This window comes from Brevibacillus sedimenti (genome assembly GCF_020923495.1).
Lineage (GTDB): Bacteria > Bacillota > Bacilli > Brevibacillales > Brevibacillaceae > Brevibacillus > Brevibacillus aydinogluensis.
The window spans coordinates 1,552,501-1,610,171 of record NZ_CP064048.1 but is presented as its reverse complement, the minus strand read 5'-3'; the positions used below and the strand labels follow the sequence as shown (position 1 = coordinate 1,610,171).

Annotated in this window: 52 protein-coding genes, 1 pseudogene and 2 riboswitches (1 of these 55 running past the window's edge); of the genes and pseudogenes, 3 read left to right on the top strand and 50 right to left on the bottom strand. The window is 54.5% G+C overall.

Features of this window, described 5'->3' with window-relative positions; translation table 11 throughout:
- Window positions 1–704, top strand: the 3' portion of a protein-coding gene (locus tag IRT44_RS07945; protein ID WP_171567449.1) for an aminopeptidase. The gene continues 412 nt to the left of window position 1, outside the view; only the last 704 of its 1,116 coding nucleotides appear in the window; its start codon lies off the left edge, out of view; its stop codon occupies window positions 702–704.
- 489 nt (window positions 705–1,193) lie between these two features.
- Here the strand turns inward: IRT44_RS07945 and IRT44_RS07940 are convergent, their stop codons facing one another.
- The 40 genes from IRT44_RS07940 to IRT44_RS07745 all read right to left on the bottom strand — a co-directional run bounded on the left by IRT44_RS07940 (window position 1,194) and on the right by IRT44_RS07745 (window position 42,406).
- Window positions 1,194–1,970, bottom strand: a complete 777-nt coding sequence (locus tag IRT44_RS07940) for a hypothetical protein (RefSeq protein ID WP_171567448.1) — start codon at window positions 1,968–1,970, stop codon at window positions 1,194–1,196.
- A 47-nt stretch (window positions 1,971–2,017) separates the two neighbouring features.
- Window positions 2,018–3,328 (bottom strand): VWA domain-containing protein, encoded by a 1,311-nt coding sequence (locus tag IRT44_RS07935; RefSeq protein ID WP_171567447.1) that lies wholly within the window; start codon window positions 3,326–3,328, stop codon window positions 2,018–2,020.
- Window positions 3,329–3,376: 48 nt separating this feature from the next.
- Window positions 3,377–4,042: a Tad domain-containing protein gene (locus tag IRT44_RS07930; protein ID WP_171567446.1), complete on the bottom strand. Its 666-nt coding sequence runs from the start codon at window positions 4,040–4,042 to the stop codon at window positions 3,377–3,379.
- Entirely contained in the window at window positions 4,043–4,456 is a 414-nt protein-coding gene (locus tag IRT44_RS07925) for a TadE family protein (protein WP_171567445.1), read from the bottom strand. It lies immediately after the preceding gene.
- 63 nt (window positions 4,457–4,519) lie between these two features.
- On the bottom strand, window positions 4,520–5,785 hold the full coding sequence (locus IRT44_RS07920; RefSeq protein WP_230077710.1) for a vWA domain-containing protein: 1,266 nt from the start codon (window positions 5,783–5,785) through the stop codon (window positions 4,520–4,522).
- 242 nt (window positions 5,786–6,027) lie between these two features.
- Complete coding sequence (locus tag IRT44_RS07915; RefSeq protein WP_171567443.1) at window positions 6,028–6,228, bottom strand: hypothetical protein; 201 nt, start codon at window positions 6,226–6,228, stop codon at window positions 6,028–6,030.
- A gap of 36 nt (window positions 6,229–6,264) precedes the next feature.
- Window positions 6,265–6,444, bottom strand: a complete 180-nt coding sequence (locus tag IRT44_RS07910; protein ID WP_171567412.1) for a hypothetical protein — start codon at window positions 6,442–6,444, stop codon at window positions 6,265–6,267.
- 29 nt (window positions 6,445–6,473) lie between these two features.
- Entirely contained in the window at window positions 6,474–6,881 is a 408-nt protein-coding gene (locus tag IRT44_RS07905) for a YciC family protein (RefSeq protein WP_230077709.1), read from the bottom strand.
- Window positions 6,882–7,322: 441 nt separating this feature from the next.
- Window positions 7,323–8,477: a hypothetical protein gene (locus IRT44_RS07900; protein WP_171567441.1), complete on the bottom strand. Its 1,155-nt coding sequence runs from the start codon at window positions 8,475–8,477 to the stop codon at window positions 7,323–7,325.
- A gap of 20 nt (window positions 8,478–8,497) precedes the next feature.
- Window positions 8,498–9,715 carry a vWA domain-containing protein gene (locus tag IRT44_RS07895; protein ID WP_230077708.1) on the bottom strand — a complete coding sequence of 406 codons (1,218 nt, stop codon included), beginning with the start codon at window positions 9,713–9,715 and terminating at the stop codon, window positions 8,498–8,500.
- 415 nt (window positions 9,716–10,130) lie between these two features.
- Window positions 10,131–11,552, bottom strand: a complete 1,422-nt coding sequence (locus tag IRT44_RS07890) for a vWA domain-containing protein (RefSeq protein WP_230077707.1) — start codon at window positions 11,550–11,552, stop codon at window positions 10,131–10,133.
- Window positions 11,553–11,760: 208 nt separating this feature from the next.
- Window positions 11,761–13,017 (bottom strand): vWA domain-containing protein, encoded by a 1,257-nt coding sequence (locus tag IRT44_RS07885; protein ID WP_230077869.1) that lies wholly within the window; start codon window positions 13,015–13,017, stop codon window positions 11,761–11,763.
- 268 nt (window positions 13,018–13,285) lie between these two features.
- A complete protein-coding gene (locus IRT44_RS07880) occupies window positions 13,286–13,498 on the bottom strand; it encodes a hypothetical protein (protein ID WP_230077706.1) in 213 nt (70 codons plus the stop codon).
- Between the two features lie 122 nt (window positions 13,499–13,620).
- The gene (locus IRT44_RS07875) at window positions 13,621–14,493 is read right to left on the bottom strand and encodes a type II secretion system F family protein (RefSeq protein WP_230077705.1); all 873 of its coding nucleotides are present in this window, start codon (window positions 14,491–14,493) and stop codon (window positions 13,621–13,623) included.
- Between the two features lie 62 nt (window positions 14,494–14,555).
- The gene (locus IRT44_RS07870; RefSeq protein ID WP_171567434.1) at window positions 14,556–15,482 is read right to left on the bottom strand and encodes a type II secretion system F family protein; all 927 of its coding nucleotides are present in this window, start codon (window positions 15,480–15,482) and stop codon (window positions 14,556–14,558) included.
- Window positions 15,460–16,845: a TadA family conjugal transfer-associated ATPase gene (locus tag IRT44_RS07865; RefSeq protein ID WP_230077704.1), complete on the bottom strand. Its 1,386-nt coding sequence runs from the start codon at window positions 16,843–16,845 to the stop codon at window positions 15,460–15,462. The genes IRT44_RS07870 and IRT44_RS07865 overlap by 23 nt, the downstream gene beginning before the upstream one ends.
- Before the next feature lie 12 nt (window positions 16,846–16,857).
- Entirely contained in the window at window positions 16,858–18,015 is a 1,158-nt protein-coding gene (locus tag IRT44_RS07860) for a CpaE/TadZ family protein (protein ID WP_230077703.1), read from the bottom strand.
- A gap of 3 nt (window positions 18,016–18,018) precedes the next feature.
- A complete protein-coding gene (locus IRT44_RS07855; RefSeq protein WP_230077702.1) occupies window positions 18,019–18,831 on the bottom strand; it encodes a CpaB family protein in 813 nt (270 codons plus the stop codon).
- Window positions 18,832–18,935: 104 nt separating this feature from the next.
- Complete coding sequence (locus IRT44_RS07850) at window positions 18,936–19,388, bottom strand: prepilin peptidase (protein WP_230077701.1); 453 nt, start codon at window positions 19,386–19,388, stop codon at window positions 18,936–18,938.
- A 493-nt stretch (window positions 19,389–19,881) separates the two neighbouring features.
- A complete protein-coding gene (locus IRT44_RS07845; RefSeq protein WP_230077700.1) occupies window positions 19,882–21,492 on the bottom strand; it encodes a gamma-glutamyltransferase family protein in 1,611 nt (536 codons plus the stop codon).
- Window positions 21,493–21,519: 27 nt separating this feature from the next.
- Window positions 21,520–22,050, bottom strand: a complete 531-nt coding sequence (locus IRT44_RS07840; RefSeq protein WP_171567429.1) for a chromate transporter — start codon at window positions 22,048–22,050, stop codon at window positions 21,520–21,522.
- Window positions 22,047–22,628 (bottom strand): chromate transporter, encoded by a 582-nt coding sequence (locus IRT44_RS07835; RefSeq protein WP_029100856.1) that lies wholly within the window; start codon window positions 22,626–22,628, stop codon window positions 22,047–22,049. The genes IRT44_RS07840 and IRT44_RS07835 overlap by 4 nt, the downstream gene beginning before the upstream one ends.
- A gap of 21 nt (window positions 22,629–22,649) precedes the next feature.
- Window positions 22,650–23,633, bottom strand: coding sequence for an ABC transporter ATP-binding protein (locus IRT44_RS07830; RefSeq protein ID WP_230077699.1), 984 nt, complete (start codon window positions 23,631–23,633; stop codon window positions 22,650–22,652).
- Window positions 23,630–24,604, bottom strand: a complete 975-nt coding sequence (locus tag IRT44_RS07825) for an ABC transporter ATP-binding protein (protein WP_171567427.1) — start codon at window positions 24,602–24,604, stop codon at window positions 23,630–23,632. Before IRT44_RS07825 ends, IRT44_RS07830 begins: the two co-directional genes overlap by 4 nt.
- 18 nt (window positions 24,605–24,622) lie before the next feature.
- Entirely contained in the window at window positions 24,623–25,453 is an 831-nt protein-coding gene (locus IRT44_RS07820; protein ID WP_171567426.1) for an ABC transporter permease, read from the bottom strand.
- Window positions 25,450–26,409, bottom strand: a complete 960-nt coding sequence (locus tag IRT44_RS07815) for an ABC transporter permease (protein ID WP_171567425.1) — start codon at window positions 26,407–26,409, stop codon at window positions 25,450–25,452. The genes IRT44_RS07820 and IRT44_RS07815 overlap by 4 nt, the downstream gene beginning before the upstream one ends.
- Before the next feature lie 31 nt (window positions 26,410–26,440).
- Window positions 26,441–27,994: an ABC transporter substrate-binding protein gene (locus IRT44_RS07810; RefSeq protein ID WP_230077698.1), complete on the bottom strand. Its 1,554-nt coding sequence runs from the start codon at window positions 27,992–27,994 to the stop codon at window positions 26,441–26,443.
- Between the two features lie 68 nt (window positions 27,995–28,062).
- Complete coding sequence (locus tag IRT44_RS07805) at window positions 28,063–28,539, bottom strand: Lrp/AsnC family transcriptional regulator (RefSeq protein ID WP_171567423.1); 477 nt, start codon at window positions 28,537–28,539, stop codon at window positions 28,063–28,065.
- Between the two features lie 212 nt (window positions 28,540–28,751).
- Window positions 28,752–30,677 carry an FtsX-like permease family protein gene (locus tag IRT44_RS07800; protein ID WP_230077697.1) on the bottom strand — a complete coding sequence of 642 codons (1,926 nt, stop codon included), beginning with the start codon at window positions 30,675–30,677 and terminating at the stop codon, window positions 28,752–28,754.
- Window positions 30,652–31,422 carry an ABC transporter ATP-binding protein gene (locus tag IRT44_RS07795; protein WP_171567421.1) on the bottom strand — a complete coding sequence of 257 codons (771 nt, stop codon included), beginning with the start codon at window positions 31,420–31,422 and terminating at the stop codon, window positions 30,652–30,654. The genes IRT44_RS07800 and IRT44_RS07795 overlap by 26 nt, the downstream gene beginning before the upstream one ends.
- A gap of 92 nt (window positions 31,423–31,514) precedes the next feature.
- Complete coding sequence (locus tag IRT44_RS07790) at window positions 31,515–32,531, bottom strand: sensor histidine kinase (protein WP_171567420.1); 1,017 nt, start codon at window positions 32,529–32,531, stop codon at window positions 31,515–31,517.
- A complete protein-coding gene (locus tag IRT44_RS07785; protein WP_171567419.1) occupies window positions 32,528–33,226 on the bottom strand; it encodes a response regulator transcription factor in 699 nt (232 codons plus the stop codon). Before IRT44_RS07785 ends, IRT44_RS07790 begins: the two co-directional genes overlap by 4 nt.
- Window positions 33,227–33,376: 150 nt before the next feature.
- Window positions 33,377–33,892 (bottom strand): sigma-70 family RNA polymerase sigma factor, encoded by a 516-nt coding sequence (locus IRT44_RS07780; protein WP_212132240.1) that lies wholly within the window; start codon window positions 33,890–33,892, stop codon window positions 33,377–33,379.
- A 203-nt stretch (window positions 33,893–34,095) separates the two neighbouring features.
- Window positions 34,096–38,238 (bottom strand): FtsX-like permease family protein, encoded by a 4,143-nt coding sequence (locus IRT44_RS07775; protein WP_230077696.1) that lies wholly within the window; start codon window positions 38,236–38,238, stop codon window positions 34,096–34,098.
- Window positions 38,235–38,927, bottom strand: a complete 693-nt coding sequence (locus IRT44_RS07770; protein WP_171567417.1) for an ABC transporter ATP-binding protein — start codon at window positions 38,925–38,927, stop codon at window positions 38,235–38,237. The genes IRT44_RS07775 and IRT44_RS07770 overlap by 4 nt, the downstream gene beginning before the upstream one ends.
- Before the next feature lie 9 nt (window positions 38,928–38,936).
- On the bottom strand, window positions 38,937–39,482 hold the full coding sequence (locus IRT44_RS07765; protein ID WP_171567416.1) for a TlpA family protein disulfide reductase: 546 nt from the start codon (window positions 39,480–39,482) through the stop codon (window positions 38,937–38,939).
- A gap of 25 nt (window positions 39,483–39,507) precedes the next feature.
- Window positions 39,508–40,074, bottom strand: a complete 567-nt coding sequence (locus tag IRT44_RS07760; RefSeq protein WP_171567415.1) for a MauE/DoxX family redox-associated membrane protein — start codon at window positions 40,072–40,074, stop codon at window positions 39,508–39,510.
- Complete coding sequence (locus tag IRT44_RS07755; RefSeq protein WP_230077868.1) at window positions 40,062–41,048, bottom strand: ABC transporter ATP-binding protein; 987 nt, start codon at window positions 41,046–41,048, stop codon at window positions 40,062–40,064. The genes IRT44_RS07760 and IRT44_RS07755 overlap by 13 nt, the downstream gene beginning before the upstream one ends.
- Window positions 40,954–41,823, bottom strand: a complete 870-nt coding sequence (locus tag IRT44_RS07750) for an ABC transporter transmembrane domain-containing protein (protein ID WP_230077695.1) — start codon at window positions 41,821–41,823, stop codon at window positions 40,954–40,956. Before IRT44_RS07750 ends, IRT44_RS07755 begins: the two co-directional genes overlap by 95 nt.
- Before the next feature lie 49 nt (window positions 41,824–41,872).
- Window positions 41,873–42,406: a TlpA family protein disulfide reductase gene (locus tag IRT44_RS07745; RefSeq protein WP_171567413.1), complete on the bottom strand. Its 534-nt coding sequence runs from the start codon at window positions 42,404–42,406 to the stop codon at window positions 41,873–41,875.
- 787 nt (window positions 42,407–43,193) lie between these two features.
- Between IRT44_RS07745 and istA the strand changes: the two are divergent.
- Window positions 43,194–44,416, top strand: a pseudogene (gene istA / locus IRT44_RS07740) (IS21 family transposase).
- The gene (istB, locus tag IRT44_RS07735) at window positions 44,413–45,180 is read left to right on the top strand and encodes an IS21-like element helper ATPase IstB (RefSeq protein ID WP_230076768.1); all 768 of its coding nucleotides are present in this window, start codon (window positions 44,413–44,415) and stop codon (window positions 45,178–45,180) included. Before istA ends, istB begins: the two are co-directional and overlap by 4 nt.
- Here the strand turns inward: istB and IRT44_RS07730 are convergent.
- The 10 genes from IRT44_RS07730 to IRT44_RS07685 form a co-directional block, all read right to left on the bottom strand.
- Window positions 45,170–46,030, bottom strand: coding sequence for an IS3 family transposase (locus IRT44_RS07730; protein ID WP_230077694.1), 861 nt, complete (start codon window positions 46,028–46,030; stop codon window positions 45,170–45,172). The two genes, istB and IRT44_RS07730, sit on opposite strands and share 11 nt — an antisense overlap.
- 17 nt (window positions 46,031–46,047) lie before the next feature.
- The gene (locus IRT44_RS07725; protein ID WP_171566349.1) at window positions 46,048–46,344 is read right to left on the bottom strand and encodes a helix-turn-helix domain-containing protein; all 297 of its coding nucleotides are present in this window, start codon (window positions 46,342–46,344) and stop codon (window positions 46,048–46,050) included.
- Window positions 46,345–46,458: 114 nt separating this feature from the next.
- On the bottom strand, window positions 46,459–47,754 hold the full coding sequence (purB, locus tag IRT44_RS07720) for an adenylosuccinate lyase (RefSeq protein ID WP_230077693.1): 1,296 nt from the start codon (window positions 47,752–47,754) through the stop codon (window positions 46,459–46,461).
- Complete coding sequence (gene purK, locus IRT44_RS07715) at window positions 47,747–48,907, bottom strand: 5-(carboxyamino)imidazole ribonucleotide synthase (RefSeq protein ID WP_230077692.1); 1,161 nt, start codon at window positions 48,905–48,907, stop codon at window positions 47,747–47,749. The genes purB and purK overlap by 8 nt, the downstream gene beginning before the upstream one ends.
- Window positions 48,904–49,392 (bottom strand): 5-(carboxyamino)imidazole ribonucleotide mutase, encoded by a 489-nt coding sequence (gene purE / locus IRT44_RS07710; RefSeq protein WP_171567584.1) that lies wholly within the window; start codon window positions 49,390–49,392, stop codon window positions 48,904–48,906. The genes purK and purE overlap by 4 nt, the downstream gene beginning before the upstream one ends.
- A 291-nt stretch (window positions 49,393–49,683) precedes the next feature.
- Window positions 49,684–51,054 (bottom strand): NCS2 family permease, encoded by a 1,371-nt coding sequence (locus IRT44_RS07705; protein ID WP_171567585.1) that lies wholly within the window; start codon window positions 51,052–51,054, stop codon window positions 49,684–49,686.
- 116 nt (window positions 51,055–51,170) lie between these two features.
- Window positions 51,171–51,272: riboswitch (purine riboswitch) on the bottom strand.
- 82 nt (window positions 51,273–51,354) lie between these two features.
- On the bottom strand, window positions 51,355–52,893 hold the full coding sequence (gene guaA, locus IRT44_RS07700; RefSeq protein WP_171567586.1) for a glutamine-hydrolyzing GMP synthase: 1,539 nt from the start codon (window positions 52,891–52,893) through the stop codon (window positions 51,355–51,357).
- Between the two features lie 173 nt (window positions 52,894–53,066).
- Window positions 53,067–53,168: riboswitch (purine riboswitch) on the bottom strand.
- Between the two features lie 20 nt (window positions 53,169–53,188).
- Window positions 53,189–55,414 (bottom strand): DUF4129 domain-containing transglutaminase family protein, encoded by a 2,226-nt coding sequence (locus IRT44_RS07695; protein ID WP_230077691.1) that lies wholly within the window; start codon window positions 55,412–55,414, stop codon window positions 53,189–53,191.
- Window positions 55,415–55,418: 4 nt separating this feature from the next.
- Window positions 55,419–56,627 carry a DUF58 domain-containing protein gene (locus tag IRT44_RS07690; protein WP_171567588.1) on the bottom strand — a complete coding sequence of 403 codons (1,209 nt, stop codon included), beginning with the start codon at window positions 56,625–56,627 and terminating at the stop codon, window positions 55,419–55,421.
- 14 nt (window positions 56,628–56,641) lie between these two features.
- Window positions 56,642–57,595, bottom strand: coding sequence for an AAA family ATPase (locus IRT44_RS07685; RefSeq protein ID WP_171567589.1), 954 nt, complete (start codon window positions 57,593–57,595; stop codon window positions 56,642–56,644).
- Window positions 57,596–57,671: the final 76 nt, after the last annotated feature.

Genomic DNA, 57,671 nt, shown 5'->3' with positions numbered 1-57,671 from the left:
ATCCCAACAAGTCGATGGCGCAGTTGTCCAACATGAGCCTGGAGGGTTTTGAAGATTTCTACTTCTCCGTCTGCAACCTCGACTACGCAAAAATGTCCAAGGCGATGGACCCGCTCAAGGAACTGATGGAAAAGACCGACCGCGTCCGCATCATCGGCCCGAAAACAGACCTGCGCTTCTCCATCAAGGGAATCCCGGCTATCAAGTGCGACGGCAAGCGGAACATCCCGGACGGTGAAGTGTACACCGCGCCGGTTCGCGACTCCGTGGAAGGCACGATTTACTTCAACACACCGACCAACTACCACAGCACCTCGTTTACCGACGTGCAGCTTACGTTTAAGGAAGGCAAAATCGTCGAGGCGACCAGCTCCAACACCAAAGCCCTGAATGAAATCCTCGATACGGACGAAGGCGCCCGCTACATCGGCGAATTTGCCATCGGCTTCAATCCGCACATCCTGCACCCGATGCAGGACATCCTGTTCGACGAAAAAATCGCCGGCAGCTTCCACTTCACGCCGGGCAGCGCCTACGACGTGGCCGACAACGGCAACCGCTCCTCCATCCACTGGGACATGGTGCAGATCCAGCGTCCGGAGTACGGCGGCGGCGAAATCTGGTTTGACGATGTCCTGATCCGTAAAGACGGCCGGTTTGTCCTGCCGGAGCTGGAAGGACTCAACCCGGAGAATCTGGTGTAAGCATGATGAAGACCGCAGGTGTTTGCACCTGCGGTCTCAGCGTTAGACAAAGTCCGCTGCGCCTGGGAGATCGGGCCCGCTCGCTCGCTTGACGCCCCGCACAGAAGCGGATGAAGTCCGCTCCAAAACGAGACGCGGGCAGGGGACAAACATCTGGGAATTTCGAGGAAGTGAGACTTGTGTCCCCTGTTGATTCCCGCGTCTAGCGTTTTTCCGCTGAGCCGGTCGTCAAAGGAGCTCGCTTGGCCCATCCCACCATGCGATGCCCATTGTCTTTTGCTTCGGTTGATGAATGGGCAGGCCTTCCGGCCTGGAGATCAATTTTTGTGGACGCTAACTCAATGAATCGTTTGTCTTCAGTCTGCGACCGCAGGTGTCTGCGCCTGCCATCTGCAAATAAAAAAATTCGCTCAAAAGACTCGATTGCAAAGCAACTCACCGAATAATAGAGTGCCAGGGTGATCTTTCTTTCTTACACAGCTCATTTCGTCATCGTACAGGTCTGGCGTCATACCAGTATCGAAAATAAGCGATTGGCTCTTCTGATCTATACGACCATTGATCCCATACGCTGCTCTTTTCATCGGTCCATTTGGTTATCACCGGGCGGTATTCACCGGGCTGGACAACGATGGGAAGCGATGCAATCGTGTCCAATGATTCCTTCCGGTCATCAAACAATTCAATCTTCAGCCGTACTTTCATCGGCTCGTCTGTATAGTTTTTCACCATAAACAGATGGCGGTAATCTTCGCTGGAACAGTTCCGCCAACACGGTAGCGGAGAGGAAAACACCAGTTCTACACGTATCTTTCCATCCCTGATGTTCTCGTCCTTCGCAAACACTTTCTCGGCGTGCTTCAATATGTTGACATATTCCCATTTACCGGACAAAGGATACATGAGAAATCCCAACACACCCAAGTGTGCAAGTAAACCCAATATGAACAAGGCACCCTGTTTGGTTTGGTGAAACCGTTCTGGGTGTTTAAAGTAATCATGGATTAAACCGAAGAGTACAGCAACTAATAAAAAGAAGCCTAACAACATAAGCACAAGAGCCATAATCGCCATTTCTGATGGAGAAGAAAAAAAAGGGAGTCCATAGACGGATTGGAAATGCCAATGGGCGGAAACAACGATCCCCAGCATGGCCAGGTACAAATACAAGCCGATGCGTTTCAGTACACGTGACGAGTACTTAATACCAAAAACTACAAACAACAATGGAATTGAAGAGGTTATGCAGACAATAAACTGTTCCATTTTGACCATCTCCGCTATTCTATGTAAGTGTGACGCGACCAACTGCTTTACTCTCCCCGGTATTTTCGCTCAATTTCCTCCTTCATCTCTTCAAACGATTCCTCGGTCAGGTTAAGCAGATAGTCGGTCAGCTCTTCCTTTGAGCGGGTGACCAACGCCTCGCGCTCCTGCCGCATCCGGGTCAGGTACGTTTTTGCCTGGCTGCCAATCTTCCCGGTGGCGGCCAAATACTCGATTGCCGCCCCCACGTTCAGACTTTCCCGCCAGTTCTTTTCATACCAATCACGGTCGTACATATCGATCCACTTGTGCCTGTCGATGCGCACAGCTTCCGCCTCTGTCAGCGCGTCCCGCTTCCACATATCCCACTTCTCCGCGATCTCCCGGGCTCTCTCCAGCTCCGCCTGGAACTGCTCCTGATTGGTCACATTCGCGTACAACCCTTCGGCCGCCTGGGCAATTTGCTTGAGCTGTTTCTGCCCATCGGCATTGACGTCGAACCCGATGACATTCAAAAGTGGCATGACATGCGAGTTGGAAAGTTCCTTGGCCGCGGCAACCGGATCGCCGTCACACGTCTCAATCCCGTCACTGACCAGATAAATCACGTTGGTATTGTTCTCGGCTCCGTACGTGGCCAGATCCGCCTGTGCCAACTGCAAAGAGCGGGCAATCGAGGTCCAGCCGGTCGGTTCAAACTGCTGCAACGCCTCCTCCAGCCTCTGCGCATCGAACGGCTGCAGCGGATAGACCAGCTCGCTGCTGCCGCACGAGAGCTGTTTGTGCTTATCAGCATTGCTGCCTTTATGTCCATAGACGCGCAGGGAAACCCTCGCTCCCTCAGGGAGGCTTTCGGCAAATGCTTGAATTGCTTCCTTGGCCAACTGCATTTTGGTCTTTTCACCGATTTTTCCGGCCATGCTTCCACTCGCGTCCAAAATGATCTCCACGTTGAAATGCTCCTTGAACTGGAGCCGGGTATCTTCTATGTCGGGGTTGCCGAAAGACGCCACACGCCAACGGTCCACAACAGTCTGGGGGCTCGCGTAGTCTTCGGCAAACAGGGCAAGCAGTTTCTCCCCGTACACTTGCACCATCGCTTCATCCACACCGTCTACCAGGAGGGGCAGGCGATCCAGTATCTTCGCGATGTCACTGTGCTGAGGATGGTTGGTCAGATAAAAATGGGTGCCGGCCAGCGGGCCCGGTTGTGCGGCAATCAATTCCTGCGTCGTCTGCGGCAAGCGGGAAGTGTCCGGCGCTGAGCCTGTAACGGCCGTCCCCCATGAACAGCCGCCAAGGGACATAATCAGAATCAAGCCGCCCAGCATACGAGTCCATCTGTTAATGAACGTCATGTAGTGATTCTCCTCCCCGGCTTTTGTAAGTCTGCTGTGTCGTCATGCTTACAAGGTGATGCGTTTTCCGCCCCATCCCATTACTTCGGCAAAAGCGATCCGCCTGCTTTTCGCCGTCTGCTTCACCTTTTCCGTAACCGTGTTTAGAAATGCCAATCCAAAAGTATCGCTCTGGTACCGGACCGATGTCTCCACCTCAATCCGCATGTCGCTGTCAAACATGGTGACGACCGATCCGCTGCGCGTCGCACCGTTGGCTTGCAAAATTTCTCCTGCTGCTTCGCGAATTTTCCGTTGTGCAGACTCCAAACCTTGATAGAGATAACCATACAGCACACCATTTGCCGGTACATGTGAAAGCAGCACGTTATCAATGGCACGGTAGCGGACCTCGCTTTCCGACCAATCAGGATGAATGCTGCGCAGCCGCATCGTTTCCAAATCGACTTTCACCATGATAAAGTCCGGGTCCAGCATGCCAGCTATGGAACTGTCGTATTCACGGATGGCTTCCTCCGCCTCTTCGTAAATGATTTGCACGGCTGCGATGCTCGCCTGCTGCGCGCTGTTGGCTGCCACTTCCTTGTCCACAAAGATCGTGGACATGTTGAAAAGCAGCGTGAACATGACAAGAGACAAAAAGAAAAAAATCGTCAGAACAAAAACAGTCATATTACCCCGTTGGTTGCCAAGCAGCTGTTTCACCTGTTCCATTCAATGAACCACCCGTCCCCGTACCTCGCGGCCAAGCGAAATGACTTTGTCTTTCTCCGCCATGTGCTGTTTGATTACGTCAGGAATGAAAAACAGGTCGAGATTGACACCGATTCTCGCCGTAAAGTAGCTGCCTTCATCGGAAATGTGTGAATCGCCGCTGTCATAGGAAATGCCCCCTCCAGCAGAACGTACAATTCGCTCCGCTGCGCTCATCGCCTCGTTTGTATTTCTCGTGACAGCATATACTTTGGCCGCCTCATTTGCAGCCGACTGGGCGATGATGACGGCGTAGACACCGGTTAAAAACTGCCAGAGAATCAGCAGAATGAGAAAGACAAGCGGCAAAATCCCGAGAAACTCCACGGTGACAGAGCCTTTTACATTGTTCAGACAGCGGATTGATTTCCTCATTTGTAATGTCACCTCCGTTTGCTGGCTACTGCCTTCGCACACCTTTTTTCTCCCGTCGATTTGTTACTGTGCCTGCACGTTTTTGCTGTACTGCTGGTTGATCGCCTCAATGGCTTCTTTGTATGTTTTCACGTTCAAATTTCTAAGGAACGTCTCCAATTCGTCTCCTCGCTGCCGAATCAATTTGTACTGTGCTTTTTCCATCTCATCCAGTTTGGAAATGGTTCTTTTATCCAATATCTCTTTCTTTTTCATGTCTATAAGGGCAGAGGAAAAATTATTGCTTTCCTGTATCCCCATATTTTTCCAGTGTATTGAAAAATTAAGAACCTCCCTTTTTTGAGAAATATATTTTGATAAGGAATCATCAGATGCGCCAATTTTCCACTTCCTCCACTTGCGGGCAATCTCTTTGGCTTGCTCAAATTCCTCCTCCAGTTCCTTTTGATCCTGGATCAGCACATAACGGCCTTTTGCCGCTTCCGCCACCGCTTTGAGCTGGCGCTGTGCTTCTCCATCCACTCCGAAGCCAACAACGTTTACGATCGGCGTCACGTCAGAGTCTGCCAACTGTTTGGCCACCTGTACCGGATCGCCGCCGCACGTCTCAATCCCGTCACTGACCAGGTAGATGATGTTGGTGTTCTTCTCCCCTTTGTACGCCTGCAAATCTTGCTGCGCCTGCTCCAGGGCGAGAGCAATCGGCGTCCAGCCCGCCGGCTTGAACTGTGCCAGCGCACTGTCCAGCTTTTGTTTGTCGTACGCCTGCAGGGGATACATCACATCGCTTTTGCTGCAGGAGCGCGCTTTGTCTGCTTCCGATCCCGTCCCCTCATGCCCGTAGACGCGCAGTCCCACCCGCGCACCGTCCGGCAGGGAAGCGGCAAACGAACGGATCGCTTCCTCGGCCGCTTCCATCCTCGTCTTGCTCCCCGCCATATGGCCCATGCTGCCGCTTGCGTCCAGCACGATCATCACGTTGTACTGCTCCTTGAACTGATAGCGCGGATCATCCATGTCCGGACTGCCAAACGAGGCCAGCTTGATCTGATTGATGATTTGCTCCGGTTCCGGATAATCTTCGGCAAACAGCCCGAGCAGCGCGAGGTAGTACAATTCGAGTATTTCTGCATCGGGGTTCTCGATGTTCGGGAATTGCCGCAGTACCTTTTTGATTTCCTCACTTTGATGGCCATACGGGACTCCGGCAAAGCGTCCCGGCGGCAGCTTGTAAAACTCCTCCGCTGTCTCCGGGAGTTTGGTCAGGCCTTCCGGGATCATGGATTTTAGCAGCTGTATTTTTTCCTCTCGGCTTTTTGGCGTGTCCACTGTAGATTCCCCTGTCTGATGATCCGCAGCAGAATGGTGCGTGGGGGCACCTGACGTTTTGGGATCAGCTGGTTTCTCCTGATCGGATGAGCAGGCTGACAAGACAAGCAAACACGCCAGGAGGGCAGAGAGCAGCTTATTCGCGTGTGCCTTCATAGCCGAAACCTTCCTTTTTTCGCAAAAATCAATCAGCAGTCCGCTCCCCTCTTCCCTTGATCACACCGTTTCAGTCGTTGGCGAATCTAGTTTGTCGCATGTTTCTTTTTGACGAGATTCAGGTGATTTCGCTTGATAAACGGCAACACAGCCGCAAGAATGAGCAAATCAAGGGGAAATTCTTTCCGGATAATCGCCATCAAAGCAGTGGCGGGAACGATTAAGGCATAAAAGTAGATCACCATGAACTTCCAAAAACGCTGCCAGTTTTGTACCGACTTGGACATGTTACACACCTTCCCTCCGCAATGATTGGAGCATTATCACTGCGCATTTTTTCGGCGAAGCTGCTCCATAGCCGACTGTTCAATAAATGGAAAGGTTATCCAGATTGCAAAGAGCGCGAATGGAATCGGCTCCCCCAATACGATAAAGAGACAAGAAAGCGGCAGCATGACACCATACATGATGACTCCTGCAATGTTCCAAAACCGCTGCGACACGACATTTCGCTCCTTTCACCTAATTGATGCTAGCCTTCCACTGGTTCCAACCCTTTTACCTCGCTTGGTTCGCTGATCCATTGATGGGTATACATGGTGAAAATTACGGTGATCAGCGGGAATACGATCACGTTGAGCAAAAGCTGCGTAAACCAGACCGCCCCAAAACTGGTCGTAATGTAGATGACGGAGGCAAACCCGGCCATGCTGATCAGCCACTGGACGGCACTTGCCAGCAGAATCAGGCCGAGAAGCGGCACAAAATGCCGCTTTGCCAGTTCAAAGGAGGAACGCATGCATTTCCAGGGGGATCTCTTTTTCAGCACGACCAGAAACGGCGTAAGGCAAAACAGGATCAAGAGAACCACCCCCGGCACGACAAACAGCACCATCCCCAGACACACTGCCAGCGCATAGACGATCCCGAACAGAAACACGGAGAAGCCGTTCTCAAAGAAGGTACGGAACGCATGGCGAAGCGGCCGTTCCTCCCCTCCAGTTGGCTTTTCACGTATTGGACAAACACAATCTGCACAACGGTCAAAAACACAAGCATCAGAAATAAGTTGTAAAAACTGGACACGACCGGGGCTCCGGCCAGCGCAGCCAGAAAACTGACGTAATTGATCGTAACATTATGAACCAGCAAAAACGGCAGCAGAATCACACCCGACAGAAGCAGCAGCGCTTCGATATGTCGCGCGTAAAAGCGTATGCTTTCTTTCAGCGGATTCATTGATCTGCACCTCCTTGTGTTCCTGTCCGCTCAGGGATTGCGCAGAGTGTCAAAAACTTCAGACTGCATAATCTCCCTGTTTTTCTCTTCAAAAGCTTGTTTCATTTTTTACATCGGTCATTGAGCAGTGCCGCTTCCTCCGTTAAGAGGAAAACCATCCAAGTACCTTGCCAATACCTTTGCGAACCGAGCTGATGCGTTTTGACAGCGCTCCTCCCGAGGCTTTGTTGTACCATTTCACCAATCGGGCTCCTGCCCAGAGTACGAACCCTGTCGCGACACATGCAAATGCTATTGCCTGCCATCCAGGAATAGTGGAGGTGATCACCCCTATGTCCATCAATGTGCTTCCCAGGTTGCCTATCCCGTCCACAAACTTCTCATTCTGTTTTTCCTCACCCAAATCGGGATCGTACGCCTGCCTAAATTGGCCGACCATGTTAAAGAAGTCAAATGGCAAACTGATTGCTGCAACAGCGACGTTTAAGCCAGTTACAACGCCAGGCACTCGTACAGTACCAGCATTAGCGGGTGCATATCTTTGAAAAACAAATTTGTAACTGTCATACGCCCCTTTGGCATCCAGACCATCCAACGTGAGTCCAGGCAGATCGCTATACGGTGTATCCTGGAGGGCGATATCAAGTCCTTTTACGCCAACTCTGAATAAAACTTTGCCATAGCTGGCTCCTGCCTGCCCAGCCGTTACCGTTCCTCTTTCCACTAGTTCTTTGGAATAGTTGAGAGTCCCGCCAATGATCTCCTTGTAGGACAACTCCGCCAACTTGTATGCTAATGTCTCGGTAAAGGGCTGGGGTTTAGCTGACCGCCCGTCCTGCTTCAGACTGTGGGGCGTTAGGTCAGGCACGCTGATGTTAGGCGGGCGGAGATCTGGCACATCCATGGTAGGAGGCTTCAATGTGGGTACTGTGCCGTTTCGCGGCTGCAAGTCAGGTACGTCCCATCGAGGTGCTTCCAATTTCGGCACGTCCAGTTGCGGTACGTCCCATCGAGGTGCTTCCAATTTCGGTACGTCTAATTGCGGAACATCCCAATGCGGTGCTTCCAATTTCGGTACGTCCAGTTGCGGCACGTCCCATTGCGGTGCTTCCAATTTTGGCACGTCCCATTGGGGAGCCTGCAAATCGGGAACTGGCAGTTTGGGAACATCATACGTTCCCCCTCCCAGGTTTGGTACGTACGGCCGCGCCACTGCAACCACTGGGAATACATTCATCAACAGAATCAACAAGGCGAAGATACCAGCGAACCAGGCTCTTCTTCCTCTACTCCTCACAAACTTTGCTCCTCCTTGCATCAGTTCTTTTCTTTTACATTTGCGTTATATTTCTGGTTGATCGCGTCAATGGCTTCTGTGTATGTTTTGTCGTTCAAACTTTCAAGGAACGTCTCCAATTCGTTTCGTCTCTCCTGAATCAATTTGTCTTGTTTATTTTTGATCTCTTCCAGTTTGGCAATGGTGTTTTTATCTAAAACTTCCCTATTCATGTATGATAAGGCAGCGGTGATATTATAGCTTTCCCGACTTCCCTTTTTTCCCCAGTCAAATCCAAAATGAAGAATCTCCAATCCTTGAAAAAGATGCTTGGAAAAGGCATCATGAGAGGCGCCACTTTTCCACTTCCTCCACTTGCGGGCAATCTCTTTGGCCTTCTCAAATTCCTTTTCCAGTTCCTTTTGATCCTGGATCAGCACATAACGGCCTTTTGCCGCTTCTGCCACCGCTTTGAGCTGGCGCTGTGCTTCGCCATCCACTCCAAAGCCGACGACGTTTACGATCGGCGTCACGTCAGAGTCAGCCAACTGTTTGGCCACCTGTACCGGATCGCCGCCGCACGTCTCAATCCCGTCGCTGACCAGGTAGATGATGTTGGTGTTCCTCTCCCCTTTGTACGCCTGCAAATCTTGCTGCGCCTGCTCCAGGGCGAGAGCAATAGGCGTCCAGCCCGCCGGCTTGAACTGAGAGAGCGCACTGTCCAGCTTTTGCTTGTCGTACGCCTGCAGGGGATACATCACATCGCTTTTGCGGCAGGAGCGCGCTTTATCTGCTTCCGATCCCGTCCCCTCATGCCCGTAGACGCGCAGTCCCACCCGCGCACCGTCAGGCAGGGAGGCAGCAAACGAACGGATCGCTTCCTTGGCTGCTTCCATCCTCGTCTTGCTCCCCGCCATATGGCCCATGCTGCCGCTTGCGTCCAGCACGATCATCACGTTGTACTGCTCCTTGAACTGATAGCGCGGATCATCCATGTCCGGGCTGCCAAACGAGGCCAGCTTGATCTGATTGATGATTTGCTCCGGTTCCGGGTAATCTTCGGCAAACAGCCCGAGCAGTGCGAAGTAGTACAGTTGCATGATTTCCGAATCCGGGTTTTCGATGTTCGGGAATTGCTGCAGTACCTTTTCGATTTCCTTATGATGCTTGCCATAATCAAGACCGGCAAAGCGTCCCGGCTGCTGCTTGTAAAACTCCTCCGCTGTCTCCGGGAGCTTTGTCAGGCCTTCCGGGATCATGGATTTGAGCTGCTGTATTTTTTCCTCCCGGCTTTTTGGCATTTCCGTAACTGTTGATTCTCCTGTCTGATGATCCGCAGCAGGTTGGTGCGTGGGATCGTCTGGCGCGTTGGAATCGGCTTGTTTCTCCTGATCGGATGAGCAAGCTGACAAGACCAACAAACATACCAGGAGAGCAGATAGAAGCTTATTCGCTTTTGTCTTCATAAACAGCGACCTTCCTTATAGCGTGTAGATAAAGTCCGCAGTGCATGGGTGATGGGCCCTTTCGCTCGCTTGCAGACCAGCACCGAGGTGGATCTGTCCGCTTCAAAATGTGACGCGGGCAGGGAACCCATCACTCCACGCCAGGTACTTTATCTCCACCTTCGGTTGAATGTGCAGGCCTTGCGGTCTGCAACCGCTGGGGAATCAGCTACTCTTCTTTTACATTTGCGTTATATTTCTGGTTGATCGCGTCAATGGCTTCTGTGTATGTTTTGTCGTTCAAATTTTCAAGGAACGTCTTCATTTCATCTCCTTGCTGCTGGCTCAATTGGTTTTGGGTTTCTTGAATCTCTTTCAGTTTGGCAATGGTACTTTCGTCTAAAACTTCCCTACTCATGTATGAAAAGGCAGAGGTGATATTATAGTTTTCCCGTTTTCTCTTTGTATCCCAGGTAAATCCAAAATGAAGAATATCCCCTTTTAGAAAAAGATACTTGGAAAAAGCATCATGAGAGGAACCTCTTTTCCACTCCCACCACTTGCGGGCAATCTCTTCAGCTTGCTCAAATTCCTTCTCCAATTCCTTTTGATCCTGAATCAGCACATAGCGGCCTTTTGCCGCTTCTGCTACCGCTTTGAGCTGGCGCTGCGCTTCTCCATCCGCTCCGAAGCCGACGACGTTTACAATCGGTGTCACGTCAGAGTCCGCCAACTGTTTGGCCACCTGTACCGGATCACCGCCGCACGTCTCAATCCCGTCGCTGACCAGGTAGATGATGTTGGTGCTCTTCTCTCCTTTGTACGCCTGCAAATCTTGCTGCGCCTGCTCCAGGGCGAGAGCAATCGGCGTCCAGCCCGCCGGCTTGAACTGAGAGAGCGCACTGTCCAGCTTTTGCTTGTCGTACGCCTGCAGGGGATACATCACATCGCTTTTGCTGCAGGAGCGCGCTTTATCTGCTTCCGATCCCGTCCCCTCATGGCCGTAGACCCGTAACCCTACTCGCGCACCGTCAGGCAGGGAGGCAGCAAACGAGCGGATCGCTTCCTTGGCCGCTTCCATCCTCGTCTTGCTCCCCGCCATATGGCCCATGCTGCCGCTTGCGTCCAGCACGATCATCACGTTGTACTGCTCCTTGAACTGATAGCGCGGATCATCCATGTCCGGGCTGCCAAACGAGGACAGCTTGATCTGGTTGATGATTTCCTCCGGGTCCGGGTAATCTTCGGCAAACAGCCCAAGGAGGGCAAGATAGTACAGTTGGATGATTTCTTCATCGGGGTTTTCAATGTTCGGGAATTGCCGCAGTACCTTTTTGATTTCCTCACTTTGCTTGCCATACGAGACGCCGGCAAAACGTCCCGGCGGCTGGTTGTAAAACTCCTCCGCTGTCTCCGGGATCTTGGTCAGGCCTTCCGGGATCATGGATTTGAGCAGCTGTATTTTTTCCTCCCGGCTGTTTGGCGTTTCCGCAATTGTTGAATCACCTGTCTGATGATCGGCAGCAGGTTGGTGCGTGATGGCATCTGGCGTGTTGGAATCGGCTTGTTTCTCCTGATCGGATGAGCAAGCTGACAAGACCAACAAACATACCAGGAGAGCAGATAGAAGCTTATTCGCTTTTGTCTTCATAAACAGCGACCTTCCTTATAGCGTGTAGATAAAGTCCGCAGTGCATGGGTGATGGGCCCTTTCGCTCTCTTGAAGACCAGCACTAAAGTGGATATGTCCGCTTCAAAATGTGACGCGGGCAGGGAACCCATCACTCCACGCCAGGTACTTTATCTCCACCTTCGGTTGAATGTGCAGGCCTTGCGGTCTGCAACCGCTGGGGAATCAGCTACTCTTCTTTTACATTTGCGTTATATTTCTGGTTGATCGCGTCAATGGCTTCTTTGTATGTTTTGTCGTTCAAACTTTCAAGGAACGTCTCTAATTCGCGTCCTCGCTGCTGGCTCAATTGGTTTTGGGTTTTTTCGAGCTCTTCCAGTTTGGCAATGGTGCTATTATCTAAAATTTTCCCTTCCATGTGTAAAAAGGCAGAGAATAAATTATAGCTTTCCCGACTTCTCCTTTCATCCCAGATAAATCCAAAATGAAGAATCTCCAAACTTTGAGAAAGATGTTTGGAAAAGGCATCATAAGAAGCACCACTTTTCCATTTCCACCACTTATCAGCAATCTTTTCAGCTTGCTCAAATTCCTTCTCCAGTTCCTTTTGATCCTGGATCAGCACATAACGGCCTTTTGCCGCTTCTGCTACCGCTTTGAGCTGGCGCTGTGCTTCTCCATCCACTCCGAAGCCAACAACATTTACGATCGGCGTCACGTCAGAGTCCGCCAACTGTTTGGCCACCTGTACCGGATCTCCTCCGCACGTCTCAATCCCGTCGCTGACCAGGTAGATGATGTTAGTGCTCTTCTCTCCTTTGTACGCCTGCAAATCTTTCTGCGCCTGCTCGAGAGCGAGGGCAATCGGCGTCCAGCCCGCCGGCTTGAACTGAGAGAGCGCACTGTCCAGCTTTTGTTTGTCGTACGCCTGCAGGGGATACATCACATCGCTTTTGCTGCAGGAGCGCGCTTTATCTGCTTCCGATCCCGTCCCCTCATGGCCGTAGACGCGCAGTCCCACCCGCGCACCGACAGGCAGGGAGGCAGCAAACGAGCGGATCGCTTCCTTGGCCGCTTCCATCCTCGTCTTGCTCCCCGCCATATGGCCCATGCTGCCGCTTGCGTCCAGCACGATCATCACGTTGTACTGCTCCTTGAACTGATAGCGCGGATCATCCATGTCCGGGCTGCCAAACGAGGACAGCTTGATCTGGTTTATGATTTCCTCCGGGTCCGGGTAATCTTCGGCAAACAGCCCAAGGAGGGCAAGATAGTACAGTTGGATGATTTCTTCATCGGGGTTTTCAATGTTCGGGAATTGCCGCAGTACCTTTTTGATTTCCTCACTCTGCTTACCGTACGCGACACCCGCAAAACGCCCCGGCTGCTGCTTGTAAAACTCCTCCGCTGTCTCCGGGAGCTTGGTCAGGCCTTCCGGGATCATTGACTTGAGCAGCTGTATTTTTTCCTCCCGGCTTTTTGGCATGTCCACTGGTGATTCTCCTGCCTGATGATCCGCAACAGAATGGTGCGTGGGGGCATCTGGCGCGTTGGCATCGGCTTGTTTCTCCTGATCGGATGAGCAGGCTGACAAGACAAGCAAACACGCCAGGAGGGCAGAGAGCAGCTTATTCGCGTGTGCCTTCATAACCGAAACCTCCCTTTATCAGCAATAATGATTAATAATAAAGCCTAATTATGTATAGCAAGATGCAGGCATGAAGATGTCGCCTGCATCTTCACCGACTGATCTATTATTGTCCAATTTTTTTAATGATATTGGACAGCGTTTTGGAAATAGCTTCCCCCACGCTTTCTTCACCATTATTAAAGTACAACTGAATTGCCGCAAAAATCGCCAGAATCACCCCGGCCAGCGCAATCCACTCAATTGCCTGGGCCCCTTTTTGGTTGTTCAGGGAAACCAGCATTTTGGCATACCATTTTTGAATCGTGTTTGTCAGCATGTTACAAATCCTCCTTCATGGATATAAAAGATTTTGATTCCGCATACTTGCAAACTTCCCGATTATTTACACTGCCAGACTGAGAAAGGGATCACCCCCTTTAAAGGCCATGTGTTATTTGCTTACCATGCGGAAAACATCGTGGCGTTCTCCAGGATGTTTAGCACCATCAAACCGCCGATCAGGGCGATCGCGGTGGGCGCGACGACGAATGTGGTGATCAGGGTTACTTTTGGTGAGGCTTTCGCCGCTTTCTCCTTGATCAGTTCCTTGCGTATGCGCCGCATGTTCTCGGACTGGATTTTGAACGTGACCGCGATCGGAACGCCGAGGCGCATCCCTTGTATCAGCGCTTTGATCAGCATTTGAAACTCCGGGTTGTCATTGCGCCGCAGCAGATTCTCGTACGCTTTTTCCCGCGGCACCCCCAGATCCAGCTCCTGATTGAAACGGGCGAACTCCTCCTGCAGCGGCCCGGGAAAAAACTGGATTACCGAGCGCAGCGATTGGTCCAGACTGACGCCCGCCTGCAGCGTCACGCTTACCGTGTCGAGAAATTCGGGCAGATCGTAGCGAATCTGCTCCTGCCGCTCCCTCGCCTTTCTTTTCAGCAGGATGATCGGCAAAAAGTAGCCGACCATCGGCCAGACGACCAGGCCGTAGGGGGCGAGCGGAAAGCCGAGGACAAAGAACACGGTGCCGACGATGACGCCAATCAGGGCGAGCAGGATTTTTGTCCCCTGGAAGCGTTCCACACTCAAATCCAACGGGCGGCCCGCTTTCAGCAGCCACTCCTCCACCTCGTGCGACTCGCTGAAGAAGTTGATCCTCTGCCCCAGTGCCGCGTAATCGTCGCTGTACTGCAGCAGTTTTTTCAACCACTTTTCGGAAGTCGTTTCCCGCTTGCGGATTTCGTATCCCGGCCTTCCCGTGGTTTCGTGAATGTGGGTGAGCAGCTTTTCCCTCTCGACGGAATAGCGGTAGGATTCTTTCAAAAAAATGGCAAAAAAAAAACAAACATAAGAACAAACAGGTGACCATGAGCGCGTCCATCGTCTCACACCTTTATATTTGTTACTTTTCGGACCAGCAGATAGGACAGGATCGTTCCCAGGATAAACACGGCCAGCAGGATCAGTCCGAAGCCGGAGAACAGCGGATCGATAAACCCCTTGTTGATCGTGTTCATCATCAGCACCAGGGCGATCGGCATGATCGGTACCAGAATGGAGACGTAGCGCTGTTCGGCGGTCATCGTCTTGATCTCCTGGTTGACGATTCGCCGATCCTCCAGCGTTTGTGCCATCTCCTGCAGCACTTCGCTGAGGTTCCCGCCGGCGCGCCGCTGGATGTACAGCGTGGCCGCAAAGATCCGAAAATCCCGGGTCGGAATGCGCTTTTCCATATCGGCGAGCGCCTTGTCAAAATTGACGCCCAACCGCATTTCACGCGCCATGCGCGCAAACTCCTGCCCGGCTGGCTGCGGGATTTCCCTGGCCACCAGTTCGATCCCCTGTGTCAGCGTCAGCCCTGCGCGCAGCGAGTTGGCAAGCAGGCGGCACACCTCTGACAGCTGGTCGTTCAAGCGCTCCTGGTACTTGTTTCGCCGCACGAGAAACAGCAGCTTCTGCAGCAGGTACATGCAGGCAGAGCCGGCGGCGATATTGTAAGGAAACGGCAGCCCGACGACGTTGTTGAAAAAGAAGGCCAGCCCGAACGCGCCAACCAGCAAAATGCCGTAATACTCGGAAGGCGCAAGGGGAATGTTTGCTTTGATCAGCTTGCTTCGTATCTGCTTGGCATGGGGGGTACGGTCGAAGCGATCCCCCCATTCGAGGAGAAAACTTTTGCGCTGGGATTTGACCTCGTACCACTCTTCCACCCGTTTTTTCCATTCCGTCTTTTTCGCCCGATAGCCCAGGTATTCATAGATCCCCCATATTCCGAGCAGAACGGAGAGACTAAACAGAATAGAGATGCTCACGTCGTTTCACCTCTCCTGCCGCAAACAGCGACTCGTCTATCTCGATCCCAAACGTTCTCAGCCTTTCCAGCGAACGGGGCACGACGCCGGTTGCGGTAAAGTACCCCAACACTTCCCCCCTTTTTCCGATGCCGGTGCGCTGAAAGCGAAAGATTTCGTTTACTTCCACGCGTTTTTCTTCGGTTTTTACCACCTCCGAAATGGAGACGATCTTGCGCTTCCCGTCTGAGAGACGCATCACCTGCACGATGATGTCGAGGGCGCTGACAATGTACTCCCGAATGATGGAAGACGGCAAATCCATGCCGGCCATCACGACCATGCCCTCCAGCCGGTTAAACGCATCCTGGGGCGAGTTGGCGTGAACGGTGGTGAGCGATCCTTCGTGCCCCGTGTTCATCGCCTGCAGCATGTCAAACGCTTCGGCGCCCCGCACCTCCCCGACGATGATCCGGTCCGGCCTCATCCGCAGGGAGTTTTTCACGAGCTGGCGAATCGTGATCTCCCCTTTTCCCTCCATGTTGGGCGGGCGGGCCTCCAACCCGACGCAGTTGGGGTGGGCCAGCCTCAGTTCTGCCGAATCCTCAATCGTGATGACGCGCTCATAGTGGGGGATGGCGCAGGCTACGGCATTGAGCAGCGTCGTCTTTCCGCTCCCGGTGCCGCCGGAGATGAGCACGTTCATTTTCGCTTCCACGACCGCCTGCAGAAAGCGGGACATCGCCTCGTTGAACGAGCCAAACCGCATCAGGTCATCCATGGTGTACGGCTCTTTGCGGAATTTCCGGATCGAGACCAGCGTGCCATTCAGGCTGATCGGCGGAATCACTGCGTTCACGCGGCTGCCGTCTTTCAGCCGGGCGTCCACCATCGGCGAGCTTTCGTCGATCCGCCGTCCGAGCGGCGCCACGATCCGGTCGACGATGTGGCGCAGATGCTCCTCGTCGCGAAACTTCAGGTCGGTCAGTTCCAGGCGGCCGTTCCGCTCGACGTACACCTGGCTGTGGCCGTTGATCGGAATTTCCGTGATCTCCGGGTCGTTCAGCAGCGGCTCCAGCGGGCCCAGACCGACGGATTCGTTGATCAGGCGGGTGAGCAGCAGTTCCTTTTCGTTTCGCGGGATGACGACCTTTTCTTCGGACATGTATTGGGATACCAGGCGCTCAATCGCCAGGCGCATCTCGCTCGACGGCAGGCTGGTCAGCCGTTCCAGGTTGGTCTCCCGCAAGAGTCGCGCCTTGTAATGTTCCGCCAGTTCGTCCAGGTACGGATTGCAGGAAGGAGCCGCAAGCGAAGATGCGATGGTCCGGGGCGCCTCATCGCCAGGCGGAGTCTTTTCATCCCTGCGTCGGAATAATGCCATCTAACTCCCCCCTTACGACAATTTCCTGAGCACCCATTTGCGAATGTCCTTCGCCGCAGGAGACAGCTTTTTCTCGTTGGCTTCCTTTTGCAGCGGCTTGCCCTGATTGACGGCCGCCTGAACGCCCTGGTGATCCCTGCTGATTTCAGCGGTGATCGGGGCGGTGATCAACCCCTTCAGGTCGGAAACGGCCAGTTCGTTGTCCCTGCCCACCTGGTTGACGACCACTTCCAGCCTGCCTGCGGTATCGATCCGAAGCCGTCGGAACAACTCTTCCGCGAGCCGGTAGATCTGAACCGAAGGCGTGTCGAGATTCATCACGTAGCAGATCAGGTCCGACTCCGTCAGCGCCGCGTAGGTCAGCTCGTTCATGTGCGCCGGCAGGTCGACAATGACAAAATCGTAGCTGCGGCGGCTGGCGCGGATTAACCGGGTGATAAATTCCTCCGGGATCTGCTCTGCTATTTCCGCATCACGCGGACTGACCAGGACTTCCAGCTTGGAATGGAGTTCCCGCTGTGCCACATTGCGAATGTGGTTCTCGTTCATCTCGTGCATGACCGGCATCAGATCGGCCAGCGTGCGATTGCTGTCCAATGAGAGAAAGGTTTCCACACCGCCGTACTGCAGGTTGAGGTCGATCAGCAGGACGCTGGCGGTGGATTCCAGTTTCAATGCCTGCGCAAAGCCAGTGGCTAGCAGCGTGCGGCCGCTGCCCCCTTTTCCGCTGTAAAAGGAATACACTTTTCCCCGGCCGCGGACCAACGCCTTGCCGGACGCGTTCGCTCCCTTTTTCCGCTGCTGTATCTGCGCCAGCTCGGAGATTTTCTCAAGCCGGTCCGTCAACAGCGCCAGTTCGTCAGGCATCACGATGTACTCAATCGCACCGGCGCGGACGACATCCCGCAGCAGGACGAAATCCTGCTCTTCCGTGAGAAAGATCACAATGCCCTCGGGCAGCTCGGCCTGTATATACTGGACCAGTTCCACGCCCGACCCGTCCTCAGGCTGCACGAGCAGGACGATATCGGGGCCAATCCGGTCAATCTCTTTCTTCACTTCCAGCGATGTGGTGTACTGCACATGCTCGTAAGGAGCGAGCCATTCCCGCAACAGGTCTTTCACCGAATCGTAATCGGCTACGACGAGAATGTTGAGTTCCGTTTTCATGCCTTACCCTCCGGTTTTGGTTCCTGCTTGCTGCATCGCGGGCTGTCCCGCGTTTGGCGACGGCGCAGGAGGTGTCTGCGGCGCCTGTGCCCCCGGTTTTACCGTCGGACTTTCGGCCGGTTTGGTTTCGGGCGCAGCGCTGTCGCCAGGCGTCTCCTCCTGGCCGGGTTTCGTTTCTTGAAACGGCTCGGAAATGGCCGCTCCGCCTTTGCCGACATTGGCCTTCAGGATCCGCATGAGCTCTGCGTAGTTCTGCTGATGGATGAACCGGGGCACGTCCTCAAACGGCAGTTCCAACGCCACTCCTTTAAACTTGCCCTCTGACTTGGCCACCATCGCCACCAGCACATCTTTCATGAACACTTCCGTCACCGGCTTACCGTTCACCTGGTGCGAGATGATGACATCCACGCGGTCAAGCGCCTCCAGTTCCTGATCGAAGACGACGTTTCCCCCGGCATACACCGTAATCAGACGGTGATTTTGGTCCCGGACGATGTTGGCGGGCTTGAGAATGTTTTTGGTAATGACGTCGCCCTTGGACAGGGGAACGACCGTCACCTGGTTTTTCAGGCTCAATTTGTCGGTCACGTAGGACTGATCCGCGTATTTCTTCGGGATGGGCCGCGTCGTCACCTGATCCGGCTGAATCAGCGAGCGGGACGGAATGTCGGCGTTCGCCGCGTAAATCTCCACCATTTCCCCCAATTCCGCGTTCATATCCTTGATTTTTTTCAGAAACAGAAAGCCCGCCAGAACTGCAAGCAAAAGGGATAATGTGAGAAAAATAATGGCACGTCGTTTGGATTCCAGCATGCAGATGATTCCCTCTCCTTGGATAGTCGAAAGATTTCGGAAGCAATTATAAAATTACAAAATAAGGAAAATGCTTGCCGCAACACGGCGTCTCCTCGGGTGGATCAGACAGCTGCTGCCGCCATGTACAACAGAATCGTCCCCCCGGCGATGAACGGAGCCAGCGGAACCTCTTTCCACTTTTCTGCTGCCGCCCGCCTTTTTCTGATCGCCCACAGGGGTATGGCGACAAATCCCGCGATGATGTAGGAAAGGCCCATAATCAGCAGCCCGGCCTGCCACCCCACAGCGGAACCCATAAGCGCAAACAGCTTGATATCCCCTCCCCCTAGCTGGCCGTTGCTGACAACTGCCATGACTAGCGAAATCCCGCCCAACACGATCACGCCCAGCGCATATGTCATCCATTGACCGGGGTGGGCGATGGCATGAACGACGAGGAAGTACGCGATCCCCGGCAGCGTGAGCCAGTCGTAAATCATGCGTCGGCGAAGGTCCGTGTAGACGGACACGGCCATGATGAGAAAAACGGGAACGGTCACGAACGGGGACAGCAATGCATGCCCTCCTTTCCAAAAATTAATTGTGATGGATGTTTTCACCATTATCTACGGAATTTGCAAGTGTCAGTTTCAAGATTTCATAATTTTTTTGGTTGCAAAGCCCCAGGTTTTTTTCACGCCGCCTCCATGTTCCTCTGGCCATCTGTTAGGGCCGCCATGCCCCGCTCGCGTCCAGGATGCAGTTCGTGAAGAAAACATGCGTTCGACTTTTGTCGTTCCCGATTCCCAATAATTGGGGTGGGTGTTTTCTCCGTCATTGACGGAATTTGTAAGCAAAAGGTTGCAAAATTTTTGGTCGAAAAGACCCAGAGACGTTTTTTTGCGTCCGGCTGCTGGAAGGTTCGGACAGCCCGGAGGATTTGCCAAACAGCGGCCTGTATCGAAAAAAAAAGCCAAAAGAACAATGCTGTTCTTTTGGCTTTGTTATCGCTCCACGCGATCTTCGCCAGTCTTCTGTTATCTGCCGGTTCCCGCCTGTCCCAAACGCTTACCACGCAGCAACGCAGCCGTCCGTGCGCATGTCGGTGCCGCCGATCAGCACGCCGTTTTCGTCCCGCCAGATGATCTGGCCGCGGCCGAAGTTGCTCGAAAACGATCCCCACTTGATCCGGTGACCCTTTTGTTCCAGGGCGAGCGCGATATGTTCCGGGAAGTGGCGCTCCACCTCCACCGTTTTTCCTTCCAGCCACTGCCAGCGCGGGGCGTCCAGCGCGGCCTGCGGGTTGAGGTGAAAGTCGACCGTGTTCATCACCACCTGCACGTGCCCCTGCGGCTGCATGAAGCCGCCCATCACGCCAAACGGTCCAACCGCCTTGCCGTCCTTGGTCAAAAAGCCCGGGATAATCGTGTGGTACGTCTTTTTTCCCGGCTCCAGGCGGTTGTCGTGAGCGGGGTCCAGCGAGAAGTTGTGGCCCCGGTTTTGCAGCGCGATGCCCGTTCCCGGCACGACGATGCCAGAGCCGAAGCCCATGTAGTTGCTCTGGATAAATGAGACCATGTTGCCTTCCCCGTCTGCCGTCGCCAGGTAGACGGTTCCGCTGGAGCGAGGGTCGCCCGGTTCCGGCATGAGCGCTCGCTCACCGATCAGGCGGCGCCGCTCGTCGGCGTACCGGTCGGAGAGAAGTTCCCCGACGGTCACGCTCATCTTGTCCTGCTGCGTAATGTAGCGGAACCCGTCGGCAAACGCCAGCTTCATCGCCTCGATCTGCTTGTGGTACGTGTCAACTGTCTCTTTTTCCCCGAACGCAAAACCCTTCAATATGTTCAGGGCAATCAGCGCCACCAGGCCCTGGCCGTTGGGGGGAATTTCCCAGACGTCGTAGCCGCGGTAGTTGACGCTGATCGGCTTGACCCATTCCGGCCGGTAGGCTGCCAAATCCTCTTTGCGCAGGAACCCGCCGCACTGCCGGGAAAACGCGTCGATCTTTTCCGCCAGTTCGCCGCGATAGAAGCTTTCCGCTCCCGTCTCGGCAATCTGCCGCAGCGTCTCGGCATGGCCGGGCGACCTCCAGATCTCGCCCGCTTTCGGCGGCCGACCGTCCGGTGCAAAGGTGGCGAACCAGGGGGCAAATTCCTCACCGCTCAGCACCTGGGAATATTTGTTGAAGGCGGCCGCCCAGTAGCGGGCCAGCGTCGGGGAAAGCGGGTAGCCGTTTTCCGCGTACTCGATCGCCGGCTTCAGCACGTCCGCGAGCGGCAGGCGGCCAAAGCGGCGGGACAGTTCCCCCCATGCCGCCGGCGCCCCCGGCACTGTGACCGGAATCCAGCCATAGGCAGGCATGGTCTCGTGCCCTGCCGCCTTCACCGCTTCGATGGAAATGGCCTGCGGCGCGGGACCGCTCGCGTTCAGCCCGTGCAGTTTCCCGTTGGTCCAGACGAGCGCAAACGCGTCACTGCCGATGCCGTTCCCCGTCGGTTCCACCACGGTGAGGCAGGCAGCCGTGGCGATCGCGGCATCAATGGCGTTTCCTCCTTTTTTCAGGATGTCCAAGCCGGCCTGCGCCGCAAGCGGCTGCGAGGTGGCCACCATGCCGTTTTTCGCATACGTCGTCATACGCCGGGACGCGTACGGGTACTCCATTGCGTCAAAATGTGTCATACGTGTACCTCCGATCAACTGTAATCGTTAGCCGATGAAGAAAAACCCGTAACCCATGGAGAGGGCGATTACAAGCGCAGGGTTCAGCTTCCACTTTTCCAGCAGGAGAAAGGAGGCGATGGCCAGGATGCCGGTCTGCATCCAGCCGATGCCCTCCACGGCTCCGAGGAAAAACTCGTACGTCATCGTGCCCAGAAGCACGGTGACAATCGGACGGACGGATTGGGTCATCGCTTTCACCTGCGGCGCGTTGCGAAACACGTTGAGGAAATTGAGCAGCAGGATCATGGCGACAGCCGTCGGCGCTATTGTCGCCAGGAGCGCGACCGCCGCCCCCGGCACGCCGGCCACCTGGTAGCCGACGTAACCCGCCAGCTTGGTGGCGATCGGACTGGGCAGCGCATTGGCGACTGCCAGCACCTCCCCGAATTCTTTCATCGTCATCCAGTGATAGTGGTCGACCACCTCGTTCTGGATCAGCGGGATGCTGGGCGGCCCACCGCCGTAGCCGAGAATGTTGGAGATAAAAAACGCCCAGAACAGCTGCAGGTAAATCATGCCGCCCCCTCCTTGCCGCCCGGCGTTTTCCGCTTCCGCAGCACCCAGGTGGAATAGGCAAACGAACCGGCCAGGGCAATGCCCACCACAATGCCGGGGTGCAGGTCAAGGAAGAGCAGGGCCACCAGCGACAGGACCAGCATGAGGGCGACGCCGCTCTTGTTGCCCGCTCCCTGCCAGCCCTTCTGCAAAAACTCCCAGGTCAGCACGCCGGTCATGACGGCGATCACCGGCTGGATCGCCTGAATCATCCCGTACACGCCGGGCGCGTCCTTCCACTGGTAAATCACCTGCAGCAGCGCGATCATGACCAGCACGATGGGCAGCACCACCGCGCAGTTGGCCACCAGCGCGCCGCTCCAACCTTTGACCCGGTACCCGATAAACGCTGCCAGCTTGGTGGCGATCGGGCCGGGCAGGGCGTTGGCCAGCGCCAGGTTGTCGGTAAAATCCTCTTCACTTACCCATTTGTACTTCTGCACGCACTCGGCGTAAAACAGGGGGACCATCGTCGGTCCGCCGCCGTAGCCGAAAATGCCGATGCGAAAAAACGCGAGAAACAACTGCCAATAGATCATCTGAATGCCTCCGTCCCGCCGTCAGGTCGCCAGCTCGCCTGCATGTACCAGGTGGCAGGAGACGAACTGTCCGCCCCCGATATCGGCCAGGCTCGGCGCTTTGGTCTTGCACAGGTCGGTCGCATGCGGGCAGCGCGGATGGAACGTGCAGCCGCTCGGCGGATTGGCCGGACTGGGCAGGTCGCCGGTCAGCAGGATGCGTTCCCGCTTCTGCCGCGGCTTGGCCACGGGAACGGCAGACAAGAGCGCCCGCGTGTACGGATGGCTGGGATTGTCGAACAGCGTCCGCTTGTCGGCAATTTCCACCACCCGCCCCAGATACATGACGGCCACCCGGTCGCACAGGTGTTTGACGACCGACAAGTCGTGCGAGATAAACATCAGGGTCAGGTTAAACTCTTTTTTCAGATCTTTCAACAGGTTCAGAATCTGCGACTGAATCGAGACGTCCAGCGCCGACACCGGTTCGTCCGCGATGATCAGCTTCGGCTTCACCACCAGCGCCCGGGCGATCCCGATGCGCTGCCGCTGGCCGCCGGAAAAATCGTGTGGATGCCGGTTCAGGTGCTCCTTGCGAAGACCGACGATCTCGATCATCTCTTCGATGGTTGCCAGCCGTTCCTCCCGCGTCCCGATGTTGTGCACCGCCAGCGACTCCATCAGGATTTGCTTGATCGTCATGCGCGGATTGAGCGAAGCGTACGGGTCCTGAAAGACCATCTGCAGGTCCTTGCGCATGCGCCGCATCTCTTCCTTGGACAGTCTGGCGAGATCCTTGCCGTCAAACCAGACCTCCCCTGCGGTCGGTTCCAGCAGCCGCAAAATGGTCCGGCCGGTGGTCGACTTGCCGCACCCCGACTCGCCCACGATACCAAGCGTCTCCCCTGGAAACACCTGCAGGTCGATGCCGTCTACGGCCTTCACGTATCCCTTCGTTTTCTTGAAAAAGCCGGACTTGATCGGAAAGTGTTTCTTAAGCCCTTTTACTTCCAACAGCGGCTTCATGCCTCATGCCTCCCTTCTGCGTACAGCCAGCAGCGGCATTTGTGGCCGTCCAACTGCAAAAGCTCGGGTGGCTGTTCGCGGCAGATCGGCATGGCCTGCGCGCACCGCGGGGCAAACCGGCACCCCTTGGGCATCTGGTGGGGCAGCGGCACCGCGCCCGGGATGGTGTCCAGGTACTCCCGCTCCTCGTCCAGCTCGGGAATTGACTTCATCAGGCCGATGGTGTACGGGTGTTTGGGCTGCTCAAACAGCGTTTCCACGTCGGTCTCCTCCACCACCTGCCCGGCGTACATGACGATGACGCGGTCGCACATTTCGGCGACGACACCCAGATCGTGCGTGATCAGCATGATTGATGTGCCCGTCTTCTCCTTCAGTTCCCGCATCAGGTCGAGAATCTGCGCCTGGATCGTCACATCCAGGGCCGTCGTCGGCTCGTCGGCGATGATCAGCTTGGGGTCGCACGCCATCGCCATCGCGATCATGACGCGCTGCCGCATCCCCCCGGAGAGCTGGTGCGGGTACTCCCCGTAGATCTCCTCCGCGCGCGGCATGCCCACCGCTTTCAGCATCGCGATCGCCCGTTCCCTGGCCTGCGCCTTGCTTACTTTCCAGTGCAGCTGGATCGCTTCCTCGATCTGCCTGCCCACCGTGTGCAGCGGGTTGAGCGAGGTCATCGGTTCCTGAAAGATCATCGAGATGTCGTTGCCGCGCACCGCCTGCATCTCTTTTTCCGACAGTTCCAGCAGATTGGTGCCGTTGAACCGGATCGTTCCCTCCGCCCTGCCGTTGGGCGGCAGCAGGCGCATGATCGAGAGGCTGGTGACGCTTTTGCCGCAGCCGGATTCGCCTACGACGCCAAGCGTTTCGCCGGCGCGGATGGAGAAGTCGACGCCGTCGACCACGTTGACGACGCCGTTTTCCGTGCGAAACCGCGTTCTCAGTTGTTCCACTTCCAGTATGGTCGTCATGAGGCTCTCCTCCCCCGTTTATTTCCGCACCCGCGGATCAAGTATTTGCTGCAGACCATCCCCCAGCAGGTTGAAGCCGAGCACGACCAGGAAGATCGCCATGCCGGGGTAAAAAGTGGCGTACGGCGCGACGGACATCAGCGTCTGGGCCTGATTCAACATGCTGCCCCAGGACGGCGTCGGCGGCTGTACGCCCAATCCCAGATAGGAGAGCGAGGCTTCTGCCAGGATCCCCGCCGCCATCGCCAGCGTGGCCTGGATGACGATCGGATTGAGCGCGTTGGGCAGGATGTGGCGGAAAATGATCCGACTGTCCTTGACGCCCACCGCCCGGGCCGCCTGGATGTACTCCATGTTGCGAAGCGACAGCACCTGCCCCCGCGTAATGCGGACAAAGGCGGGAGAAAAGCCGATTCCGATCGCCAGCATGGCGTTGCCGAAGCCGGAGCCGAGCACGGCCGAGATGGCGAGTGCCAGAATCAGAAACGGAAACGCCTGCATCGCATCCACGGTGCGCATGACCACCCACTCATCCCAGAAGCCGCGGTAGTATCCCGACAAAAGGCCGATGGGCACACCGATCAGCATGGCGATGCCGACAGAGATGACCGCCGCCTCAATCGAAATGCGGGAGCCGTGGATGACCCGGGAGAAGATGTCCCGTCCCAGATCGTCCGTGCCAAACGGATGTTCCGCGCTGGGCGGCATCAACACCTTGTCATAGTTCTGCTCGTTGGGATCGTAGGGGGCGATCTGCTCCGCGAAAATGGCGACGACAATCAGCGCCAGAATGATCAATCCGCCGAGAACACCCATGCCGTTGCGCACAAATTTTCGCCATGCGTTCATGATCCTTCCGCCCCTTTCCCCGCCTTGATGCGCGGATCGATGACAGCGTACAAGAGGTCCACCGCCAGGTTTACCACCACGACCAACATGGCCGATACCAGGATCGCTCCCTGAACCGTGACGTAATCCCGCTTGAACACCGATTCCACGATCAGCCGGCCAAAACCGGGAATGGAAAAAATCGATTCGGTGATGACCAGCCCGCCCAGCAGGCCGGCAATCATCAGACCGGAGGTGGTGACCACAGGAATGAGCGCGTTGCGCAGCGCGTGGCCGAGCACGGTGCGTACCTCGTTCAGCCCCTTGGCCTTGGCCGTGCGGATAAAGTCCATGTTGATCACTTCCAACAGGGATGAGCGCAGCATCCGCATCAAGACGGCCGATTCGCGCAGGCCGGTAGCCAGACAGGGCAGAATCATCGCCATGATATTCTGCACCGGGTTTTCGCTGAACGGCACGTAGCCCGAAGACGGCAGCCATTGATTTTCCACAGCGAAGTAAATGATCAGCATCATCGCCAGCCAGAAACTGGGGATGCTCATGCCGCCCAACGCGGCAAACGTGCTGGTGTAGTCAATCCACGTTCCCCTCCGCACGGCTGCCAGGATGCCGGCCGGAAAAGCGATCAGAAGCGCGACGAGAAACGTGCCAATGGTCAGTTCCACGGTAGCCGGCAGCCGCTGTATGATCAGTTCGGAGACCGGCACGCGGTCGGTAATCGACATGCCCAGGTCCCCCTGGAGCACTTTTCCCAGCCAGGAAACATACTGGACCACAACCGGCTTGTCCAGCCCCAATTCGGCCCGCAGTTCCTGATACGCCTCCGGTGTCGCCTCCTGTCCCAAAATGACCCGGGCAGGATCGCCCGGGATCAGGTGGATTAAGGAGAACGTCATGATCGACACCAGTAGGAGAATCGGGATTGTCAGCAGCAGACGTCTCACCACAAACATCATGACAATTCCTCCCCGCACTACAGTGTGTCGATTACTGCTTGTCCAGTGTCGCCGTGCGGATCAGGCCGTCCGGCACATAGGTAAATCCGCTGATCTTCTTGTTCATCGCCAGCAGGTTGTACTGGTGATAGACGTAGACGTAGCCCGCCTCTTCCTGCAGGATCTTGACAGCCTCTTCGTACATCTGCCTGCGCTTCGCTTCGTCAATCTCCACTCGCGCCCCGACAGCCAGCTCATCCAGCTTCGGAATGCTGATGCGGCCGTCGTTGTTGGAAGTGCCAGTGACGACGAAGTCGTAGAAGTTCTGGTCGGGGTCCTGTCGTCCGGACCAGCCCAGGTTGAGTGCCTCAAAGTCGCCGTTATCACCTTTTTCAATCAATTGGCCAAATTCCAACTTTTCCAACTGCACGTTGATGTTATACGGTTTCAGCATGTTTTGGATCACGGCGCCGAATTGTTCGTTTTCCGTCGAGGTCGCGATATACATCTTGAAGCTGAATCCGTTCGGCTTGCCGCCTTTGGCCAGCAGCTGCTTGATCTCATCCGGATTCGGCTTGACCGGCTTGTCCAGCTCGCTGTTGTACGCCAGATTGCCCGGTGCAAACGGCGAACGGCCCGGCAGCGCGTAGCCGTTGAACAGCACCTTGACCACCGCTTCCCGGTCGATGGCCCGCTCCACGGCCTGGCGCAGGTACTTGTTGTCAAACGGCGGCTTGCTGTTGTTCAGATAAAAGCCCATGTAGCCCATGCTGGGTTCGGCCACCAACTGCAGGTTGGCATCTCCCTTGATCGCCGGAATCTCCTTCACCGGCACCTCGTCGATGATGTCCAGCATGCCGGAGCGCAGGTTCTGCACCTTGGCCGTGCCATTGGTAAACACCTTGTAGGTGACCTCGTCCACGTTCACCTTGCCGTTCCAGTAATTGTCGTTGCGCTTCAGCGTCACGTGGTCCCCTTTGACGTGCTCGACGAAGACGAACGGCCCGGTGCCGACCGGATGGTTGAGGAAGTCGTCCCCGTACTGTTTGACAGCCGCCGGTGAGACCATCATTCCCGAGCGGTCGGCCAGGATGGAGATGAGCGGCGCAAACGGTTCCTTCAGTTTTATCTGGACCGTGTGCTGGTCAACGACCGTAACGTCTTCCACCACTTTCAACTCGCTTTTGCGCCTGGATGACTCGCCGTTCATGTTGCGCTCGAAGTTGAACTTGACCGCCTCCGCGTCAAAGTCGGTGCCGTCGTGGAACTTGACGCCCTCCTTCAGCTTGAGCGTGTAGGTTTTGCCGTCCGGCGACACTTCGTACGAGCTGACCAGCATCGGCACGATCTTGCCGCTCGGATCAATGTCAAACAGCTTGTCGTAAAGGCTGGCGTACACCATGCGGTCGACCAGCGCGGTGGAGGTGCTTGGATCGAGCGTCGGCGGATCTGCTTTCAACCCGATGGTGATCACTTTTTTGCCTGTGCCGGCGGTCGGCGCGGTCCCTGCTGTCTGACTGCCGCCACCTCCTCCACAACCGGCCGCCAGCAGCACTGTTCCCAGTAGTGCTGCCAGCAGCGTTTTTCCCATCTTTTGCGACAACATAAGTCCTCCTCCTTCTCTTTGGGTTGCATGAATATGGCAACCGTTCCTGCTGCCAGGAACGATTGTCTTTAACGAATAAAGCGAAAGCGCGATTTCAGTACTTTCAGTTCGTTGATGACGTTGACCTTGGTGATGCCCTCGATTTTGTTGAGCTTGTTCATTAAAAATTGCGACAATTCCTCGTAATCGCGGTTCAACACCTGAATCATCAACTGGTAATCGCCTGTGGTCAGCACAACCAGCCTGACCTCGTAGATGTCCTGCAGTTTCGCCACCACGTCATCCAGTTTCCCCGCCTCTACGGCCACCTGGATCAGGGACTGCACCGTAATTCCGGCCTTGACCGGGTTGACGATCCCGACCAGGCTGAGCACACCCTCGTCCTGCATCTGCTGCACGCGAATCCGTACGGTCTTTTCCGTGACACCCAATTCCTTGGCGATCTGCGTAAACGGCAGACGCGCATTGTCCTGCAGCCTACGGGCGATCGCGTAATCCAAATCGTCCAATTGGGAATACAGTGAGCGATGATATTTTTCGTCCATAACTTCACTACCTTTTTTCGACCAGATTTACCGCAACACATTACATATCACGGCAATAAAATAAATTTTCATGACGAATATCGTCTGTTTTTAGATAATATAATACGATTATCATCTTATTGCAATAGTTTTTGCAAAATTTCTCCAACAACAAAGATCCCGGGCAGCAGGGGCCTCCTGCCGCGCGGGATCTGCGCAGATCGCTTTTTCTATTACAAAACCGCTTTTTTCAAGTGGAACAGGTAGCGGTTGCGGATAATCCAGAAGTAGACGAATTGCACCAGCACAAAACTTGCCAGCACGATCAATGTCGGTTTGAAGACCGATGCGATGAACAGCAGCTTCAAAAAGCTTTGCAGCGACACAAACGCGACGGCGCTGTGGACGATTGCCACCAGGATGGGAGCAAAGAACAACAGGGCGATTTGCGTCGTGACGATTTTGGACAGCTCTTGTTCGGAGAGCCCGATTCTGGTGATGGCGCCGTACTGCCGCTTGTCGTTTTCCAAATCGGTGTACAGGCGGAAGTACAGGAAGCTTGCCGCTGCGACGAAGAACAGGACACCGACGAAGAGACCGATAAACAGGCTGGTGTTGGCCAGCTGTTTCAACATGTAGTAATCCGAAGTGCGGGCGGAAAAGTCGTTCATGATAAAGTCGCTCAACATGGCGTCTTCGTCGCTAAATTCCTGATCCAGCTTTTCGCTGAGCACCTTCGTCTCTTTCCAGTTGTCCACGACGTAGCCATAGTTATGCTGTTCCTTTTCCGCTTTGACCTGGTCGTACAGCTCATCCTGCACGACGACGAGCGGCTCGCCCCTGAATGGATCCATCAGGGGAACCCCTTCCCCACTTTTGAGCTGAAGGGATGCGCTTCCGATCTGCAGCGTCCCGCTCTTGATCGGCCTTTCGCCGGTTCTTCGCGAGTAGTAGATTGCTTCTCCCTCGACTGCTGTCACTTCCTCGGCGCCAGCCGCGCGGGCAAAGCGGTTGTAATCGGACTGCTTCACTACGGCGACCGCGGAGTAGCGCTTGTCTGCGCTTTCCGGGACGGGCAGGTAGCGCATCGTCAGGGCGTATTTTTCAAAGGAAAAACCGCCTTCAGCCAACGCCGTTTCAATCTTGGCCAGACGTTTCTCCAGATATTCCTGTTCCGCCTTTTTCCCCACATACTGCCGATACTCAAACGCAAACGGATGAGTCTTGACCACTGTTTCCTCAATGGAACTTGCCAGAGCCGCCAGCGTTCCGATCGCGCAAAACGCTACCGTGGAGACGATGCAGACGAGGAAAAACATGCGCGCGTTGTCCTTTACCCGGTAGGCCAGATCGGAGAGGGTCACCAGGTTGGTGCGCTTCCAGTAAAAGCGGCGGTTTCGCTTCAACAGCCGGATCATGAACACGCTCAACTGTGTGAACAGCAGGTAGGTACCGGCAATCGTCAGTGCGCTGACTGGCAGCAGCAGGAGCGGGACGAACATCCCGTCCGCCCTAAACGCCAAAACGTAGGCTGTCCCCAGCAGCCCCGCCGCCAACAGCGAGAGAAAGACCGAGGCTTTCGGCTCCCGTTTTGGCCGCTGGCTTCCCTGCAATAGTTCCAGCAGGTTGCTCCGCCTCAAAAACAGGACGATGCACACGGAGATGGCGACAAACAGGAAGAGGAACGCCGCCACCGTCAAGGCAATCGCCTTGAGCGGGAAGTAAAACGGCAGCGCCTCCACTTCCAGAAGGAAACCGGCAAACAGGAAGAACAGCTTGCACAGCACCATCCCCAAGCCAATGCCAAACACAATCGACAGCGAGCCGATGATGAAGTTCTCCATGAAGATCAGCATGTTGCGCTGAAAGCGGGTCATGCCGTGCATGAACAGGATGCCAAACTCTTTTTCCCGCTTTTTCAAAAAGGCACCGACGCAGTAAAACAGGAAAAAGAACGAAAACAGGTAGATGATGTACTCGGCCACTATCATGCCTATTTTCACGTTGGCGTTAATATTTCCGTTCTTAATCTCCGGGTGGAAGATAAACATCGCGTAGATGAAGAAAATCATCACGGAAAAGACGCTGCTGATGAAAAACGCGGCATAGGTGCGCTTGTTGCGGGAGACGTTTTTAAACGCGAATTGCCGAAAGGTCATGCGCGTTCCCTCCCAACAGAGACAAGGCGTCGATGATTTGCTGGAAAAACGCCTGCCGGCTCTCTCCCCGGTACATCTCGTTGTGCAGTTGTCCGTCCTTGATGAAAATGACGCGGTGACAGTAGCTGGCCGCCAGCGGGTCGTGGGTGACCATCATCATTGTTGTGCCGTCGTTCTTGTTGATCGCTTCCAGCGTCTCCATCACGCTGCGGGAGGCTTTCGAATCCAGGTTGCCCGTCGGTTCGTCCGCCAGCAGGAGTGACGGCGAGTGGATGATCGCCCGCGCAATGGCCGCCCGCTGCCGCTGGCCGCCTGACACCTCGTAGGTGCGCTTGTCCAGGATGTCGCTGATGCCCAATTTGACTGCCACGGTTTCAAGCTTCTCCTGCATGACGCGCACGTTTTCACCGTCCAGCGTCAACGGCAGGATGATGTTTTCCCCGATGGTCAGCGTGTCCAACAGGTTGAAATCCTGGAAGACAAAGCCCAATTCCCGGCGGCGGAACAGGGCCAGCCTGCTCCCTTTCAACAGGTGGGGATTGGTGCCGTTCAACAGCACCTCTCCGGAAGTGGGCTTGTCGATGGTGGAGATCATGTTAAGAAGCGTCGTTTTCCCGCTTCCGGACGGCCCCATGATGCCGACAAACTCCCCCTTGCGAATCGTAAAATCGATGTCGGTCAGCGCGCGATACGTGACCTTGCCGCCGTATATTTTGCTGAGTTTCCTGACTTGCAACATGTCCATATACGCGTCTCCTTTCGTTTGAGATTTTCCCATGCAGTCTTCTGTTTCCACACTTCCCACTATACGGACACGCGCGCTGTCAAGCTATCGAATTAGCTTTCATCCTCCTTACGATCTTGTAAGGTTGGGACGACGGCAGAAAAGACGATGCGCACCGACGTGCCCTCCCCCACCTTTGAGTCCAGTTCCACCTTGTGATGCAGGCGGCCGCAGATTTCCCTGACCAAATACAGCCCCATGCCGGTCGATTCCGGGTAGCGGCGGCCGTTTTCCCCCGTAAAGTACGGCTGAAACACGCGGTGGACGTCCTGCGGGGGAATGCCGATGCCGTTGTCCCGCACTTCCAGGACCACATCCATTCCGCGCGAGTAGGCGAGGATGGCCACTTTGCTGCTTTTGCCCGCGGAGTAACGGACGGCGTTGGTCAGCAGTTGATTCAGGACGAACGACAGCCATTTCTCGTCCGACTCCACCGTAAACCGCTCGTCCACCTTCACTTCGGGATACACCTGATTGCGGATAAACATTCGCTTGTTCTCCGACACCACCGCCTGGACCAACTGCCTAAGCACAACCGGTTCGATGAGGAAATCCTGTTCAAACCGGTCCAGCCGGGCGATGTACAAGACCGTCTCCAGTCCACGCTTGATCCGGTCCACCTCTTCGCGGACACTCTCCGCCCGCGGATCGGGGTCATCCTGCAACAGCAGGTGAATGACCGAGATCGGCGTTTTCATCTGGTGCACCCACTGCTGGATAAACGTCGTGTGCTCCCGCTGCTTCGCTTCGTAGGCGTGGAGCTGTCCCTTAAACAGCCGGTACAATTCCTGAAACGTCTGGTCGACCGCGCGTCCCAGGGCGGCGTTGCCGTGGTGCTGGTTCAACTCCTCCAGCGATTCGATTGGATTGCTGAGCCGTTGGTAGACCTGCCGGTTCAACAGGTAGCGGATGACCAGGTAGCTGCCGGCAAAAAACGCGCACAGAAACACCCCGTAGCTGGTCAGCAAAGGGTTCCAGTAGCCGGCCAGCGCAAAGATGAGCACCAGCAATGCCAACTGGACAAAGAAAAACACGAGAAAGACGATCTGGTCTTTCCAAAACAGCCTCATCGTCCGTCCTCCCAGGTGACCCGCAGGCGGTAGCCGGAGCCGCGAACCGTCTCAATCGCTCCGTCCAGATTCAGGTCTTTCAACTTGCTGCGCACGCGCGTAATGTACACGTTCAACGTGTTTTCATCCACGAACTGCTCGTCCCACAGCTTCTCCAGCAGGCGTTCGCGGCTGACGATACGCGGGTACTGGTTGATCAGCGCCTCCAGGAGCAGGGCCTCTTTTTTGCTCAGCTCCACTTTTCTGTCAGCGATCACCAGCTCCATCCGCTCCGGAAACAGCTTCAGCCCGGCTACCTCCACCGTCCGCTCCCCTTCCTGAACGGCGTATATCCCGTAGGCGCGGCGAAGCTGGCTGCGGATTTTCGCCAGCACTACATCGTAGTCAAACGGCTTGGTGATGTAATCATCGGCACCGTTCTCCAGCGCCATCACCTGGTCCATCTTGCTCTCCCGCGCAGAAATGAACAGAATCGGGCAGTTGGACACCTGCCGAATCTGCCGGCACCAGTAAAACCCGTCGTACTTGGGCAGGTTTACGTCCAGCAGCACCAGGTCGGGCTTCACCTCGCCAAACACCTCCATCACCCGGTCAAAGTGTTCGATCGTAACCGCGTGATAGCCGTATTTCTCCAACTGGTTTTGCAGCAGTTTCGTAATCTTCGGATCGTCTTCCACGATCATGATGGTCGACATCGGCATACACCTCGCTCTTATACTCCCTAGTTTGTACTATACCAAAAGACTTCCAGCGGCAGTAAATAGACGGGTCCCGCCGGATTTGCCTGCGCGTTTGCCGGGCACACGAAAAAGGGATGGCGCTGTCGTCCATCCCTCGGGGGGTTCCTATCCTTGGGCAGCCATGAGCTTTTGCAGTTTGCGGATGCCGCGGAAGTGCAGAATCTTCACGGACGCTTCCGACTTGCCCAGGACTTTCGCGATTTCGTTCATTTTCAGGCCGGCCAGGTAGCGCAGCGAGATGACGCGGCGTTGGTCTGCAGACAGCGTCCGCACGTTTTCCCACAGCGTGTCATGGGATTCCCGGCTCAGCACCCGCTCTTCCGGCAGCTTGTCTTTTGCCTTCATCGCCGCAAACATCTCGGTGTCGACCGGGCACTCCCGCTTTTTGCGCAGGTAGTCAACCAGGGTATTGTGGGCGATGCGATAAATCCAGGCGCCAAACGGATGGCGCCCGTCGTACTGGTCCAGCTTGGCGTACACCTTGATAAACACGGTGGTCGTCAAATCCTCCACGTCCCAGACATTTTTGACGCGATAGCGGAAATACCTGTAAATGCTGGCGGAATACTCTTCGTAAATGCGCTGCTGATTCCATTGTTTTTGCATGCTTGTGGTGTTCATGGTTTTCTCCCGTTTCCCCATCAAGGTTTGCAATTGATTTGTCTTTATTGTAAAAGCAGGCGGCTGCCCGAGCTATCGGGTTACATTTCAAGAACCTTACATTTTTGTAAGGTGGGAAACGGGCCAGCAACGAAGTCAAAGCTATCTGCTCCAAAACAAAACGCAATCAGGGGGCAAACATCTGGGTTGGCCATCTTTCATCCTTACTGCAGTTTGAGCCAGGAGGAAAAATACGTCTCTGTCACCGGGAAATAGGTCGTCGCAAACCGGATAAACTCCTTGGTGTCCACCTGTTGATAGGCATATCTCTCGTAATACGCGCGAAGAAAACGCCAGCCTTCTTCCACATCGCCGTACTTGGAGACCAACTCCCACAGCCGCAGTGGCGGAACGACGTAAAACGCTCCGTAGGTTTCGCCGTCATACTGGTTCAACGGCAGATTGGACGGCTTCTCACCAGCCCGGTTGGCTCGAGCGAAAACCTCCTCCTCTGTCATCTTGTCGTGACCAAGCAAGAACAGAGAGACCGCGAATTCGGTTATGCCCTCGTCCAGCCAGCCCTCGTGATAGGGGTCGTTTGCCACAACAGCGTAGAACCATTGATGGGCAATCTCGTGAACGACCGTTTTTCTCAATGATGCAAGGTCGTCTTGCGGAGCGACGGTTACGATGCCGGGATACTCCATACTGGCGCCATCGTCCAGCATGATGTCCAGTTGCCGATGGGGATAGCTGCCGATCTTGTTGATGAAAAACGGCACGGCCTCCCTGGCGGCTGCCAGCACCGATTCCATTTTCCCCCTGTTCACTTCCTCGCCAAACACGCGAATCTGTACTCCGCTTACGTTGTCGGAAACGGAGGTAAGGCCGTTTACGACCGCAGCAAACACTTCTCTGACGCGAGAAATGGTCACCTGCCCCGTCTCTGTCGCTTCAACCGGATCTTGATCAGACGAACTGACGAACAGATACCCTGTTGGAATGTGATAGGAAACGGTAAAATCAGCATGACCCGTATGATAGGATTCGCTGCTGATCCGGAAATCCTGTTTGTTCCATCCGTTGTGGTACGTAGCCAGCATCGGATAGGCCTGGGCCAGGTAATAGCGTTGCCCTTTCCTGGCGAAACGAATTCCGTCCTTCGGGACCGTAAACGTGTACGAGATGCGTACTTCCCGCTTTTCGCCCGGTGCCATCCCCTCCGTCAGGGGAATGGTGAGCGTATCATGTGTAAGCTGGTAATCCGTTTTCTGCCGATCCAGGTGGAGGCTGACGATCTTCACGTCGGCCGCGTCCTTTACCGTATGGGGCTTGTTGGCGTTGGTAAACGCGTTGGGAATAAAGTAAAACAGCAAGCGATCCCAGGTATCCGGCGAATGGTTTTCCACCACAATCGTCGCCTCAGCCGTAAATTTCCCGCTGTGATCCATGTGAAAAGCCAACTGGTACGTTCCTTTGCTCCCGTCTGGAACCGGACGGGGATCAAATCCGGACAGATCGCTAACCTTGCCCGGTCTGTCTTTGGCTCCGTCCCCTGTTGACTGATTGGGTGCGTATGCAGAAATCGATATATCTGCCTCCTGGCGGGGATTCATCTGCCACAACCGGGTCGTGCCGATTGCAGCTCCTAACAGGCTGGAAACCAGCAGCACCGCAATCGTCAACTGCAGCTTCCGTTCCGTACGCTGACGATTTCGTTGTGATCCGCGAATGCCTGCGGCCGGCCTTAGGCGCATCGCCATTACCGCCGGAAAAAGAGCCCCGAGGAGGGCTGCCAATATCGGAATCAAGCCGACCCCCATCAGCCACAGGACATCGAGGCCGGGCAACTGACGGTACATCCACGCAATCAAGGCACATCCCAAAGCCAGCCCGCATCCGGAAGCGAGGAGTCCGCACATCACCCCTTCCCATACGATCAGGCGAAAAATAGCCCCGCTGCGCCAACCGACGGCCTTGAGCAACAGCAGTTCCGCTTTTCGTTCCATGACGTTTTGCCACATGATCTGCGCCGTTGTCAGCACAGCCAGTGCCAAGGCGAGTATCATCGCGATGTAATGGACATCCCCGATCTCAACGGCCACATACTGCCCCAGCCACGACGTGTACAGAACTCCCTGCAGGCGGTTCGTGACAAACTCATAAAAGACCAGAAAGCAGGTGGGCACCGCCATGGCAAAGACGGACAACAGACTGCGGCGATACCTTGCCAACAAATGGCCCCAGGCCAGAGAAAACGTTCCCTTCACCCGCACGGTCCGTCGAGTCACGGGACGCATCTCGCCATACCGCATGATTACGTGCGGCGTTATCTTGCGGACTAGCCATGCAGCCGGAATCGCCGCAAGCACATAAATGACCAGACCGCACAAACCGATGAAAAAAATACGCCACACCGGCACCGCTGCTTGTTGCTGCCATACAGCAAATCCCGCGATTGCCCAGCTAACCAGCGCGGCCCCTCCCCCCAACAGGGCCGCCTCAACAAACATCATGCCCGCCACGCGTCCGGGCCGCCAGCCGACAGCAAGCAGCAGACCGAACTCGTCTGTCCGGGCGTACAGCGTAACCAGATTGGTGGCGAACACGTAGGCAACAGCTATGAGCATCACGATACCAATCACCCCGGAAAAGCCCAGCTTCGTCTCCTGAACCAGGGTAAAAGCCGTCCCAAGCTTGATAAAAAACTGCTCCATCCACCCCGACTCGTCGTACGTACCGTTTTTCGGGATGTGAACGAGAACGGGCTGGGGAGACGATCCCAGGGTGATATCGACGATCAATCCTGTCTTGTTTTCGATCTCTTTCGCCAATAATTCTAGTTTTTCCTTATTCTCTTCACTTACCTCCTGCACTCCCTTTACCTTCAGCCGAATCGCGGCAATCGGTTTGTCACCCAACACCTCTGCTGCCGCTTCCAAGGTAGTCAACAGCAGAGGTGGACTGGTAAGAAGTCCAAACGGATTGTCAGTCGGTTTCACCTGTACCGGGGGATTTAATGGTCTGTCGTTTTTGTCCAGCACCAACCGCCCAGTAGCGGGCCGATAGGTTTCCATGGGCAGCTCGCTGTCCGGTTCTTTGGAAATACGCAACTTTTCGGGATCGTAAAACCCTATCCAGTAAGGGGTTATTTTCCGGTTTTTCCAATCAACAAAAAAATGGGTGGAGCGAAAGGAGTTGGGATATCGCTCGGGCTTCATTAAGAAGTATGTCTGAAGTTCTGCCGGAATATGGGGCTGCACCGGTATCGCCTCGTACCCGTAAGGCCAGCGTTCTGGGTAAGGACTGCTCACTTTTCGCAGGGAAAGCGAAGAAGGCTTTTCCAAAATTAGTCCACCGAGAGAGGCAGACTGGCCACCGTGATCATCGCGTGAAAAAGGCTGTCCCGTTTCAGGGTCCACGCCCGACAAACTGGCCATAATCAATTGGTGCATCTGCCGAGAGTCAAACTCATATTCCAGCCGTTCTCCAGCGCTTTTTTGTTGGTGCAGATAGGAAACCCCTCCGTTCTTCTTCACCTCTTCCATCGTCCGGTTGGCATCTTCACTCGTCGCAAACGGGAGATCCAAGCGTTCGTACCTGTAAGTAACCTTCAGGTCGCTGTCCATTCTGCTGCTCATCAGGATGGGCAGATGCATCACCTTTCGTCCGTCTCCCACATTTATCGTTGTCACTTTGTCCTGTTCCGTAAAATACCGGCTTTTCCCTATCGGCAAGACGGCTTGATCCAATCCGACCAACGCCGCTTCTGCCTGAGGATCGATGCCAACAACCAGCAGTTGTTGATTGATTCCTCCGCCCACATCTAGTATCCATGATTCCACCCCATAGTCACGCAGCGCCTGTTCCCAATCGGTCGGCATGCTCCAAGGGCCGACGGTGTAATACCTTGTCTGTTGCATCATTAGATTGGGTTGTACACCATCGTTGGCATATACCTCCACAACATGCCGATAGATTCCCGGTTGTTTGGGCTTGCTGATCTTCCCAAACGAAAAAACGGGCCTGTCGTATCCGATAGGGGCCAGCGGTGCGGCAACTTCTATATCTGACATTCTTTTGATCGCCTCGTAATCCGCGAGGCTGATTCCCCCGTGCAGACCGCTCAGATAGTTGGGTTCCAATAGCCCGTCCCGTTCCGTGACACTGCGTGTATCCGGGGGACGAACCACCAGATGATAGGCCGCCTTCCAGCGTTTTTGCAAAATATCGTGGGTCGTGCCGCTGCTGCTCTCCGTAACGCCGATAAAGTAACTGAGAACGGAACTGACGGCCAACATTCCGACCAGCAGCAGGAGAAAGCGTTCGGGGTGACGCCACCACTGTGTCCAAATATACTGAATCATCCCGTCTCCTTCCCGGAATCGGACACGATTCGCCCATCGCGCATCTCGATGATCCGATCCGCTTGATCAGCTAAGGTTTGATCATGCGTGATCAAGACAATGCCGCTACCGTGCTCCTGCTGATAGGTTCGCAGCAGTTTCACGATGTTTTCACTGTTTCTCGTATCCAGATTGCCAGTCGGTTCATCGGCAAGCAGCCAGTCCGGACGATTGACCAATGCACGGGCAATCGCCACGCGCTGCTGTTCCCCGCCCGATAATTGGGACGGCAGTGCATCGCTCTTGGCCTCCAGCCCCACCCAGGCCAGCAGTTCCCGTGCTCTCGCTTTTTTGTCATAGGAAACCTTTCGCGAAAACAACGGTGCCATCACGTTCTCCAGCGCGGTCAACGCGGGCAATAGATGAAATTGTTGGAACACGAACCCGATGTGCTCAAAACGGAAATCGGCAATTCGCTTCCCCTTCAACGCCAGAACGTCCACGTCACCGTATCTGATCGTTCCAGCCGTCGGTCGGTCAAGCGTGCCGATCAGGGTAAGCAATGTCGTCTTTCCCGACCCTGAGGGGCCGAGAATTGCGGTAAATTGTCCTTTGTCCAGCGTCAAGGTGACGGATTGAAGCGCTCGGGTAACCACACCGTCACCATGGTAGGTTTTTTCCACGTCCACAAGTGTGATGGCTGTACTCATTGGTTCCCCCTAGCTTACTTTTTCAGACGATAGGCCAATCATGTCCATAATATTCTCGTAACTGGAAACGGATTGGGTGGCTAAAATGATTCCTTCCCGGTCGATCAGCATCGCGGTTGGCACCGAATGAATCAGGTATGTATTCATAAGTCCATCCGAACGAATGAGATGAACACCATCTGGCACCTGCAAGCCTTCTTCGTAGTAGATTGGATTGGACACAACAACAATTCTGAGATCGGTGTAATGTCTTTTTACATGAGCTAATTCAGGTACCACGTGTTTGCATGTTCCGCACATGTCGTTTGTAAATACCATCAACGTATTTTTTTCTTGTTCATCCGGCATTCTTACGATTTGCCCATGCTGATCCTTTTCCCGGAAAAAAGGCGCTTTGTCTCCTTTGGCTAAAGTTTGCGGCTCTAACCGGATGTCCCCCAGCCGAAAACGATTTAAAAATTGGACAACCAGACGAACAAAAACGAACAGGATAAAGGTTTGAATAAAGACGACCACCCATAATAAAAGATTTGAGATTACCAATTTGTTATCCATACTTCCACTCCCCGCATGAGTTAAGCTAGCTTCTCCGGAAGCTCTTGATTCGTTTTGATAATTCCCAAAGGTGATTGGAGATGATAACCATCATTACAACCAACCATGAAACAATCACGACTTCAAAGATTCGTGGATAAAAAAGCTTGAAAGGCTCTCCTCTCAACAAGTTGTCCGTACTTACCCACGCAGACGGATAAAGGAAAAGCCATCCTCCCATTATCATCAAAGTGAAATTGCGCAACACAAGCCACCAGGACAGGGTGTGATTGCCTGCAATACCGCCACAACCGCAAGATACCTCCCTGCGCCCACGCACGAGATTTATTGCGATCGCGCACGAGTAGACGGCCAGAAGCAATATGCAAAGCAAAGCAGCAGCCTGTTGAAACAAACCGACACATAACAGAATCCCTGCCGCCAATTCTGTTGCCATCTCCGCACGTGCAAACGGATATGCGAGAGAAGGAGGGAGGATTCGGTAGTTGATAACAGTGGCTACATGCTCCTCCTTTTTTCGGAATTTCGTGACACTTGTACTCAAAAACAGGGTTCCCAGAATCACTCGTGCAAATAAACTCAGTTCCTCCATCCTACCACTTCCTTCGTGTATTCGCTTTCTGCGGAAAACCATTGTGCCTGCATGGTATACATGTGGTAATACTCTTGCCTGAGTTCCATCAACTCTTCATGTGTACCCATTTCCACAATTTTTCCTTCCTTCATGACAATAATTCTGTCGGCCATTCTGGATGCTGCCATCCGGTGCGAAATAAAAATGGCGATTTTCTTATCAGCAAGGAGTTTAAAGTTTTGAAAAATTTCCATTTCAGCTATTGGGTCGAGCGAAGCGGTCGGTTCGTCTAGAATCACTACTTGACTGTCGCGAAACAAGGCTCGCGCTAATGCTATTTTTTGCCATTGCCCACCTGAGAGGTCTTCTCCGTCCACCAGTAGTCTGCCCAAGGGTGTCTCATATCCTAGCGCGAATTGTTGAATGAAGGAGTCTGTTCCGCTTACTTTTGCAACGGCCTGAATCCTCTCCCAATCATCCATTCTCTTAATATCGCCAACTGCAATATTCTCTCGAACCGTTAAATGATATCGAATAAAATCCTGGAAAATCACTGTAATGTTACTCAGCAATTGTTTTTGGTCAATGTCAAAGATATTTTTTCCATCTATTTTAATCTGTCCGTGAAGAGGGGGGTACAAGCCCATTAGACATTTAATCAACGTGGTTTTTCCCGACCCATTTTGCCCTATGATGGCAATCTTCTCCTGGGGATTAATATGAAAGGAAACATTGGACAAAACATCCCGGTCACCATGAATATAGCGGAACGAAACATTTTCAAACGTGATTCCCCTCTGGATGGGAGTAGGAAATGGTTCTTGACCCTTGTTAATCTCGATGCGCGGTTCCTTAATCTCAAAAAATTGATAAAAATCTTTGATGTACAACTTCTCTTCATACAACTTTGCAAGAAGCGTGGAGATACGGTTCAATGTTCCTTGTGTTCCCTGTATCGCCTGGATAATAGCAATGAAATCGCCAATGCTCATTTTCGTTGTGCGTGCCAACCATATCAGAGCAACTGCCATGCCCATGTAAAAAAAGGACGAAACAGCCTCCATGCCAACCTCTGCCCCCCTGCTGTCTCCTTTCCAATCGAAGCGTTTCGCTCGCATTCTGTACAAATTTTTCAATCCATCGATTGAGAAAGAAGGAAGCCAACCCAAACAACCGAATTTCCTTCGCCGATGTTCGATCCTGCAGCAGGTATTTATAGTATTCCGCCTCACGGGCTACCGGGTTTTGCTTTACATGGAGACGGTATCTGAGTTGACTATATTTTGCTTGAACCAAAAAGATGGGAATTGTCGCTAAAAGACTTACAAGCAAAAGGCTCCAATGAATTACAATCAAAAAGGCCGCGTACGAACACAAACTGAGTGCAGCTTCAAACATATCAATCATGGTTCGTACAGGTGATAAAAATCTTGATCCTCCCCCCGATATCCGTTGCAAATGATTGTGATATTCTGCCAGATCAAAATACATGACGGGAACTGACGAGGTGTTTGCCAATATCATGTGCTGAACGTCAAATTCTACTTTAAATACCATCTGTTTATCTAAATATTCCTTAATATTCTTGCTTAAAGATGAAAGAACTGTAATTGAAAATTGTCCGATCAGCAACCAGACCAGAGCAACATACTCCCATGTATCACTCTGGATAAAACGAGTGACTTCATCAATTAACTCTTTTGAAATCCACAAAGTTAGAAACGGGAAGCAACCGTTTACAATACTTAATGTGACGGATGCGATCATCCACCACTTTCCTCTTTGCCACACGAATTGAATCGCTCTCACAAGATAACTACTTTTCATTTCCTGCACCTGTTTTGCCAATGGTTTGTGCCAGGTATTTCATCAAATAAGGAACCAGCAAAAATTCGCGAAGTACGACTCCCTCTTGGTTAATGACAAGAAATGTAGGGAATTTCGTGATACCGAGCCGTTTCAGATTCTTTCTGTAAAATGGTATAATATCCACAAAACGGTTATAGTCGTCATAAAATTTTTGAAAGTATTCCGCTTCATCTGCTTCTGTTATACAAGCAAACGGTAGTTGCCATCTTTCATTCTCGCGCAAAAATTCGGACAATGCTTCATGACAAGGCGGGCAAGTCGGCGATGATACTAACAGAACAGATATCTTATCTTTTACGGCAGCCGGTAAAGCCAACATGTCACCAATCGATTTCCCAACTGATTGTTGAATGGGCTTCGACCGGTAACGCGCTTGGGGAAGAAAGGAGATCTCCATTTTTAGCTTTTTGAGGAACATAACGATTTGAGCCGACAGGATCCCCCATCCTAAAGCCAAGACAATATATGAAGTAAAAATCATTACATCCCCCACCTGAACATATGTGTCTGCTCATAGATAGTGAAAAAAGGAGGTCGCCTTCATAAAGGCCTCCTTTTTCCACTACCACACAAGTATTTTGATGGCGTTTGCGCTATGAACCTCTGATCTTTGCTGATGAAATGGTTAGCAGCATCTCACTTTAGTTTCCTCACATCGTTCACCGCTTCTCGTGTCATACGTGTACTTAATATACGTTTTGGTACCGTAATCAGAGAAACAGTCAGACCAAGTGGCCAACTCGCATACATATTTGGGGCCACCGATGAATCCAGGTCTGTCGCAAGCTTCGTACATAGGAGCTACCCCAAACAAATTTGAAATTTTTTGAAACATTCCCAATCACCTCCTTGTCTGTATGTTATTTAATTCTTTATTTTCTGTCAATTGATATTTTCCATATAATGTTTTTATTATTTCGCATTATAGAGTTATTTCTTAATTTACTGTCATCAACAACAATAAGGAATATGAAGGGTATTTTTTGACTGACTTAAGACTTTCGCAAGCGAATAACAAAAAAAAACGCCCCGGCTTCTGGTGGTCAAGACCCCATTTTGTAGACACTTAAAAAACCCCCGGCCGTTAGGCCGCATGCTGACGCCTGTACTCGACTGGCGTCAGCTTATTTAATTTGATTTGCAAACGCTCCTCATTTGTCACCGCCGGGATATAATTGACCCAGGTTCGCCGGAAAGAAAATGACCCACCCATAGCGAATATATCCCCTTCGTAATTAACGGCCAAGTTAATCTTCGGAGGGAGACACATGCTAAGGAGTGGGATAGTGATATCGTTACATACCATGAGGGCAGAAGGCAAGAGTATTCGTGAAATTGCCCGTCTAACGGGGCATTCTCGAAATACAGTTCGCCGATATCTCCGGGGTGAATTCTCCCCGAAAAGGGAACCCGTAAATCTCGTGGTTCCAAGCTTGATCCGTATAAACCGTTCCTGCAGGAACGTCTTCAAGAAGGTATCTATAACTGCGAGGTTTTATTCGATCTTCTACGAGAAAAGGGGTATACCGGGGGACGTACCATCTTGAAAGACTATGTGAAGGACTTCCGTCCTCCCAAACAAGTTCCCGCTGTTCTTCGTTACGAGACGAAACCTGGTGAATACGCACAGGTCGACTGGGGACTGTGTGATTACGTAGATTTGGACGGTACAGTCCGAAAAGTGCCGGTATTTGTCATGGTATTGGGGTACTCTCGTTCCACCTATATAGAGTTCACTAAGCGTTGTGACATTCACAGCTTTCTTCGTTGCTTGATTCATGCTTTTGAATATTTTGGGGGCATCCCAAAGGTAATGCTGACCGACCAGATGAAAACCGTCGTACTGGGCATGGAAGATGATCGAAAACCTCGCTGGCATCCGCTTTTTGCCGACTTTGCTGCAGCGATTGGGCTTGTTCCAAAAGTATGCAAAGTTCGACGCCCCGAAACAAAGGGAAAAGTGGAACGAGGCGTTCAATACGTAAAAAACAACTTTCTTCCTGGCAAACGCTTCGTTGATTTACAGGATCTCAATCAACAAGCCCTACACTGGTGCGAGCGGATTAACCGCCGTATTCATGGAACAACCGGCGAACGTCCCTTTGACCGACTCCGTGAGGAAAAACTGTCGCCCATCCCTTCAGCTGAACGGTGGGAAAAATACTTGCATGAACCAAGACAGGTCAGCCGAGACGGATTTGTTAGCTACGATGGTGTACGATATGGAGTTCCATGGAGGTACAGTGGACGTGAGGTAACCGTTCGAGAAGTGAATGGGTGGGTGGAAATCTGGGCCGACGGCACATGTATTGCTCGACACCAAAAGGTCTATCGATCCCGCACAACTGTTTTTTGCGAAAACCAGTATGCAGGTCTTTCGACCGCTCAAGGATATGCCTATCCACGTCCGCAAGCCCGACAGATTTCATCGCAGCAAGTGGAAGTACGTTCGCTGGATGTCTATGAGCAGCTAACAGGGGTGGGAGCATGATTGAACTGGAACAAGCACGGCTACGCCTCGAGGAACTTGGGCTTCAGCAAGCAGCTCTCCTCTTGGATGCTCACTTGGAAGCGGCAAGTCATGGACAGCCCACCTATCTGTCCTTTCTTAACACGCTCCTTGATGCCGAGATAGCGGAACGTCAAAAACGGAATATGGAGGTACGCACCAAACTTGCACACTTGCCTTACCGAAAAACACTAGAGGAGTTCGATTTTGCTTTCCAACCCAGCATTGACGAACGGTTGATTCGAGAGCTGGCCACGATGACTTTTGTAACCCGACACGAGAATGTCTTGTTCTTAGGGCCTCCCGGAGTAGGAAAAAGTCATCTGGCGGTGGCGTTGGCTGTAGAAGCCATCTCGCAAGGGATATCCGTTTACTTTGTCAGTCTCTCGCAACTCATCGAAGATCTGCGAAAAGCTTACACGGAAAACAGGCTGGATAAACGCCTACGCATCTATATTCGACCAAAGCTCCTGATTATTGACGAAATTGGTTACTTACCGTTTGACAGTTTGGCAGCTAACCTCTTTTTCCAGGTAGTAAGTGCAAGATACGAGAGAGGGAGTATTCTGTTGACCAGCAACAAGAGTTTCGGTGAATGGGGGGAACTGATGGGCGATCCGATACTTGCTACGGCTATCCTGGATCGGCTCTTACACCATTCCCACATCGTCAATATTAGGGGGAATAGTTACCGACTTCGTGAGAAGATGAGGACTGGAGCCTACGGCTCCCCCTCTACCACCTAACCAACAAAAAATCGCCGGGTGGGTCAATTCTAAACCGGCGATGGTGGGTCAAAATAAAGTCGGCGTTGACATCATTGTAAAAACGAATGTACTCCTCAATTCGTCTTTGCGCCTCATCCAAACTTCGAATATCATAAGGATAGAGAGCTTCTGCCTTTAAGTGCGAGAAGAAACTCTCCATAGGGGAATTGTCTAAACAATTGCCCCTTCGGGACATGCTGATTCGGGCGCCAACCTTTTGCAGCATGTCGTGGTATGCATGGGACGTGTACTGGAAGCCTTGATCGCTGTGTACGATCAGTCCAGTCACGTCCTTATGCTTTTCAAATGCTTTCCGAAACGTCTCTAGGACAAGGACATTGTCATTGTGTAAGCTCACATGGTGCGCCACGATTTCGTTGTGAAACAAGTCTTTAATCGTAGATAAGAAGATACGTTGATCTCCTACACGAAACTGGGTAACATCGGTGACCCACTTCTGGTTCGGTTTCTCGGCTGTGAAGTCACGCTTCAACAAATTTTCGGCAACACGACCATCTGATTCAGCCGCTCGATACGTGCTCCGATACGCTCGTTTGCCACGAATAATGGCTTTCAGCCCAAGAATTTGCATGAGCCGTAACACCTTCTTATGATTCACAACCTTGCCGTATTGACGAAGGAGTTCCGCTTGAATTCTTCGATACCCATATATTCCTTTTCGTTCATCATAGATGGTTTGAATCTGCTGTTTCAGTTCTCCGTCTCTATCCCACTCCTTCTGTGCAAGATATCGATAATACCCACTCCTCGATACACCAAGAAGTTTGGAGAGTTCGGTAATCGGGTACAATGCTGCCACATTCTCCATCACACGATACTTTTTTCTTACACCTCCCGCATCCAGATTTCCAAACACTTTTTTAGAATTTCGTTCTCCCGTTTCAATTTTTTCACATGTCGATCTTGATCGATGTACTCTGGACGTCGTCCACGCTGATCCAAAAGACCGAACTCCCCAAGTTGTTTGTATTTCCGCATCCATTTTTTTACTCGATCCTTATCCTGGATTCCTAAATGCTCAGTGATACGTCTGTATGTCCACTTCTCCTCTACATGCAATCGTATTGCCTCCATTTTCAACGACAAAGGATAATGCTTGAACTTTTGACCTTTGATAGCCATAAAAAATTCACCCCTTAAAGTAACATCGGTTATCCCAAGGGGTTTTTCCAATGTCTACTTTAAGGGGTGCACTCTATTCCTGCCGGGAGCGTTTGTATGCGCAGCTTGCAGCAATTACAGCAGTCCAAGATGTTTGAAAATCGTATCCACGTGCTTCAGGTGATAGCGGTAGTCGAAGCAGTCGTCCAGCTCTTCCTTGGTCAGCGTGGCGGTCACGGTCGGGTCCTCTTCCAGAATGGAGCGGAACGAACGCTGTTCCTCCCACGCCTGCATGGCGCGCGGCTGCACGGTGTCGTACGCCTGCTCGCGGCTCATGCCCTTTTCGATCAGCTTCAGCATCACCTGCTGCGAGTAGATCAGGCCAAATGTGCGGTCCATGTTGCGCTTCATGTTTTCCGGGAAGACGGTCAGGTTTTTCACGATGTTCATGAAGCGGCGCAGCATGTAGTTCAACAGCTGCGTCGCATCCGGCAAAATGACGCGCTCCACCGAGGAGTGGGAGATGTCGCGTTCATGCCAGAGCGGAACGTTTTCGTAGGCGGAGAGCATGTGGCCGCGCACGACGCGGGCGAGGCCGGAGATGTTCTCGCAGCCGATGGGGTTGCGCTTGTGCGGCATCGCCGACGAACCCTTTTGTCCCTTGGCGAACGGCTCTTCCACTTCGCGCATTTCGCTCTTTTGCAGGCCGCGGATTTCCGTCGCGAACTTTTCGAGCGACGTGGCGATCAACGCCAGCGTCGCCATGTACTCGGCATGACGGTCGCGCTGCAGGGTCTGCGTGGAGATGGGGGCCGGTTTCAGTCCCAGCTTTTCGCAGACGTACTGCTCCACAAACGGGTCGATGTTGGCGTACGTGCCCACCGCTCCGGAAATTTTGCCGTACGCCACTTCTTCCTTCGCCGCGCGGAAACGAGCCAGGTTGCGCTTCATTTCTTCGTGCCAGAGCGCCAGCTTCAGGCCAAAGGTGGTCGGCTCCGCATGCACGCCGTGGGTGCGTCCCATGCATACGGTGTCCTTGTGCTCGCGCGCCTTGTCGGCGAGGATGGCGATAAAGTCCTCCAGGTCCTTTTCCAAAATCTTGTTGGCCTGAAGCAGCAGGTAGGAGAGCGCCGTGTCCACCACGTCGGTGGAGGTGAGGCCGTAGTGCACCCACTTCTTTTCTTCGCCCAGCGTTTCCGAGACGGCGCGGGTGAAGGCAACGACGTCGTGGCGCGTCTCCTCTTCGATTTCGTAAATCCGCTTGATGTCAAAGCCGGCATTTTCACGCAGCTTTTTCACGTCTTCCTCCGGGATGACGCCCAGCTTGGCCCACGCCTCGCAGGCGAGGAGTTCCACTTCCAGCCACGCCTTGAACTTGTTTTCTTCGGTCCAGATGGCGCGCATCTCCGGTCGCGTATAACGATCAATCATGGTTTACCTCCGCTTGGTTCGTCCAGATTTCCAGTCGATCAATCTGCGCCAGCGCCTCCTCGACGCTGGGCGCCAGCACGTTTATATGCCCCATTTTTCGCTTGGGCTTGCTTTCGTGTTTGCCGTACAGGTGCAGCTTGGCCGTCCGCGGCAGCTGGTCGATGCGGTCCAGCACCGGCTGCAGGTGCTCCCCGAGGATGTTGACCATGACCACGGGGGAGAGCAGTTCCGTCGAGCCCAACGGCAGGTCGCACACGGCCCGCACGTGCTGCTCAAACTGCGAAGTGACGCAGGCATCCATCGTGTAGTGGCCGGAGTTGTGCGGACGGGGGGCCAGCTCATTTACATAGAGTTCCCCGTTTGCGGTGAGAAACATCTCGACCGCGATCAGGCCGACAACGTCCAGCCGTTCGGCGATGGTCCGGGCGATCGCTTCCGCCCGCTGCCGGATGTCGTCCGGCACCCGCGCCGGCACGATGGACAGGTGCAGAATGTTCTCCCGGTGTACATTTTCCGCCGCAGGAAAAACGGCCAGCTCGCCGGACGGATTGCGCGCCGCGATCACGGACAACTCCAGTTGAAACGGCACAAACTGTTCCACGATCAGTTCCGTGCCCGCTTTGGACAACGTATCATACGCTTCGGCCAGCTCCGCTTCGCTTCTCAGGACCCACTGTCCCTTGCCGTCGTAGCCGCCGGTAGCTGTTTTCATCACCGCCGGCAGACCCAGATCGGCAATCGCCGCCCGCAGGCTGTCCAGCGAGTCAATCACGCGAAACGGCGCCACCGGAATCCCCAGCTCCGCGATCGCCGTCTTTTCGCGGATGCGGTTCTGGGTGATGCGCAAGAGACGGCTGCCCTGCGGGACATAGGCCTGGCTTTCCAGCACTTCCGCCACGCGCGCGTCCACGTTTTCAAATTCGTAACTGATCACATCGCTGATCTTCGCCAACTGCATGGCCGCATCCACGTCGTCGTAGCGGGCGACGATCTGCCGGTCGGCCGCCTGGCCGCAGGGCGCGTCCTCAGTCGGGTCCATTGTGACGAAACGGTATCCCATGGCCCGGCCGGCCAACGCGATCATGCGCCCCAACTGGCCGCCGCCGAGAATCCCGATGGTTGCGCCTGGTTTGATCGGAGTTCTGTTCGTCATGCCAATTCACTTGCCTCCAACACATTCTTGCGGATCGCGTCCCGTCTGGCGACAAACCGCTCCTGGATCTCTGGATACTTGATGCCGAGGATCTGGGCCGCCAGCAATCCGGCGTTGACCGCGCCTGCCTTGCCGATCGCCACGGTGGCCACCGGCACGCCGCCCGGCATTTGTACGATCGAGAGCAGCGAGTCCAAACCGTTCAGGCTGGATGATTTGACCGGTACGCCGATCACCGGCAGTTCCGTCTTGGCCGCCACCATCCCGGGCAGATGGGCAGCGCCGCCCGCTCCCGCGATAATCACCTCAAGGCCGCGGCTTTTGGCGCTCTCGGCGTATTCAAACATCAGGTCGGGCGTGCGGTGCGCCGACACCACTCTCTTTTCGTACGGGATTGCGAGCTCGTCCAAAATCGCGCAGGCGTCCTTCATTGTCTCCCAGTCCGACGTGCTGCCCATGATGACACCCACCAACGGTTTGACCATGACACACTTCGCTCCTCTCTGTCAATGTCAGAAGAAAACCCAAACGACATCGGCCGCGCATTGGCCGCTCATCGCCTGGGCTGGCTAGTATGGATCTCACGCTTATCAACATCTTCAGTGTAACAGGGGGAGCGATCGCCTGTCAACCTTGATTCCGAACGTTAATAATTTCATGATATCAAAACATTCGTTTTTAATCATTCAATCGATCAATATCGGATATCCGTTGCGCAATCTCACGCAAAAAAAGACTGCCGCGCCGAGGCGCCGACAGTCTTTGTGATGCTGTTTCTATTCCCGCAGCCAGATGAAGTACGCCAAAAATACGAAGAAGAGCACGTACATCACCGGATGCACTTCGCGGCCTTTGCCTTTCAGCAGTTTGGTGATCGGGTAGACGATAAATCCGGCGGCGATCCCGGACGCGATGCTGTAGGTCAGCGGCATCATCAGAATCGTCAGGAAAGCAGGGAACGCTTCCTCCATCTCACTCCAGGCGATGTTCGCCATGTGCGACGCCATCAGCACGCCGACGATGATCAGTGCCGGAGCCGTTACCGCAGGCGTGACAACCGCGAGTACCGGCGAGAAGAACAGCGCCAGCAGGAACAGCGCACCCGTGACCACGGAGGCAAATCCGGTCCGTCCGCCGGCGGCTACACCCGCAGCCGACTCGATGTAGCTGGTCGTCGTGGACGTGCCAAGCACCGCACCGGCCATCCCGGCGATTGCATCGGAAGCGAGGGCGCTGCCCGCACGCGGCAGTTTGCCGTCTTTCAACAGACCTGCCTGGCTGGCCACACCCAGCAGCGTACCGGTCGCGTCAAAGAAGTCCACAAACAGGAACGTGAATACCACGATCAGCATCTTCATGCTGAACAGCGCGGAGAAATCGCCGAGGTACTGGAACGCAGCGCCGAACGTAGGTGCCAGGCTCGGCGGCATGGAGACGATCTTCTCCGGCAGGTTGACCAGCCCAAAGAACATCCCGACAATGGCGGTCACCAGCATGCCGATGAAAATGGCCGCGTTCACCTTGCGGGACATCAGCACCGCAGTGAGAATCAGGCCAAATACGGCCAATAGCGCGTTTTTCACAGCCAAAATCTCTTCCGGTTTCATGCCTTCCTGTATCGTCAGATGGCCGAGCGAGACGAATGTTGCCGGGTTGTCGACGATGATACCGGCATTTTTCAGTCCGATGAAGGCAATAAACAAACCGATCCCGGCCGATACCGCGTTTTTCAGCCCCTGCGGAATGGAGTTGACGATCGCTTCGCGGATGCCGGTCAGCGACAGCAGCAGGAAAATCGAGCAGGAGAGAAATACGCCGGCCAGCGCTTGCTGCCAGGGAATGCCCATCGTCAGCACGACGGTGTAGGTGAAAAAGGCGTTCAGCCCCATGCCCGGCGCCTGCGCAATCGGCAGACGGCCGACAAAAGCCATCACCAGCGTCCCGATGGCGGCTGCCAGCGCAGTCGCGGTAAAGACGGCTCCGAATTCCGGATAGTTCGCTTTCAGCTCCGGCGGCAGGTCCGCCCCGCTGAGCATGTACGGATTGACAGCCAGGATGTAGGCCATGGCCAAAAACGTGGTTATGCCGGCGATTGTCTCGCGGCGGTAGTTGGTGCCCAGCTTGTCAAATTCAAAATACTTCCGCACCGAATAGACCCCCCAAGTATTGTTTGCGGCAAATGAAAAAGGTCGAGGCGCAAACAACGCCTCGACTCCGAACAAAACACACCGGGCAAAACAGAATGATAAGATCTGCAGACGCATCCCGTTGACGTTTCGTTCGTAGCCAGGCCGTTTACGGCGACCTCGTAGAAACTCCCGAGCCATATTCCCGGGATTATACGAACCTTCTTCCTTACCTGTTCACAACGAGAAGTGTATCAGGAAGAATATTTAATGTCAACGGAAAATACGAACGTTAATTTTTCCTTATCGATTAATATCCGGTTATTCCCACTCAATGGTTGCCGGCGGCTTGGAGGTGATGTCGTACACGACGCGGTTGACGTTCTCTACCTCGTTTACGATGCGGGTGGAGATTTTCTCCAGCACATCCCACGGAATGCGCGCCCAGTCAGCCGTCATGCCGTCGATCGAGGTGACCGCGCGGATGCCCACCGTGTAGGAGTAAGTGCGAACGTCGCCCATGACGCCCACGCTCTTCATGTCGGGCAGCGCTGTAAAGTACTGCCAGATTTCCCGTTCCAGGCCCGCTTTGGCAATCTCTTCACGCAGGATGGCGTCCGATTCCCGAACGATCTCCAGCTTTTCTTCCGTTACTTCGCCCAGGACGCGAATCCCCAGACCCGGTCCCGGGAACGGTTGGCGCCATACGATTTCGTCCGGCAGGCCCAGTTCGGTCCCCAGCTTGCGCACTTCGTCCTTGAACAGGGTTTTCAGCGGTTCGATGAGCTTGAACTTCATGTCTTCCGGCAGACCGCCCACATTGTGGTGGGACTTGATCGTGTGGGCCGTTGCCGTTCCGCTTTCCACGATGTCGGTATACAGCGTTCCCTGCGCCAAGAACTCCATGTCGGTCAGCTTGGACGCTTCTTCGTCAAAGACGTAAATGAATTCGTTGCCGATGATCTTCCGCTTCTGCTCCGGATCGGTGACGCCTTTCAGCTTGTCGAGGAAGCGGCGGCGTGCGTCAATTTTGATCACGCGCATGTTGAACTTCTCGGCGAACGTCTCCATGACGCTTTCCGCTTCTCCTTTGCGCAGCAGGCCGTGATCCACGAACATGCAGGTCAGCTGATCGCCGATCGCTCTGTGAATCAATGCCGCCACGACGGAGGAGTCGACCCCGCCGCTCAGCGCGCACAGGACTTTCTTGTCACCCACGGTTTCGCGGATGCGCTTGACTTCGTCCTCGATAAAGGTGGTCATGCTCCAGGTGCCTTCACAGCCGCAGATATGAAACAGGAAGTTGGCGATAAACTCGTTTCCTTTTACCGTATGGCGCACTTCCGGGTGGAACTGAACGCCGTACAGCTTGCGCTCCGGATTGCTGATCGCCGCTACCGGACAGCTGTCGCTGACCGCATCCACGCGGAACCCTTCCGGCAGCTCCACCACTTTGTCGGAGTGGCTCATCCAGACGATTTCGTTTTCGTCCCACTTGTCATAGAGGCTGTGTCGCTGCTGCAGGCGAAGCTCAGCCTTGCCGTACTCGCGCTTCCCGGCGCGCTCCACCTTGCCGGCGAGCATGTGGCTCATCAACTGCATGCCGTAGCAGATGCCCAGCACTGGCACGCCCAGATCAAAAATGGCCGGGTCCACCTTGGGCGCCCCTTCTTCGTACACGCTGGCAGGACCGCCGGAGAATATAATCCCCTTCGGCTGCATCTCCTTGATTTTTTCCACCGGCGTATTGTAGGGCAGCAGCTCGCTGTACACGCCCAGGTCGCGAACACGCCGCGCGATCAACTGATTGTACTGCCCTCCAAAATCCAGAACGACGACCATTTCCATTGGCTTGTCCATGTATATCCTCCTTATCCTGTTTACGCCAGGTTGTCACCGGAAGTTTCCACCCTGCCCTCGGATGTACGGCCCGCTAAGGTCCGGCCCCAAAAAAACCGGGACTGTCGCCTCCGGTTTACCGACGCGGAGGCAGAGTCCCAGTTTGTGTACACTTGTGCGGTTGCATGTACAAAAATCCGAAGTCCTCTCCTCGTAGTCGCTCGATTTACGGTCGAGCGGTAGAAACTTTCAGGCCCTATCCCTGAGATTATACGAGTCTCATTGAAGGACATTCTAACAGACTGCGGGTGAATGTTCAAGGTTTCAGTTGACGGGTAAGCCGTTCGATCACTTGTTCCGCCACCGAGCGTGCCTTGGCTTCGATATCCTTATAGCCGTACAGCATGCGCTCGTACACATGGGTCAGGTACCACAAGTCCTGCCGCTTGTCGCCGGAGATGACCAGGCGGCTGACGTATTCGCGCAGGGTTTCCCCCTGTCGGCGGCTGCTGTACAGGTGCTCCACCAAACGCAGCAGCAGCCTGTAGCGATCCTCGTACCTGCCGTTCGGATAGCTGCTCATCTGCTGCTGCAGCCACCAGACCGCAAAGTGCCGCCTGCGCTTCCAGGCCACCGCCCCGGCCACAGCCAGCAGTCCCAGTCCAAACGCGTACACCTGCCACGGAATGTCAATCGACGAGCCAGAGGTGCTGACTGATCCTTCCAATTCGTCAAGCCGTCCGTTTCTCCGCTCCTCGGCCGTTGTTCCGCCGAGGTCTGGCAGCGGGAGCGGCGCTTGCTGCTCCGTCGTCTGCCGGTCGTATTTTACACGGATCGGCGACACAAACGTGCTGGTCGCCTCAAACGGAATCCAGCCGTGACCCGGGAAGTACACTTCCACCCAGGAGTGGGCGTCCTTGTTGCGCACCTCCACCAGTTCGTTCCCGTTGCCGTCGCTGCCGACCCGATGACCGGGAGCAAAGCCTTTTACCCAGCGGGCGGGAATGCCGATCGTCCGCAGCATCACGGCCATCGAGGTGGAAAAGTGATCGCAGTACCCCCTGCGGGTCTCAAACAGAAACTGGTCGACAAAATCCTCGCCCGGTGCGGGCATTTGCACATCCTTGGTCTCGTATTTATATTCTCCGCTGGTGCGCAGGTAATTCTCGATCGCCCGCACTTTTTCGTACGGTGTTTTCGCGTCCTTGGTCACCTGTTGGGCCAGATCGCGGATTCTCGGCGGCAGGCTGTCGGGAAGCTGCAGGTAGCGCTGCCTGATCGCTTCGGGATAGTCGGTGCCCGCCTGGATCATCGCCTTTTCACTGATGATCGGCACTTCCGCCACCAGTTGGTAATTGTCCAGATTCAACATCTGCGTATGGGGGCCCACCGCCGCTCCTCTTCCGGACTGCTTCACCAGTCTGATCGTGCCGTTCCGCACTTCCACATGCTGATGTTCCTTGTCGTACACCAGCGTCGCCTTCGACGGGGTGTAGTCCGTCAGTTGTTTCAACTGTCCCGGGTAAAAGACGGTCGGAAACTTCGGCCCCTGAAATTCCAGCGAAGCCTTTACCTCTTTCGTCTCCATCCCCTCAAACAGCGCGTGATTCCATCGATACGATTTCGGGGTCAGGATCTCGTCGAACTCCCCGTCCCTTTTTTTCCATCCGCTCCCCGTATACACGTCTTTGGAATCGCCGCGCCAATAGGAGCGCTCATTGGTGATGGCCATGAACACCACGGTCTCGTCCATCGTAAACGGACCGCCCAGGTGCTCGTCGTTGTTGTCGTACCCCACCTTTTTCATCAACCCGTCGCCAAGACCGCCCTTTTGTCCAGTGAGAAACGCGATCGGGTCCGGCCAGGAAGCTTCCTTTTTCGGCGCCGCGTTGGCGATGCCGACCGTGACCGCCACAATCAGCACTGGTGCCAACAAGGATTTCCACAGCGTCCAGCGCCGACCGCCGGTAATGGGCGCCTTGTTGGACATGACGAGCAGCTGGGTGACAGCCAACAGCAAAAATCCGTACACAAGGGTGCGGACGATCCCCCCGTCTGCTTCATACGGCATAAACGTATCCAGCACGGCCAGGTACAGTTCGGTCAGAAAGACAAACCACAGCCCCTGCCGCTGTTCCAGCACCAGATACGACAGCATCGAAATCAACACCACGAGGAGCAGATCAAACAGCGCATTGCGCGAGAGCGGCGTCATGGCCGTCCACTCCTGTTGAAGCGCCAGCGGCAGGTCGTGAACGACCCGGACAAACAGCTCTCTCAGCCATTGCCCGTCGAAAAACGAGATGGCAAAAAAACTGCTGTGCAAAATCACCAGGAGGCCCACCAGCTTGACCGGAAACGTCAGCCAGCGGTACGGCACCACCAGGTCGATCAGCAGTACGCCAGCGGCAATCACCAAAAACGGCGCCAGGGTGCCGGTGTCAGTCAGCTCCTGAAGCGGCAGCAGCCACTCCCGCAGCATCAGAAACAAGAGCAGCGCCGCGATCCACTCAAATCCTTTGGGTCGCTTCCATACGCTCATGACGTCACGCACCTCCGATCCGCTTCCATTCTTCGACATCGCTCATCGGAACCGCCTTGCAGGTGACCCTGCCTGATGCCAGCAGCCGCAGGGCCTGCTTCTCGTCGAGCGACAACAAAGGATCGTCGTGCACATACAGCAGTTGGACGCGCCGGCCTCGATGGGACAACCGGGTCAGGAGGTCGACCAGCTCCTTGTCGAGGCAGGCCGTGATCACTGTCAGCGTCACGCCCGGCGGCTGCTCCAGCGCTTCCCGACGAAGGATGCGGACAAACGAGTCCGTCCCCTCCGGCATGACGCGGGCCAACTGGTCAAATACCCGGAAAAAATGCGTCGGAGAACAGGCCGGCGGAATGGCCACCCGATCCTTTTGCTTGTACACCAATCCGTAGTGATACTGGTTGCGGTTGGCGTACGCGGTCTGGCTGGCGGTCAGTTTGACTGCTGTTTCAAACAGCTGGAACGGCTTGTTCTGATAATGCTCTTTTTCCACGTCGAGAAAAAACACGACCTGGTTCATCGCCTGGTGCTCGAATTCCTTTGTCTTCAGCCCGGTTCCCCTGGCCGACGCCCGCCAGTGAATCTGGCTCATCCGATCGCCGCGCTGATAGTCCCGGACGCCCCGCACTGCCGCAACATCATCCGAATAGCGGTGCGAGACGTGAATCGTCCCGCTGAAGTTGCCGTCTCCCAACGACCAGCTGTTTAGCTCCCGGTAGCGGGGATAGACCAATAAGTCGTTGGAGAGGGGGAACGTTCGCCGCCGCTCGATAAACCCGAAAAAATCGCCGCCGCTGATGACGCATGCTTCCAGGTGATAGTAGCCGCGCGGCAGTCCCGGAATGACGTAGCGAAACTCCACGCTGCGCTTGAACCAGGGAAAGACAAGCTGACGGTGCGGCTCATACACACCGGCCAGCCGTTCGGGCAGAGGTTCGATCACCATGTTCCACCCCAGCGGAAACCAAATCCTCCGCTTCAGCCGGACGGTCACGATCACGTCCTCTCCTTCTTGCAGGCGCGAACGATCGATTTCACGTTCAACTTCAAGGCCGGTAAACATGAGGGAAAAGGCAAGCACTTCGTACGCCAAGAATACCAGGCAGCTGTAGAACAAAAACCAACTGGCAAATCCGCCTTGAAACTTGGCAAACGCGTACGTGATCGCGATCAGCACAAGTGCCTTGCTCTTCCCGGATATCAATTCTTTCATACGCGTCACCGCCTCTAGCTGACCGGCACGCGAGTTTCCGACAGGATCGCGGACAGAATCCGGTCGATTGTCGCTCCTTCCAGACGCGCTTCCGGTTTGAGAATGATCCGGTGGGCAAAGGTCACAGGCACCAGTTCCTTCACGTCATCGGGAATGACGTAATCCCGTCCGCGTACGAACGCCAGCGCCTGCACAGCTCGGAACAGCGCCAGCGCGCCCCGTGGGCTGACGCCCAAGTAGACCTGGTGATGATCGCGCGTCCGGTGGCACAGGCGGACGATATACTCCTTGACCGACTCCGATACCTTGACAGCGGCGACCTGGCGCTGCAGCTCGGCCAGATCGTCCGCAGTCATCACCGGCTCCAGCTGTTCCAGCGGATTGGCTGCAGCAAAGCGGTTCAGCATGCGCATTTCTTCGTCCACTGTGGGATAGCCCAGGCGAAGCTGCAGGAGAAAACGGTCCAGCTGCGCTTCCGGCAGCGGAAAGGTTCCTTCGTACTCCAGGGGGTTTTGCGTCGCCATAACGAAAAATGGCTCCGCCAACCGATACGTCACTCCGTCTACCGTGACCGAGCGTTCTTCCATTGCTTCCAGCAAGGCCGACTGGGTTTTGGGCGATGTCCGGTTAATTTCATCGGCCAAAATCACATTGGCGAAGATGGGACCGGGGCGAAACTCAAATTCCATGCTTTTTTGATTATAGATCGCCACGCCCGTCACGTCCGTCGGCAATAAGTCAGGCGTAAACTGAATGCGTTTGAAGTCCCCCCCGATCGAGCGAGCCAACGCACGGACCAGCATAGTTTTGCCCACGCCCGGAACGTCTTCCAACAATACATGGCCGTTTGCCAAGATGGCCGTCACGCATAACTCAATGATCGACCGTTTGCCAATCAACACGTTCTCGATATTCCCAATCAATTTCTCCACAGCAGGGTGAGTCTGTTCCAATTTCATTTGATTCATGGTGACACAACTCCTGTTCCCGTGTTATCGTCCAGTACGGCAATCGCAATGGCCTGACAGCTTGTCCATGACCATC

Coding starts and splice junctions, on each gene's coding strand:
- IRT44_RS07820 (WP_171567426.1), bottom strand. CDS start 25,453: ATGAACGCATGGCGAAAATTTGTGCGCAACGGCATGGGTGTTCTCGGC.
- IRT44_RS07925 (WP_171567445.1), bottom strand. CDS start 4,456: ATGAGGAAATCAATCCGCTGTCTGAACAATGTAAAAGGCTCTGTCACC.
- IRT44_RS07890 (WP_230077707.1), bottom strand. CDS start 11,552: ATGAAGACAAAAGCGAATAAGCTTCTATCTGCTCTCCTGGTATGTTTG.
- IRT44_RS07860 (WP_230077703.1), bottom strand. CDS start 18,015: ATGAAAACGGAACTCAACATTCTCGTCGTAGCCGATTACGATTCGGTG.
- IRT44_RS07855 (WP_230077702.1), bottom strand. CDS start 18,831: ATGCTGGAATCCAAACGACGTGCCATTATTTTTCTCACATTATCCCTT.
- IRT44_RS07935 (WP_171567447.1), bottom strand. CDS start 3,328: ATGACGTTCATTAACAGATGGACTCGTATGCTGGGCGGCTTGATTCTG.
- IRT44_RS07775 (WP_230077696.1), bottom strand. CDS start 38,238: ATGATTCAGTATATTTGGACACAGTGGTGGCGTCACCCCGAACGCTTT.
- IRT44_RS07685 (WP_171567589.1), bottom strand. CDS start 57,595: ATGAATCAAATGAAATTGGAACAGACTCACCCTGCTGTGGAGAAATTG.
- IRT44_RS07795 (WP_171567421.1), bottom strand. CDS start 31,422: ATGGACATGTTGCAAGTCAGGAAACTCAGCAAAATATACGGCGGCAAG.
- IRT44_RS07840 (WP_171567429.1), bottom strand. CDS start 22,050: ATGATTTACCTGCAGCTGTTCTGGGCGTTTTTTATCTCCAACATTCTC.
- IRT44_RS07930 (WP_171567446.1), bottom strand. CDS start 4,042: ATGGAACAGGTGAAACAGCTGCTTGGCAACCAACGGGGTAATATGACT.
- purK (WP_230077692.1), bottom strand. CDS start 48,907: ATGACGAACAGAACTCCGATCAAACCAGGCGCAACCATCGGGATTCTC.
- IRT44_RS07825 (WP_171567427.1), bottom strand. CDS start 24,604: ATGACGACCATACTGGAAGTGGAACAACTGAGAACGCGGTTTCGCACG.
- IRT44_RS07835 (WP_029100856.1), bottom strand. CDS start 22,628: ATGATCTATTGGCAGTTGTTTCTCGCGTTTTTTCGCATCGGCATTTTC.
- IRT44_RS07880 (WP_230077706.1), bottom strand. CDS start 13,498: ATGCTGACAAACACGATTCAAAAATGGTATGCCAAAATGCTGGTTTCC.
- IRT44_RS07745 (WP_171567413.1), bottom strand. CDS start 42,406: ATGATTTTTACTTCATATATTGTCTTGGCTTTAGGATGGGGGATCCTG.
- IRT44_RS07695 (WP_230077691.1), bottom strand. CDS start 55,414: ATGAGCGTATGGAAGCGACCCAAAGGATTTGAGTGGATCGCGGCGCTG.
- IRT44_RS07690 (WP_171567588.1), bottom strand. CDS start 56,627: ATGAAAGAATTGATATCCGGGAAGAGCAAGGCACTTGTGCTGATCGCG.
- IRT44_RS07865 (WP_230077704.1), bottom strand. CDS start 16,845: ATGGCATTATTCCGACGCAGGGATGAAAAGACTCCGCCTGGCGATGAG.
- IRT44_RS07725 (WP_171566349.1), bottom strand. CDS start 46,344: ATGGCTATCAAAGGTCAAAAGTTCAAGCATTATCCTTTGTCGTTGAAA.
- IRT44_RS07730 (WP_230077694.1), bottom strand. CDS start 46,030: ATGGAGAATGTGGCAGCATTGTACCCGATTACCGAACTCTCCAAACTT.
- IRT44_RS07810 (WP_230077698.1), bottom strand. CDS start 27,994: ATGTTGTCGCAAAAGATGGGAAAAACGCTGCTGGCAGCACTACTGGGA.
- IRT44_RS07830 (WP_230077699.1), bottom strand. CDS start 23,633: ATGAAGCCGCTGTTGGAAGTAAAAGGGCTTAAGAAACACTTTCCGATC.
- IRT44_RS07895 (WP_230077708.1), bottom strand. CDS start 9,715: ATGATCCCGGAAGGCCTGACAAAGCTCCCGGAGACAGCGGAGGAGTTT.
- IRT44_RS07790 (WP_171567420.1), bottom strand. CDS start 32,531: ATGAGGCTGTTTTGGAAAGACCAGATCGTCTTTCTCGTGTTTTTCTTT.
- purE (WP_171567584.1), bottom strand. CDS start 49,392: ATGGTCAAACCGTTGGTGGGTGTCATCATGGGCAGCACGTCGGACTGG.
- IRT44_RS07885 (WP_230077869.1), bottom strand. CDS start 13,017: ATGCCAAAAAGCCGGGAGGAAAAAATACAGCTGCTCAAGTCAATGATC.
- IRT44_RS07915 (WP_171567443.1), bottom strand. CDS start 6,228: ATGTCCAAGTCGGTACAAAACTGGCAGCGTTTTTGGAAGTTCATGGTG.
- IRT44_RS07770 (WP_171567417.1), bottom strand. CDS start 38,927: ATGAGTACAGCCATCACACTTGTGGACGTGGAAAAAACCTACCATGGT.
- IRT44_RS07755 (WP_230077868.1), bottom strand. CDS start 41,048: ATGAGCATTGGCGATTTCATTGCTATTATCCAGGCGATACAGGGAACA.
- IRT44_RS07750 (WP_230077695.1), bottom strand. CDS start 41,823: ATGATCGCATCCGTCACATTAAGTATTGTAAACGGTTGCTTCCCGTTT.
- IRT44_RS07815 (WP_171567425.1), bottom strand. CDS start 26,409: ATGATGTTTGTGGTGAGACGTCTGCTGCTGACAATCCCGATTCTCCTA.
- purB (WP_230077693.1), bottom strand. CDS start 47,754: ATGATTGATCGTTATACGCGACCGGAGATGCGCGCCATCTGGACCGAA.
- guaA (WP_171567586.1), bottom strand. CDS start 52,893: ATGGACAAGCCAATGGAAATGGTCGTCGTTCTGGATTTTGGAGGGCAG.
- IRT44_RS07785 (WP_171567419.1), bottom strand. CDS start 33,226: ATGTCGACCATCATGATCGTGGAAGACGATCCGAAGATTACGAAACTG.
- IRT44_RS07760 (WP_171567415.1), bottom strand. CDS start 40,074: ATGGAGGAACTGAGTTTATTTGCACGAGTGATTCTGGGAACCCTGTTT.
- istB (WP_230076768.1), top strand. CDS start 44,413: ATGATTGAACTGGAACAAGCACGGCTACGCCTCGAGGAACTTGGGCTT.
- IRT44_RS07800 (WP_230077697.1), bottom strand. CDS start 30,677: ATGACCTTTCGGCAATTCGCGTTTAAAAACGTCTCCCGCAACAAGCGC.
- IRT44_RS07765 (WP_171567416.1), bottom strand. CDS start 39,482: ATGGATAACAAATTGGTAATCTCAAATCTTTTATTATGGGTGGTCGTC.
- IRT44_RS07940 (WP_171567448.1), bottom strand. CDS start 1,970: ATGGAACAGTTTATTGTCTGCATAACCTCTTCAATTCCATTGTTGTTT.
- IRT44_RS07845 (WP_230077700.1), bottom strand. CDS start 21,492: ATGACACATTTTGACGCAATGGAGTACCCGTACGCGTCCCGGCGTATG.
- IRT44_RS07805 (WP_171567423.1), bottom strand. CDS start 28,539: ATGGACGAAAAATATCATCGCTCACTGTATTCCCAATTGGACGATTTG.
- IRT44_RS07780 (WP_212132240.1), bottom strand. CDS start 33,892: ATGAACACCACAAGCATGCAAAAACAATGGAATCAGCAGCGCATTTAC.